Origin of the sequence: Xanthomonas campestris pv. campestris str. ATCC 33913 (genome assembly GCF_000007145.1) — a bacterium.
GTDB lineage: Bacteria > Pseudomonadota > Gammaproteobacteria > Xanthomonadales > Xanthomonadaceae > Xanthomonas > Xanthomonas campestris.
Genome location: NC_003902.1, coordinates 4,770,214 through 4,827,884, shown reverse-complemented (window position 1 = coordinate 4,827,884; position 57,671 = coordinate 4,770,214). Strand labels below are relative to the sequence as shown.

The 57,671-nt window shown below is 66.8% G+C and carries 46 protein-coding genes and 2 pseudogenes (2 of these 48 only partly in view); 33 read left to right on the top strand and 15 right to left on the bottom strand.

All coding sequences use genetic code 11. The annotated features are described in order from the left end of the window. From XCC_RS21090 to XCC_RS21075, 4 genes are all read right to left on the bottom strand, one after another. On the bottom strand, nucleotides 1-792 hold the 5' portion of the coding sequence (locus XCC_RS21090) for a fumarylacetoacetate hydrolase family protein (RefSeq protein WP_011039137.1). Its footprint begins 66 nt before the window's first position; 792 of the gene's 858 nt are visible here — the first part of the coding sequence; its start codon is at nucleotides 790-792; the stop codon falls past the left edge of the window. Nucleotides 793-960: 168 nt separating this feature from the next. Continuing rightward, entirely contained in the window at nucleotides 961-1,731 is a 771-nt protein-coding gene (locus tag XCC_RS21085) for an SDR family oxidoreductase (RefSeq protein WP_011270085.1), read from the bottom strand. After that, nucleotides 1,728-2,600 (bottom strand): amidohydrolase family protein, encoded by an 873-nt coding sequence (locus XCC_RS21080; RefSeq protein ID WP_011039135.1) that lies wholly within the window; start codon nucleotides 2,598-2,600, stop codon nucleotides 1,728-1,730. Before XCC_RS21080 ends, XCC_RS21085 begins: the two co-directional genes overlap by 4 nt. Beyond that, the gene (locus XCC_RS21075) at nucleotides 2,597-3,604 is read right to left on the bottom strand and encodes an aldo/keto reductase (RefSeq protein ID WP_011039134.1); all 1,008 of its coding nucleotides are present in this window, start codon (nucleotides 3,602-3,604) and stop codon (nucleotides 2,597-2,599) included. The genes XCC_RS21080 and XCC_RS21075 overlap by 4 nt, the downstream gene beginning before the upstream one ends. A gap of 270 nt (nucleotides 3,605-3,874) precedes the next feature. On the opposite strand from XCC_RS21075, the gene XCC_RS21070 reads away from it, so the two are divergent. Beyond that, entirely contained in the window at nucleotides 3,875-5,509 is a 1,635-nt protein-coding gene (locus tag XCC_RS21070; RefSeq protein WP_011039133.1) for a family 43 glycosylhydrolase, read from the top strand. 264 nt (nucleotides 5,510-5,773) lie between these two features. Here the strand turns inward: XCC_RS21070 and XCC_RS21065 are convergent, their stop codons facing one another. Next, nucleotides 5,774-5,977: a hypothetical protein gene (locus XCC_RS21065; RefSeq protein ID WP_011270084.1), complete on the bottom strand. Its 204-nt coding sequence runs from the start codon at nucleotides 5,975-5,977 to the stop codon at nucleotides 5,774-5,776. A 4-nt stretch (nucleotides 5,978-5,981) separates the two neighbouring features. After that, on the bottom strand, nucleotides 5,982-6,545 hold the full coding sequence (locus XCC_RS21060; RefSeq protein ID WP_029629078.1) for a peroxiredoxin family protein: 564 nt from the start codon (nucleotides 6,543-6,545) through the stop codon (nucleotides 5,982-5,984). 406 nt (nucleotides 6,546-6,951) lie between these two features. On the opposite strand from XCC_RS21060, the gene XCC_RS21055 reads away from it, so the two are divergent. Further along, nucleotides 6,952-7,860, top strand: a complete 909-nt coding sequence (locus tag XCC_RS21055) for a DUF4424 domain-containing protein (RefSeq protein ID WP_011039131.1) — start codon at nucleotides 6,952-6,954, stop codon at nucleotides 7,858-7,860. A 303-nt stretch (nucleotides 7,861-8,163) separates the two neighbouring features. Here XCC_RS21055 and XCC_RS21050 read toward each other — a convergent pair whose 3' ends face one another. Next, nucleotides 8,164-8,832: a response regulator transcription factor gene (locus tag XCC_RS21050; RefSeq protein WP_011039130.1), complete on the bottom strand. Its 669-nt coding sequence runs from the start codon at nucleotides 8,830-8,832 to the stop codon at nucleotides 8,164-8,166. Between the two features lie 231 nt (nucleotides 8,833-9,063). Then, a complete protein-coding gene (gene acs, locus XCC_RS21045; protein WP_011039129.1) occupies nucleotides 9,064-11,007 on the bottom strand; it encodes an acetate--CoA ligase in 1,944 nt (647 codons plus the stop codon). 263 nt (nucleotides 11,008-11,270) lie between these two features. Here acs and XCC_RS21040 point away from each other — a divergent pair, with 263 nt between their 5' ends. The 6 genes from XCC_RS21040 to XCC_RS21015 all read left to right on the top strand — a co-directional run bounded on the left by XCC_RS21040 (nucleotide 11,271) and on the right by XCC_RS21015 (nucleotide 18,278). After that, entirely contained in the window at nucleotides 11,271-12,653 is a 1,383-nt protein-coding gene (locus tag XCC_RS21040) for a DcaP family trimeric outer membrane transporter (protein WP_012439602.1), read from the top strand. Nucleotides 12,654-12,726: 73 nt separating this feature from the next. Continuing rightward, nucleotides 12,727-13,044 (top strand): DUF485 domain-containing protein, encoded by a 318-nt coding sequence (locus tag XCC_RS21035; RefSeq protein ID WP_011039127.1) that lies wholly within the window; start codon nucleotides 12,727-12,729, stop codon nucleotides 13,042-13,044. Continuing rightward, entirely contained in the window at nucleotides 13,041-14,768 is a 1,728-nt protein-coding gene (locus XCC_RS21030) for a cation acetate symporter (protein ID WP_011039126.1), read from the top strand. The genes XCC_RS21035 and XCC_RS21030 overlap by 4 nt, the downstream gene beginning before the upstream one ends. Before the next feature lie 705 nt (nucleotides 14,769-15,473). Next, complete coding sequence (locus XCC_RS21025) at nucleotides 15,474-16,481, top strand: glycerophosphodiester phosphodiesterase family protein (RefSeq protein WP_029629077.1); 1,008 nt, start codon at nucleotides 15,474-15,476, stop codon at nucleotides 16,479-16,481. An 87-nt stretch (nucleotides 16,482-16,568) separates the two neighbouring features. Further along, nucleotides 16,569-17,453, top strand: a complete 885-nt coding sequence (locus XCC_RS21020) for a peptidylprolyl isomerase (protein WP_019238111.1) — start codon at nucleotides 16,569-16,571, stop codon at nucleotides 17,451-17,453. Nucleotides 17,454-17,564: 111 nt separating this feature from the next. Then, the gene (locus XCC_RS21015; RefSeq protein ID WP_373276674.1) at nucleotides 17,565-18,278 is read left to right on the top strand and encodes a hypothetical protein; all 714 of its coding nucleotides are present in this window, start codon (nucleotides 17,565-17,567) and stop codon (nucleotides 18,276-18,278) included. Here the strand turns inward: XCC_RS21015 and XCC_RS21010 are convergent. Further along, entirely contained in the window at nucleotides 18,266-19,414 is a 1,149-nt protein-coding gene (locus XCC_RS21010) for an ROK family transcriptional regulator (protein WP_011039122.1), read from the bottom strand. The genes XCC_RS21015 and XCC_RS21010 overlap by 13 nt on opposite strands. Nucleotides 19,415-19,521: 107 nt before the next feature. On the opposite strand from XCC_RS21010, the gene XCC_RS21005 reads away from it, so the two are divergent. From XCC_RS21005 to XCC_RS20970, 8 genes are all read left to right on the top strand, one after another. Then, nucleotides 19,522-22,194, top strand: a complete 2,673-nt coding sequence (locus tag XCC_RS21005) for a TonB-dependent receptor (protein WP_043877848.1) — start codon at nucleotides 19,522-19,524, stop codon at nucleotides 22,192-22,194. Further along, nucleotides 22,184-23,437 (top strand): phosphodiester glycosidase family protein, encoded by a 1,254-nt coding sequence (locus tag XCC_RS21000; protein WP_019238109.1) that lies wholly within the window; start codon nucleotides 22,184-22,186, stop codon nucleotides 23,435-23,437. Before XCC_RS21005 ends, XCC_RS21000 begins: the two co-directional genes overlap by 11 nt. A 375-nt stretch (nucleotides 23,438-23,812) precedes the next feature. Further along, the gene (locus tag XCC_RS20995; RefSeq protein ID WP_019238108.1) at nucleotides 23,813-24,661 is read left to right on the top strand and encodes an ankyrin repeat domain-containing protein; all 849 of its coding nucleotides are present in this window, start codon (nucleotides 23,813-23,815) and stop codon (nucleotides 24,659-24,661) included. 134 nt (nucleotides 24,662-24,795) lie between these two features. Next, nucleotides 24,796-25,683, top strand: a complete 888-nt coding sequence (locus tag XCC_RS20990) for an ankyrin repeat domain-containing protein (RefSeq protein WP_019238107.1) — start codon at nucleotides 24,796-24,798, stop codon at nucleotides 25,681-25,683. Nucleotides 25,684-25,827: 144 nt separating this feature from the next. Next, nucleotides 25,828-28,017: a phospholipase A(1) gene (locus tag XCC_RS20985; protein ID WP_011039117.1), complete on the top strand. Its 2,190-nt coding sequence runs from the start codon at nucleotides 25,828-25,830 to the stop codon at nucleotides 28,015-28,017. Nucleotides 28,018-28,077: 60 nt separating this feature from the next. Further along, complete coding sequence (locus XCC_RS20980; protein ID WP_011039116.1) at nucleotides 28,078-28,638, top strand: hypothetical protein; 561 nt, start codon at nucleotides 28,078-28,080, stop codon at nucleotides 28,636-28,638. A gap of 89 nt (nucleotides 28,639-28,727) precedes the next feature. Continuing rightward, complete coding sequence (gene xth, locus XCC_RS20975; protein ID WP_011039115.1) at nucleotides 28,728-29,507, top strand: exodeoxyribonuclease III; 780 nt, start codon at nucleotides 28,728-28,730, stop codon at nucleotides 29,505-29,507. Then, nucleotides 29,504-29,938 (top strand): GFA family protein, encoded by a 435-nt coding sequence (locus XCC_RS20970; RefSeq protein ID WP_019238105.1) that lies wholly within the window; start codon nucleotides 29,504-29,506, stop codon nucleotides 29,936-29,938. The genes xth and XCC_RS20970 overlap by 4 nt, the downstream gene beginning before the upstream one ends. A gap of 69 nt (nucleotides 29,939-30,007) precedes the next feature. Here XCC_RS20970 and XCC_RS20965 read toward each other — a convergent pair whose 3' ends face one another. After that, complete coding sequence (locus XCC_RS20965; RefSeq protein ID WP_011039113.1) at nucleotides 30,008-30,259, bottom strand: GlsB/YeaQ/YmgE family stress response membrane protein; 252 nt, start codon at nucleotides 30,257-30,259, stop codon at nucleotides 30,008-30,010. A gap of 129 nt (nucleotides 30,260-30,388) precedes the next feature. On the opposite strand from XCC_RS20965, the gene XCC_RS20960 reads away from it, so the two are divergent. Continuing rightward, a complete protein-coding gene (locus XCC_RS20960; protein WP_019238104.1) occupies nucleotides 30,389-31,003 on the top strand; it encodes a 4'-phosphopantetheinyl transferase family protein in 615 nt (204 codons plus the stop codon). Here the strand turns inward: XCC_RS20960 and XCC_RS20955 are convergent. Then, nucleotides 30,985-32,577, bottom strand: a complete 1,593-nt coding sequence (locus XCC_RS20955) for an alkaline phosphatase D family protein (protein WP_011039111.1) — start codon at nucleotides 32,575-32,577, stop codon at nucleotides 30,985-30,987. The two genes, XCC_RS20960 and XCC_RS20955, sit on opposite strands and share 19 nt — an antisense overlap. Nucleotides 32,578-32,904: 327 nt before the next feature. Here XCC_RS20955 and rsmG point away from each other — a divergent pair, with 327 nt between their 5' ends. The 9 genes from rsmG to rpmG all read left to right on the top strand — a co-directional run bounded on the left by rsmG (nucleotide 32,905) and on the right by rpmG (nucleotide 44,130). Further along, nucleotides 32,905-33,543, top strand: coding sequence for a 16S rRNA (guanine(527)-N(7))-methyltransferase RsmG (gene rsmG, locus XCC_RS20950; protein ID WP_011039110.1), 639 nt, complete (start codon nucleotides 32,905-32,907; stop codon nucleotides 33,541-33,543). A gap of 146 nt (nucleotides 33,544-33,689) precedes the next feature. Beyond that, on the top strand, nucleotides 33,690-35,507 hold the full coding sequence (locus tag XCC_RS20945; RefSeq protein WP_011039109.1) for a DUF885 domain-containing protein: 1,818 nt from the start codon (nucleotides 33,690-33,692) through the stop codon (nucleotides 35,505-35,507). A gap of 219 nt (nucleotides 35,508-35,726) precedes the next feature. Then, nucleotides 35,727-36,113, top strand: coding sequence for a hypothetical protein (locus XCC_RS20940; RefSeq protein ID WP_016944268.1), 387 nt, complete (start codon nucleotides 35,727-35,729; stop codon nucleotides 36,111-36,113). Nucleotides 36,114-36,168: 55 nt separating this feature from the next. Next, nucleotides 36,169-37,434 (top strand): TolC family protein, encoded by a 1,266-nt coding sequence (locus tag XCC_RS20935; protein ID WP_011039107.1) that lies wholly within the window; start codon nucleotides 36,169-36,171, stop codon nucleotides 37,432-37,434. A 212-nt stretch (nucleotides 37,435-37,646) separates the two neighbouring features. Beyond that, nucleotides 37,647-38,912 (top strand): efflux RND transporter periplasmic adaptor subunit, encoded by a 1,266-nt coding sequence (locus XCC_RS20930; protein ID WP_043877847.1) that lies wholly within the window; start codon nucleotides 37,647-37,649, stop codon nucleotides 38,910-38,912. Between the two features lie 626 nt (nucleotides 38,913-39,538). After that, entirely contained in the window at nucleotides 39,539-42,751 is a 3,213-nt protein-coding gene (locus XCC_RS20925; RefSeq protein ID WP_029217104.1) for an efflux RND transporter permease subunit, read from the top strand. Continuing rightward, the gene (locus XCC_RS20920; RefSeq protein ID WP_011039104.1) at nucleotides 42,748-43,371 is read left to right on the top strand and encodes a cation transporter; all 624 of its coding nucleotides are present in this window, start codon (nucleotides 42,748-42,750) and stop codon (nucleotides 43,369-43,371) included. Before XCC_RS20925 ends, XCC_RS20920 begins: the two co-directional genes overlap by 4 nt. Before the next feature lie 341 nt (nucleotides 43,372-43,712). Further along, nucleotides 43,713-43,949 (top strand): 50S ribosomal protein L28, encoded by a 237-nt coding sequence (gene rpmB / locus XCC_RS20915; RefSeq protein ID WP_002809459.1) that lies wholly within the window; start codon nucleotides 43,713-43,715, stop codon nucleotides 43,947-43,949. A gap of 13 nt (nucleotides 43,950-43,962) precedes the next feature. After that, a complete protein-coding gene (gene rpmG / locus XCC_RS20910) occupies nucleotides 43,963-44,130 on the top strand; it encodes a 50S ribosomal protein L33 (protein WP_002809462.1) in 168 nt (55 codons plus the stop codon). A gap of 1,155 nt (nucleotides 44,131-45,285) precedes the next feature. Here the strand turns inward: rpmG and XCC_RS20905 are convergent. The 3 genes from XCC_RS20905 to XCC_RS20895 form a co-directional block, all read right to left on the bottom strand. Further along, a complete protein-coding gene (locus tag XCC_RS20905; protein WP_011039103.1) occupies nucleotides 45,286-46,308 on the bottom strand; it encodes an amidohydrolase family protein in 1,023 nt (340 codons plus the stop codon). Nucleotides 46,309-46,542: 234 nt separating this feature from the next. Continuing rightward, on the bottom strand, nucleotides 46,543-47,598 hold the full coding sequence (locus XCC_RS20900) for a 4-oxalomesaconate tautomerase (protein ID WP_011039102.1): 1,056 nt from the start codon (nucleotides 47,596-47,598) through the stop codon (nucleotides 46,543-46,545). Then, on the bottom strand, nucleotides 47,591-48,262 hold the full coding sequence (locus tag XCC_RS20895) for a 4-carboxy-4-hydroxy-2-oxoadipate aldolase/oxaloacetate decarboxylase (protein ID WP_011039101.1): 672 nt from the start codon (nucleotides 48,260-48,262) through the stop codon (nucleotides 47,591-47,593). The genes XCC_RS20900 and XCC_RS20895 overlap by 8 nt, the downstream gene beginning before the upstream one ends. Before the next feature lie 101 nt (nucleotides 48,263-48,363). On the opposite strand from XCC_RS20895, the gene XCC_RS20890 reads away from it, so the two are divergent. The 4 genes from XCC_RS20890 (at nucleotide 48,364) to uvrD (ending at nucleotide 55,258) form a co-directional block, all read left to right on the top strand. Continuing rightward, nucleotides 48,364-49,668: a LysR substrate-binding domain-containing protein gene (locus XCC_RS20890; RefSeq protein WP_050911806.1), complete on the top strand. Its 1,305-nt coding sequence runs from the start codon at nucleotides 48,364-48,366 to the stop codon at nucleotides 49,666-49,668. Between the two features lie 15 nt (nucleotides 49,669-49,683). Further along, nucleotides 49,684-51,102, top strand: coding sequence for a cardiolipin synthase (gene cls / locus XCC_RS20885; RefSeq protein ID WP_029629072.1), 1,419 nt, complete (start codon nucleotides 49,684-49,686; stop codon nucleotides 51,100-51,102). Between the two features lie 306 nt (nucleotides 51,103-51,408). Next, nucleotides 51,409-52,800, top strand: coding sequence for an FAD/NAD(P)-binding protein (locus XCC_RS20880; protein ID WP_011039098.1), 1,392 nt, complete (start codon nucleotides 51,409-51,411; stop codon nucleotides 52,798-52,800). Nucleotides 52,801-53,071: 271 nt separating this feature from the next. After that, entirely contained in the window at nucleotides 53,072-55,258 is a 2,187-nt protein-coding gene (uvrD, locus tag XCC_RS20875) for a DNA helicase II (RefSeq protein ID WP_011039097.1), read from the top strand. Between the two features lie 183 nt (nucleotides 55,259-55,441). Here uvrD and XCC_RS20870 read toward each other — a convergent pair. Further along, nucleotides 55,442-55,696 (bottom strand): annotated as a pseudogene (locus XCC_RS20870) (hypothetical protein); the annotation flags it as partial. Nucleotides 55,697-56,148: 452 nt separating this feature from the next. Between XCC_RS20870 and XCC_RS20865 the strand changes: the two are divergent. The 3 genes and pseudogenes from XCC_RS20865 to tssA form a co-directional block, all read left to right on the top strand. Then, nucleotides 56,149-56,709, top strand: coding sequence for a sugar O-acetyltransferase (locus tag XCC_RS20865; protein WP_164923351.1), 561 nt, complete (start codon nucleotides 56,149-56,151; stop codon nucleotides 56,707-56,709). 100 nt (nucleotides 56,710-56,809) lie between these two features. Further along, entirely contained in the window at nucleotides 56,810-57,256 is a 447-nt protein-coding gene (locus XCC_RS20860; protein WP_011039095.1) for a universal stress protein, read from the top strand. A 388-nt stretch (nucleotides 57,257-57,644) separates the two neighbouring features. Further along, a pseudogene (gene tssA / locus XCC_RS20855) lies at nucleotides 57,645-57,671 on the top strand (type VI secretion system protein TssA); its annotated part runs 809 nt beyond the window's last position; the annotation flags it as partial.

Genomic DNA, 57,671 nt, shown 5'->3' with positions numbered 1-57,671 from the left:
TTCCATCACGTCGCCCGGCTTGAGATACACCGGCGGCTTCTGGCCCAGGCCCACGCCCGGCGGGGTGCCGGTGCTGATCACATCGCCCGGCATCAGCGTCATGTAGCGGCTGATGTGGCTGACCAGTTCGGCCACGCCGAATACCATCGTGCGGGTGCTGCCGTGCTGGTAGCGGTGGCCGTTGACCTCCAGCCACATCGACAGGTTCTGCGGGTCGGCGATCTCATCGCGCGTCACCAGCCACGGGCCGATCGGGCCGAAGGTGTCGGCACTCTTGCCCTTGACCCACTGGCCGCCGTGTTCGAGCTGGAATTCGCGCTCGGACAGATCGTTGATCACCGCATAGCCGGCCACGTGGTTCAGCGCCTCGTCCACCGACACATCGCGCGCCACATCGCCAATCACCACGCCCAGTTCCACTTCCCAGTCGCTCTTCACCGAGCCGCGCGGGATGATCACCGTGTCGTTGGGGCCGCACACCGCGGTGGTCGCCTTCATGAAAAGAATCGGCATCTTGGGCACTTCCATGCCCGATTCGGCGGCGTGGTCGGCGTAGTTCAGGCCCACGCAGATGAACTTGCCGATCTGGCCAACCGCCGCGCCGTAGCGCTGCTCGCCTTCGATCAGCGGCAGCGATGCGACATCCAGCGCGCGCAACGTGTCCAGACCGGCGTTGGTGATGTGCTCACCGGCCACATCGCTGATCACGCCGCTCAGGTCGCGGAGCTTGCCGTCGCTGTCGATCAGGCCGGGACGTTCCTGGCCGGGGGCGCCTACGCGTACGAGTTTCATGCAGTCTTCCTTTGCAGATGAGGAATGGAGCGGCTAGCAAACCTAGCGCGCGTGCATCGGGTGGGTAAGGATGGGGTGCTCAAATCAGGGCGGACGCGCGATACAGACCGCATCTGGCACTGGCCGCGTCCACGCTGTGGTGAGCGCCACCTTGATGCGTTGCCGCGCTCAGTTGGACCAGCCGCCGTCGATGATGTGGGTCTGGCCGGTAGTGAACGAGGACTCGTCCGATGCCAGGTACACCACCAGCTGCGCGATCTCGCGCGGGTCGCCCAGGCGGCCCATCGGCTGGCGGTCGGTGAAGCTCTTCCACACCGCCTGCTCGTCGCCGCCGAGCGCTTGCACGCGCTGGCCCAGCGACGGCGTCTTGATGGTGCCGGGGCAGATCGCATTGCAGCGCACGCCCTGAGCCACGTAATCGGCGGCGATCGCCTTGCTCAGGCCGATCACCGCGGCCTTGGTCACGCCGTACACGAAGCGGTTCGGCACGCCCTTGATGCTGGAAGCCACCGAGGACATGTTGATGATGCTGCCGCGGCCGCGCTCGAGCATGCCCGGCAGCACCGCCTTGCAGGTGTAGTACATCGCATCGACATTGATCGAGAACGAGCGGCGCCAGGCCGGCTCGTCGCAGTCCAGAATGCTGCCCTGGTGCACGTAGCCGGCGCAGTTGAACAGCACATCGAACGGGCCGTGCGCCGCGACCAGCGCAGTGATCGCCGCCGCGTCGGTGACATCCAGCAGCTGGGTGGTGATGGCGTCGGATTCGGCGGCCAGCGCCTGCAGCGCGGCGGCGTCGATGTCGGTGGCGATCACGTGCGCACCGGCGCGTGCGCAGGCCAGTGCGCTTTCGCGGCCGATGCCGGCGCCGGCGGCGGTGATCAGGCAGCGCTTGCCCTGCAGGCGGGTGTTGGGCGTCGTGGGAATGGAGACTGTCATACCGATAAGGTTCCGTGGGTGGGGGCCGCCGGCCGTGGCAGACGATAGAACGTGCGTGCGTTGTCGCCGAACACCGCCGCGGCATTGCCGTCGGCGTACTGCTGTACCAGCTGCTGTGCGATCTGCAGCCACTGTGCGTAGTCCGCGCGCTGGGTCAGCACCGGCCAGTCGCTACCCCACAGCACACGTTGCGCGCCGAAGCGTGCGAACAGATGCGCCACATAGGGCTCGAGCGTTTGCGCGGTGGCGCCGCGCGCCGCTTCGGTGAGCAGGCCGGAGAATTTGCAGTGCACGCCGGGATGCTGCGCCAGCGCCGCGATGCTGGCGGCCCAGGCAACGAATTCGCCGGCGGCAATCGCCGGTTTGCCGCCATGGTCGACGACCACGCGTAGGCCGGGATGACGCTGCAGGCGCGCCTGCAACGCAGGCACGTGCGCGGCGCGGATCAAGGCATCGAATGCCAGGTCGTGCGCGATCAATGCATCGAAGGCGGCATCCAGCGCGGGGCTGGCCAGCCACTGCACATCGGCAATGTCCTGCACCATCGGGCGCAGGCCCTTGAGCAGGCCACCGCCGGCGCGCACCAATGCGCCGATCCGCGCCGGTGCATCGGGCGCGGCAAGATCCACCCAGCCCACCACGCCGGCAATGCGCGGGGTGTCGCGCGCCAGCTCGAACAGGTAGCAGGTTTCCGCCTCGGTGGCGGCGGCCTGCACCACCACCACGCTGTCGACATCGGCCGCATCCAGCGCGGCGCTCACATCGTCCGGACCGAAGTCGCGGTACAGCGCACTCAGCTCCGGCGTAAGCCAGTCGTAATCGCCACGGCCCAGATGCCAGAAATGCAGGTGCGCATCGACCCGGCTCATGGCGTAGGCAACGCCGCGTCGAGCAGGCCGTCGTCGCGCAGCCGCTGCCACAGTGCGGCCGGCACCGTCGCCTGCAGGCGCGCACTGGCCGACTGCACTTCGGCCACGCTACGCATGCCTGCCACCACCGTGATCACCGCCGGATGCGCCAGCGGGAACTGCAACGCGGCCGCACCGATATCCACGCCGAACGCGGCGCAGGCGGCGTACAGGCGCTGCGCGTGGTCCAGCGTGGCCGCATCCACCGGCGCGTAGTTATAGGTGGCGCCGGGGCCGCGCGCGTCGCTCAGCAGGCCCGAGCTGTATGGGCCAGCCGACAGGATCGCCACGTTGCGTTGCTGCGCCTGGTCGAGCAGCGCAGCGGCGCCGTGCTGTTCCAGCAGCGTGTAGCGGCCGGCCAGCATCACGCAGTCCAGCGGAAACCGTGGCAGCACCTCCAGTGCCACGTCCTGCTCGTTGACGCCCAGCCCGATCGCCCCGCACGCACCGGCCGCCTTCAGCTCCGCCATTGCCGGCAAGGCCTCCTCCAAGGCCTGGCGCAGCACGTTGGCATGGTTGTCGCCGTGGGTCAGCGCACCGATGTCGTGCAGCAACAGCACATCGATGTAGTCGGTGCCCAGGCGTTCCAGGCTGGAGGCGAACGCGCGCCGCACGCCATTGGCGCTGTAGTCGAACTCGGCGCGCCGGCCGGCCACCGCAAAGCCGTCGCGCCCGGCAACCGCCGTTGCGTCGTCATAGACGCAGCGGCCCACCTTGGTCGACAGCGTGTAGTCCGCGCGCGGCACGCCGGCCAGCCCGCGGCCCAGGCGCGCTTCGCTCAGCCCGTAGCCGTAGTAGGGCGCGGCATCGAAATGGCGGATGCCGGCCTCGAACGCGCCCGTCACCGCGGCCAGCGCGTCGCCCTCGTCGACTGCGCTGTACAGATTGCCGATCGGCGCCGCGCCAAAGCCCAGTGCCGACAACTGCACCGCAGTGCTGCCCACACGCTGGCGCGGCACATTCATGCCGGCCACCGGGTGCGCAGGGCGCGGGCGGCAAGGGGGCGCACGTGATCGGCACAGCGGTGATGCGACATCGGGGACATCCAGCAGCCGGTGGGGCCGGGCTGTTCGCATATGAATATCGCAATCATAAGTAAACAGGGCACGCTGCAGTGCAGCATATGCCGGCAGGCGTGCCTGCCAGTCGAGGTTCCTATGGCAGGGCAAATCCCTGTTGCCTGCATGCAGGTGCTGGGGCTAGATACCAGGTCTTCATGACGCCACAGGCCCTGCGTGCCAACCCCCACCCGGCGGGACGTATTCAAGCTGCTGGCGGCAAGTGCCGGTGCCGCCGTGGCACCGGCGGCGCTGGGCGCCACCGCAGCCCCGCCGGCCGCAGCCTGCGGGCAACTCCTGCAGTGGGGGCGCGGAGTCGAGGGCCAGCGCACTGCGGATCTGGGCAACGGCACCTATCGCAATCCCATCGTGGCCGGCGACCGCCCGGACCCAACCATCCTCAAGGATGGCGACGACTACTCCATGACGTTTTCGTCGTTCTTCTCCTACCCGGGCATCGTGCTGTGGCATTCCACCGACCTGGTCAACTGGACGCCGATCGGCCCGGCCCTGCGCCAGCAGCTCGGCACCATCTGGGCGCTGGACCTGTGCAAGCACGACGGCCGCTACTTCATCTACATCCCGGCCAATCCGGACGACCGCGGCTGGTCGATCTTCGTGATCTGGGCCGATGACATCCGTGGCCCATGGAGCGCGCCGATCGATTTGAAGATCGCCGGCTGCATCGACCCGGGCCACGTGGTGGGCGAAGACAGCGCGCGCTATCTGTTCGTCAACGGCATCCGCAAGATCCGTCTACGCGCCGATGGCCTGGCCACCGACGGCCCGCTCGAACCGGCATACGCGCCGTGGCGTTACCCGGATGACTGGGTGGTGGAAAACTTCGCGCCCGAAGGCCCCAAGCTCAACTGGCACAACGGCTGGCTGTATCTGGTCACCGCGGTCGGTGGCACCGCCGGGCCGGTGACCGGGCACATGGTGATCGCCGCGCGTTCGCGCTCGGTGCATGGGCCGTGGGAACACTGCCCGCACAATCCACTGGTGCGCACGCAATCACCGCAGGAGCCGTGGTGGTCGCGCGGCCATGCCACGCTGGTGGAAGGCCCACGCGGCGACTGGTGGATGGTCTATCACGGCTACGAAAACGGCTTCCGCACGCTGGGCCGGCAGACCTTGCTGGAGCCGATCGAATGGACCGCCGATGGCTGGTTCCGTGCCACCGGCGGTGATCTGTCCAGGCCGTTGCGCACGCCGGCGCGCACTGCCACCGGTAGTGCGAATATGGCGACCGGTTTCGCGTTGTCCGATGATTTTTCCACCGACAAGCTCGGCACCCAGTGGAGCCTGCATGCGCCCAAGCCGGGCGAACAGGCGCGGATCCAACGTGGCGACCGTGTGCTCACGCTGGCCTGCACCGGCACATCGCCGGCAGACAGCGCACCGCTGACCTGCGGCGTCCCCGATCGCGCCTACGCAGCCGAGGTGACGTTGGAGCTGGTCGGCAATGCCGAAGGCGGCATCCTGTTGTTCTACAACCACAAGGCGTTCGTCGGGATTGGCTTCACCGCCGACACCATGAAGACCTACGAATATTCCGAAGAACTGGTGTGGGCACGCGCGCCCAACACGCAGCGCCACATCCGTCTGCGCCTGACCAACGATCAGCAGGTAGTGACCTACCACTATTCATTCGATGAGGGCCGCAACTGGCTGCGCCATCCCACCCGCATGGAAGTCTCCGGCATGCATCACAACGTGTTCGGCGGCTTCCTGAGCTTGCAGCTGGGCATCTACGCCGCGCAGGAGGGCAGCGTGGTGCTGCGTGATTTCCGCTATCGCGCGCTGGGTTGATGCGGCTGAGAACGCGGATGCGTTGCTGATGCATGCGCACGTGTGGGCAGCATGCGCGAGGACATGCGGGAACACGTTTAGGTAGCGCTATCACCTAGGCACTCAGCGCATGCGCACGTCACTACATTGCAACGACGAGAAAAACAGCGCACATCACGCGCGCCGTCTAATGCGACATCGGCCAGGTGCTTGCTGCCTTGCACGCAGTGCGCCGCACAGTTCCCGCGTGCGGAAAAGCGGGGCCACGTGGCCCCGCCGGGCGGCTTAGCCGCAGCAATAGCACACGTTGCCTTGCCCGAATTGGCCGCCGAATTCCGGACACTCGGCAGCGCATTGCCATGCGCTGCAGGCCTCGGTCGTCGGCTGGGTGTTGCTGCCTGCCATGACTTGGAATGCGCCGAAGCCGGTACTGGCCAGGAACGCCGCTGCCACCAACGCATTGCGTACAGATAACCAACGCTTGTTCATGCACTCACTCCTTCACCGTTGCCAATGCCGCTGGCGCATCCGTGCGGCGCAATGCGGCGACCAGGTCCTGCACCCGCTCCGTGGTATCGAACAGGCCAACATGGGAATGGCGCACGCGCCCCTCCCCATCGACGGCCATCACCAATGGCACATTGCGCGCCCGAAACAGCATCAGCGCGCGGCGGTCGGTCAGCGTGACCACCGGAAAATCGAAACCATGCACGTGCGCATAGCGCGCAGCCTGCGCCGGGTCGCAATGGCAGACACCCAGCAACTGCGGACGGCCCGGCAGGTTGGCCTGCAACTGTCGCGCCGCACGCACCACCGTCGGCGCCGAGCGCCGGCAATACGGGCAGGTGGTGGTAAAGAAGAACAGCACTTGCGGCTGCCCCTGCGCGGCGCCCAACGTATAGCTGCGTCCATCCACACCCGGGGCAGCGATGGTCGGCACGTACATGCCGGCGTAGGGCGCAGTCACGCGCGTCTGCAGCCACTGTTGCTGCGTGCGCAATTGCTGGTTCTGCCACGCCAGCACCGCCACCAGGATGCACGCCGCCAGCAAGCCCAACCATAGCCATGGAAAACGTCGCGCCATCTGTGCTCCTGCTGCATCGCGTGAGCACGAGCCTTGTCCAGCCATCAGCAGATGGTCAATGGTGATATCGACAACTGCGATGGCGCGCGACACCTGGATGTGGAAGCGATCACGCCGCAGCGCTTGGGCTTGCCAGTCTTTCAGCGTGACGTAGCCGGTAGTTGCGCAAGTGCACGCGGTTGGCGCGCGCTGCACACGTTGCCAACAGGTCGTGTTGCAGAACGTGTGGGTTCGCCGGCGGCCGGCAAAAGGTGAGCAAGCGTGTCGCACCCGCTTGCGCGCAGTGACTGCGGTGTGGCGCTTGGGTCTGCTGCGCCTGGAGACGGCGTGGCATGCTAGCGCTCTGCGGCGCGTCGGTGCGCGCTGTACCAGGGGACCCATGCATACGCTCTTTTCCGCACGCCGCCTGCTGGCGCTGGCCGTGCTTGTCTGCGCCAGCGCGCAGGCCAACGACAGCAGCTTTGGCGATGACAACGGCACCATCCGCTTGCTGCACCAGCCCGACATCAGCATGGACAAGGAAGTGCTGTTCCTGAGCGAGGAGCGCGTGCAGGTGGACTACGTGTTCACCAACAACAGCGAGCGCGACCTCAGCGTGCCGGTGGCCTTCCCGATGCCGCCGATGTATTTCGGCATGGCCGACCACAGCGAACTCACCGATTTCAAATTGTGGGCGGACGGCAGGCCGATCGCCACCACGCGCAAATTGGTGGTGTTGCTGGACGACGGCAGCGACATCTCCAAGGCGTTCGCCGCCACCGGCTGGACCCAGGACGATGTGGCCGCCTTCACCGAATCCGGCACCCCACCCAAGGGCCGTAAACCGCTGCCCGCGCGTTGGGTCGATGCCGACGCGCAACCGCGTTTCACCCTCAACGAGTACTTCGTGTGGCAACAGGCTTTTCCGGCGCGCCGCAGCGTGCAGATCCGGCATGCGTATGCGCCCAGCCTGTCCACCGGCGTGCCGCGGCCCAGCACGTATTTGCTGGAGTCCTATGCCAAGGACACCTGCATTGAACCGGGCACCAAGACCAGCATGCAACGCCGCGAAGGCCAGTCCGGCCTGGCCTGGGCCAACTTGCGCTACGTGCTCACCACCGGCAAGAACTGGAACGGCCCGATCAAGGACTTCCAGCTGACCATCCGCAAGCAGGCCGCCAGCGATATCCTCAGCCTGTGCTTCGAGGGCGAGCTGAAAAAGATCGACCCGCTGACCTTCCAGTTCACGCAGGCCAACTTCGTGCCGATGCGCGATCTGAACATCTTGTTCGTGCGCGCGCCTGACTAGACGGCAGAGCTCCACATGTAGGCGCGTACCCGGGCGCGACGGAGCTTTACCGGTAACGCCCACCACAGTCGTACGCGCCAACGCGCATCAGGATTCTTCTGCAACACGCGGCTTCGCCGAGAAAACCTTCGCGCCCAGGTGCGCTCCTACGCTGGTGCGGCGTTGCGTTGCGCGCGTAGCAACTCTATCGATTACCCAACGACAACGACGGCAAGGGTAGCGGGATCACACGTAGGAGCGCGCTCGCGCGCGACCGGCCTTCTCCCGACCAACCCAACGCCCGCACACGCACGCTGGCGGGCGTCAGTCGTCTTCCGGCGGCGGCAGCACGATGCCGTCGGCATCGATGGCGAGCTTGCCTGCCATCAGCACCGCCTGGGTGCGATTGGTCACGCCAAGCTTGCGCAGGATGGCAGTGACGTGTGCCTTGATGGTCGCTTCGGACACGCCCAGGTCGTAGGCGATCTGCTTGTTGAGGCGGCCGGCGCCCAGCATCTGCAGCACACGGAATTGTTGCGGGGTGAGATCGCGCAGGCGCTGGCCAACCTCACGTTCTTCGCTGTCGGTCGGCGGCAGGTTCTGTGCCTCGGCCGGAATCCAGCGTTCGCCATCGAGCACCGTGGCCAGGGCGCGGCCAATGGTGTCCGAGTCGGCGGATTTGGGGATGAAGCCGAACGCGCCATGGTCGATCGCACGCCGCATCACGGTGGGTTCTTCGCGTGCAGACACCACCACCACCGGCAGCTGCGGATGCAGCGAGCGCATATGCACCAGCGCGCTGAATCCCTGCGCGCCCGGCATGTTGAGATCCATCAGCAACAGGTCTGCATCGGGCTGCGCATCGGCCAGGGTATACAGCGCATCCACGTTGTCGGCCTCGAACAGTTCCACCCCCGGCATCACCCGCTGCACCGCCCCGCGCAAGGCTTCACGGAACAAGGGATGGTCGTCGGCAATCAGCAGGGTGGTCATTGTGGGGCCGGGAATCGGGAGTGGGGAATCGGGAATTGCAAAAGCAACAGCGGAAAGCGAAGGGCGTGCGATCTGGCGTTGGGCGTGTAAGGCGGCGGGAGCGGGGCGCCGAAGAGGAGGTGCGCGAACAGGGATCGGCGTCTCACCAATCCCCACCTCGCGCCCTAACTCCCCAGCCCCCAGGGAACCGCTCTCACGATTCCCCACTCCCGATTCCCCACTCCCAGCTCCTCAGCGCGTCAGCCGCTCATTGACCAGCGAATCCACCACCGATGGATCGGCCAGCGTGGAGGTATCGCCCAGCTGATCCGGGGCGTTTTCGGCGATCTTGCGCAGGATGCGGCGCATGATCTTGCCCGAGCGGGTCTTCGGCAGGCCCGGGGCCCATTGCAGATGGTCCGGCGAGGCGATCGGGCCGATCTCCTTGCGCACCCAGCTCACCAGTTCCTTGTGCAGCTCTTCGCTGGGCGTCTCGCCGGCGATCAGGGTCACGTAGGCGTAGATGCCCTGGCCCTTGACGTCGTGCGGGAAGCCGACCACGGCCGCTTCGGCCACCTTCGGGTGCGACACCAACGCGCTTTCCACCTCGGCGGTGCCGATGCGGTGGCCGGAGACGTTGATCACGTCGTCCACGCGGCCGGTGATCCAGTAGTAGCCATCGGCGTCGCGGCGGCAGCCGTCACCGGTGAAGTAGCTACCCGGGTAGGTGCGGAAGTAGGTGTCGATGAAGCGCTGGTGGTCGCCGTAGACGGTGCGCATCTGGCCCGGCCACGAATCCAGCAGCACCAGGTTGCCCTCGGTGGCGCCTTCCAGGATCTTGCCTTCGGCATCGACCAGGGCCGGCTGCACGCCGAAGAACGGCAGGGTGGCCGAGCCGGGCTTGAGGTCCACCGCGCCGGCCAGCGGCGAGATCAGGATGCCGCCGGTTTCGGTCTGCCACCAGGTGTCCACGATCGGGCAACGGCTGTCGCCGACCACCTCGTAGTACCAGCGCCAGGCTTCGGGATTGATCGGCTCGCCAACGCTGCCGAGCAGGCGCAGGCTGCTGCGCGAGGTCTTCTTGACCGGTGCTTCGCCTTCGCGCATCAGCGCGCGGATGGCGGTGGGCGCGGTGTAGAAGATGGTGACCTGGTGCTTGTCGATCACTTCCCAGAAACGCGAGACGTTGGGGTAATTCGGCACGCCTTCGAACATCACCGCGGTGGCGCCGTTGGCCAGCGGGCCGTAGACGATGTAGCTGTGGCCGGTAACCCAGCCCACGTCGGCGGTGCACCAGTAGATGTCGTCCTCGCGCAGGTCGAACACCACTTCATGCGTATAGCTGGCAAACAGCAGGTAGCCGGCGGTGGTGTGCAGCACGCCCTTGGGCTTGCCTGTGGACCCGGAGGTGTAGAGGATGAACAACGGGTCTTCCGCGTTCATGCGCTCGGGTTCGCACTCGGCCGGCTGGCCATCGACCACGTCATGGAACCAGCGGTCGCGCGGGGCCTGCATGTCCACTGCACCGCCGGTGTGGCGCACCACCAGCACGGTTTCGACCGTGTTGGTGCCGGGGATCTTCAGCGCCGCGTCCACGTTCGCCTTGAGCGGGATCTTCTTGCCGCCGCGCAGGCCTTCGTCGGCGGTGATGATCAGCTTGCTCTGGCAGTCGATCACGCGGTCGGCGATGGAGTTGGCCGCAAAGCCGCCAAACACCACCGAGTGCACCGCACCGATGCGCGCGCAGGCGAGCATCGCCACGGCCGCATCGACGATCATCGGCAGATAGATGGTGACCCGGTCGCCCTTCTTGACGCCCAGGTTGCGCAGCGCGTTGCCCAGCTTGCACACGCGCTCATAGAGCTCGCGGTAGGTGACCGGGTAGGACGGCGAATCCGGGCTGTCGGGTTCGAACAGCAGCGCGGTCTTGTCGCCGCGGGTGGCCAGCTGGCGGTCCAGGCAGTTGACGCTGGCATTGAGTTCGCCGTCGCCGAACCAGCGCACGTGGAAGTCGTCCAGCGCGAAGCTGACGTCCTTGATCTGGGTGGGTTGCTTGAACCAGTCCAGCCGCTGCGCGGCCTTGCCCCAGAACTGCTCGGGGTGTTCGATCGATTCGCGGTACAGCGTTGCGTACTGCTCGCGCGTAATGCGCGCATCAGCGGCGAACGCGGGATCGACGGGATAAACATCAGCCATGGCACCCTCACTTGCGATCAACTTGTCGGAAGAGGGCCGCTTGCGCGCGCCCCGTAGACAATCAGTGTGCCGCATCCATTCTGTCCCGGCGGTCAACGGAGTCTTAGACCATGGTCGTAACTGCCGCTGCGACAGTCGGTCGCCTTGCGAAATGCTGCATTGCAGCTACGACCAAAGGCGAATAGGCGGCAAAGCGTGGCCTGCCGCACGCTCCGCCTAGCGTCGCCGTCCATGCGCGATGCCTTCACCGGGGAGGGGGTTCCATGAAACACCGTAAAGCACCGTTGGTGCGCAAACCGCTGGCTGCCGCTTTGTTCGTGGCCACCATCCTGCCGGGTGTCGCGTTCGCGCAGACCTCCAAGGAAAAGGCGCTGGAAGCACGTATTGCCGATCTGGAACGCCAGGTCCAGATGCTGGTCTCCGCCCAGCAGCAACAGCAGGGCCAGATCACCCAGACGCAGACCCAGGTCGGCGAGGTGCGTGCGGCGCAGGCACAGGCGCCTGCGGCCCCGGCACTGCCGGCGGGCAAGCGGCCGATCCAGCTGACCAGCATTACGCCGAATGCGTTGCCGGGGACGACGTTTCGTTTCGATGGCTTCATCAAGGCCGACTTCATGACCACCCGCACCTCCGACGGCGCATTGCCCGAAGGCGCGGTGGGGCGGTACCTGTATATCCCGACGCAGACGCCTGTCGGGGGACAGGCCTCGAGCACGGACACCGACTTCCATGCCAAGTTCTCGCGCTTCAACCTGGGCGTGGACACCGTCACCGAGAACGGCGACAAGCTCACCGGCTTCATCGAGCTGGATTTCTTCGGCAACGCGCTGGCCAACCAAGTCAACAATCTGTACGGCGGCACCTTGCGGCACGCCTACATGAGCTGGAACAACTGGCTGGCCGGCCAGACCTGGTCCAACTTCGTCGATGCCACGATCCTGCCCGAAGCGGCCGACATCGTCGGGCCGACCGACGGCGCGCTGTTCAGCCGCCAGACCCAGATCCGCTACACCCGCGGCGCCTTCAGCGTGTCGGCAGAAAACCCCGAGACCCTGACCACGCCCTACCAGGGCGGCAACACCATCCTGGCCTCGGACCACGGCGCCATGCCGGACCTGACCGCGCGCTACAACTGGAAGGGCACCTGGGGCACCTTCGGCCTGTCGGCGATTGCGCGCCAGTACCGCACGCGTAGCGCGCTGACCAACGACACCGATTTCGGCGGCGCCATCGCCGGCGGCGGCCGCTGGATCATCAATGCCAACAACGATCTGCGCTACCAGCTCAGCTACGGCGAAGGCCTGGGGCGGTATCTGGGCCTGGGTAACGGCTCGGACGTGGAGATCGACATCGACGGCAAGATCCAGACCGTCAGCACGCTTGCCGGCTGGGTGGCCTGGCGCCACGACTACAACGCCAAGCTGCGCAGCACGATCATGTATTCGCGCGTGAACTACGACCACGACATTGCCAATACCGGCGCGCTGGCGAGCAAGTCGCAGCAGAGCATCCGCGCCAACGTCTTCTATTCGCCACTGCCCAAGGTGGATGTGGGCGCAGAGCTGATGTATGGCCGCCGCGAAGCCGAAAACGGCGACAGCGGCGACATCTCGCGCCTGCAGTTCACCACCAAGTACAGCTTCTAAGTTTCACCCATCGGTTGCCCCTGCCACCGCGGTGGTGGGGGCCGTACCGCCCCTGCAGCACTGGAGACTGACCATGACCGTCTCGAATGACGCACTGATCGCCAAGATCGATGCCAATCCGAAGTACCACGCCCTCAAGCGCCAGCGCAACACGCTGGGCTGGACCCTCACTGCGCTGATGTTGCTGGCCTACTACGGCTACATCGGGTTGATCGCCTTCGACAAGGCGTTCCTGGCCAAGCCCATCGGCGACGGCGTGACCTCCGTCGGCATCCCGATCGCGATCGGGGTGATGGTGTTCACCATCATCATCACCGCCATCTACGTGCGTCGTGCCAACAACACCTACGACCAGCTGACCGCGCAGATCCTGGAGGAAGCCCGCAAATGAGCAAGACTTCGCGCCTTCTCCTGATTTTGGCCGGCCTGCTGCCGGCCGGCCTCGCGCTGGCCGCCGGCGGCGACATGGGCCAGGTCGACAAGCAACCCACCAACTGGGTGGCGATCGGCATGTTCGGCTTCTTCGTGCTGGGCACCTTGTGGATCACCAAATGGGCGGCCGCCAAGACCAAGTCGGCGGCTGACTTCTACACCGCCGGCGGCGGCATCACCGGGTTTCAGAACGGCCTGGCGATCGCCGGCGACTTCATGTCGGCTGCCTCGTTCCTGGGCATTACCGCGGCGGTGATGGCCAACGGCTACGACGGCCTGATCTACGCGATCGGCTTTCTGGTCGGCTGGCCCATCCTGACCTTCCTGATGGCCGAACGGCTGCGCAACCTCGGCAAGTACACCTTTGCCGACGTGGCCGGCTACCGCTTCGCGCCGACCGCCATCCGCAGCTTTGCCGCATCGGGCACGCTGGTGGTGGTGCTGTTCTATCTGATTGCACAGATGGTCGGCGCCGGTGCGTTGATCAAGTTGCTGTTTGGCCTGGACTACTGGGTGGCGGTCACCCTGGTCGGCGTGCTGATGATGGTCTACGTGCTGTTCGGCGGCATGACCGCCACCACCTGGGTGCAGATCATCAAGGCGGTGCTGCTGCTGACCGGCGTGACCTTCATGGCCGTGGCGATCATGTGGCACTTCAACTTCAGCTTCGAGGCGCTGTTTGCCGAGGGCGTGCGGGTGAAGACCGCGATTGCGGCCAATGGCGGTGCATCGCCTGAGGATGCAGCCAAGGCGGGCCTGTCGATCATGGGGCCGGGCGGCTTTGTGAAGGACCCGATCTCGGCGATCTCCTTCGGTATGGCGCTGATGTTCGGTACCGCCGGGCTGCCGCACATCCTGATGCGCTTCTTCACCGTTCCCGATGCCAAGCAGGCACGCAAGTCGGTGCTGTGGGCCACCACCTGGATCGGCTACTTCTACATCCTGATCTTCATCATCGGCTTCGGTGCGATCGCGCTGGTGCTGACCAACCCGCAGTTCGCCGATGTCGCCACCGGCACCATCCACGGCGGCAAGGGCGCGGCCAACATGGCGGCGGTGCTGGTCGGTAACGCCGTAGGCGGCAACGTGTTCATGGGCTTCATCTCGGCGGTAGCCTTTGCCACCATCCTGGCGGTGGTCGCAGGCCTGACCCTGTCCGGCGCCTCGGCGGTGTCGCATGACCTGTACGCCACGGTGATCAAGAAGGGCAACCCGGCGCCGGGTTCGGAGCTGAAGGTCTCGCGTGCCACCACCCTGGTGCTGGGCGTGATCGCCGTGCTGCTGGGCATCGTGTTCGAGAAGCAGAACGTGGCCTTCATGGTGTCGCTGGCCTTCGCCATCGCCGCCTCGGCCAACTTCCCGGTGCTGATCCTGTCCTTGTTGTCGAAGAACTGCACCACGCGTGGTGCGGTGGTCGGCGGCTTCCTGGGCCTGATCTCCTCGCTGGTGCTCACGGTGCTGTCGCCGTCGGTGTGGGTGGACACGCTGGGTAACGCGGCCGGTTCGGCGCCGTTCCCGTACACCTCGCCGGCGCTGTTCTCGATGACGATTGGTTTCGTCGGTATCTGGCTGTTCTCGGTGCTGGACCGCAGCCCGCAGGCGGCCAACGAACGCGCCGCGTTCAAGGCACAGCAGATCCGTGCCGAAACCGGCCTGGGTGCGTCCGGCGCCTCCGGTCACTGATCCACCACATCACTGAGTGCTGTCACGCAGACGCCGGCCTTGTGCCGGCGTCTTGCGTTTGGGGCAGATGAGAGCGACCGACGCTACCGGCGTATTGCGATACCTCGCGCCGATGGGTTCATGAGCGCCTGCGCGTCCACCGGCGGCTGCGCTGTGCAAAGGCGCAGCCGAACCCTTCTCCAGAAGCCGACCGTCTGCGCAGCGCGCACGCGATGCACGTATCTGACGACTGTCGCGGATCGAAGGCCGAAAGTCCCGATCCTGACCACCACACCCCTGACCGTCGACGTCGGCGCGCGATGCCCGATGTGCACGCATCTGCATGCGGTCAGGCGTCGCCTCATCTCGCGCCGATTCGGGTGATGCCGTCATCTACTTCGTTTTTCGCGCCACTGCTGCGTGGTCGTAGAAAACGGCAACACCAGCGAAGAAATTAAGTCATCGAGAGTGACTAAATTGGCCCGCAAGCCGAACGCTGATCACGCCCGGCTTGGCCTCTCCCCGGTATCCACCGGCTGGCGAGTGCGCTGCAAGCGAGTTCGCCGATTGCGTCGACCCATCGGCTCTCGTCCATCCCTTGCCCTTCCTGCACCTACGAACCGGGACACAGAGACCATGTCTACCATCCTTGCTCCACATCCGCTGGCCCGCGCCTGCCGCCTGCTCGGCGCACTGGCCGTGCTGACTGCACTGCCGCAGCTGGCGCTGGCCGCCTGCAGCGACAGCTCTAGCCTCAAAATGCAACGCATCCTGTTCAACTCCTCCAATACCGTTGTGCTGGCGCACCGTGGCCTATGGGGCAAATACGCCGGTATCCCCGACATGCCGGAAAACTCGCGCGGCTCACTGCAGACTGCCAACGACCAATGCATGGACGGCGTGGAGCTTGACGTCAAGCTCACCAGTGACGGCGTGCCGGTGCTGCTGCATGACTACAACCTGGGCCGCACCACCACTGTGTGGCAGCACCATCCGGGGGTGAAGTACGACCCGATCACCAACCAGGGCGTCAATCCATCCATTCTGGTCACCCCATGGTCGGAGGTCAGCCAGTTATTCCTGCTGACTCCGGACCGCCGCACCGCCACTGGCTATCACGTGCCGCGCGTGGATGAGCTGTTCGCCTATTACAAGCAGCACAACTTGCGTACCCCGATGGTGTTCGACATCAAGGATGCGGCCACGGTACGCGCGGTGCGCAAGGCCGCCGAGAGCCAGTTCGGCGTGGCATCCGCAAGCTACGTCGCCGCCAAGGTCAATGCGACGCTGTATACCAGTCGCGATGCCTACCGTGCAGATGGCAGCGGCATGGTCGGCATTCCAGTGTTCACGACCAACATGCTGGGCAAGATCAATGTGCGCCAGACGATCTCGGCATGGATGAGTGCGGGTAACCAGACGATGGAGATCAACGTCAAGCAACTCCGTGGCTTGCTGCAGAGCGATGCCGATTTCATCCGCGAGCGTGGTTATCGTGTCGGCGTGTTCCAGGCGATTCCGGACGGCCCGTCTGCCGGCAAGTTCTATCAGAACAGCGGCGCCTGCTGCTACGCCCTGTCGGATCTGTATTTCTCCTATTCCGGTGGCCGCGATACCGCAGACAACCGCGGCAATCTGGACTACATCGTCCACAGCCAGGCCTTCGGCCTGATCACCACTGATGATCCGAAGGCCGCGATCCGGTATCTGCAGGCAGCCCACAAGCACGACTAACTGGTGCCTTTCCCGGCCCATGCGGGCCAGTGGCCCCGACGCCGGCATCGCCCGTCGTCGGGGCCTGTCATCACGGAGATCTCTTGCATGTTGCAGTCCCTTTGTTTGTCCGGCGCGCTTGCGCTGGGTCTGATTGCTGGCGTGCCGTCGGCGCAGGCCGCCACCGCCGATTCCGGCGTATCCCACAGCGTCACCACGGTGTTACAGATCGGCAAGCAGGCGTTTACTGCACCGGAATATCGCGCGCTTGCGCTGGCTGATCTGCCGCGGGGCGCCAACCCGGCCGGTGCGGCTGACCCGGCATTTGTCCGCGCGTTTGCCGACAGGCGGCTGCTGCTGGATCAGGCACGTCAGGTGCACCTGCAAGACGACCCGGTGGTCGCTGTGCAGCTCCGCCAGGCCACTGACGCCATCCTTGCCGACGCGATGCAGCGGCGCGCCCGCACCACGGCCCACATCGATGCAGCGCAAGTGCAGGCGCAATTCAACGCGCACCCGCACGACTATGACGAAGTCCGCTTGAGCCATGTGTTCGTGGCGCTGCAGCCGCAAGGCGATGCCCGCCGTGGGGCGCCGCTGAGCGATGCGCAGGCATTGGCCCGTGCACAGCAGCTCAAGCGTCAGCTGGACAGCGGCACGCCGTTCGAGGAAGTGGCCAAGCGCGAATCCGACGATGGCAGCACGGCCGCAGAGGGCGGCGAGCTGTCGTCGATCTTCCTGCGCAACGTGGCCGATGTCTTCGCTGCCCCGGTCCAGGCGCTGGGCGTGGGCGACGTATCGGCACCGGTGCGTGGGCCAGAGGGCTATCACCTGATCCGTGTGGACGCGCGCATCCCCGCCACGCTGGAGACTGCACGCGGGCAGATCGAGGTGCAGTTGCGTGAGCAGGCGGCGACGGCCGCGCTGGAGCGACTGCGGCAGGCCAACCCGTTGCAGTTCGATCATGCCGCGTTGGAAGCGGCGCTGCGCTAAAGGCAGGAACCGATGGAGATGTCCGTCCCCGGTGCGCGCGCTGCCGTCGGCAGATCACGCTGGGTGTTGGCGGCCGTGTTGGCAGTCGCCGCGCTGGTGGTGGCGTGGTGCATGCACGGTGCGGCGAACTCCGCGGGCCGTGCTGCAGCCGTCGTGGCCGTACCAGCGGCGGTGAAGGTCGCCGCTCGTGCGCCCGTTCGACACGCAACATCAGGCGACCTGTTCGACACTGCGATGCAGGCGCTTGCCTGCACCGAGCGGCTGCAGCAACGCACGGCGCAGATCGCCCGTGGCGCAACCGCGCAGCCTGCACAGGCGCTGTGCACGGCGATGCCGCCAGAACAGGTCGACGCGCTGCTGCGTACGGCGGCAGCGCGTGGCGACCTGGCCGCGCAGCGCTATCTGTTGGCGCAACGTGCCGCGCAGGTGATGCAAGCCACTGCCGCCGCGACACCCGCCGGCCAGCAGGCACGGCTGGCGCCCAATGACGAACGAGAGATGGCCTCGATCGTCAGCGCGCTGGAGTTGCTGGCGCTGCAGGGGCAGCCCGATGCCATCGAGAGCCTGGCGCAGGTGGTGGCATCACCACTGCTGCGTGCGCCTGACCCGGTGTATGCCGCGGCCTGGCGCCTGGCCGCGCGCCAACCTGCGGGGTCATCGCACGATGCTTCCACAGCGTTGCAAGGCGAGGAGGAACTGCTCGACGGTTTGAGCGAACAGCAGGGCGCGCAGGCACGCACCCTGGCGTGGGAGATCTTCGATGCCTGCTGTCGTCGTGCAGCCGATGACGCACCTAACCGCGGTGCAATGGCTCAACCGAAATAGCGCGCCTGCAACGGCAATGTCGCCGCGCCAATCGCACAGGCATCGGCCGGTGCTTCGGCCGGCAGCAGCAGTGGGATCGGGCGCGCCTGCCCGCGGCGTGGCTGGTTGTCGATGCGGACCGCGGCAATCAGGCGGTGTGCCAGATCCGCAGGCAGGCGGCCGCCGAAAACGATGGCCTCCGGGTCGCAGACCGCGGTGATGGCCGAGACGATCAGCGACACACCCGGGGCACTGCGCGCCAGCCAGCGTTCGATTGCCGGCCAGCGCGGGTCGTAGGCGGCCAGTAGCGCGCGGATATCCGGCAGCTCCACGCCGTCTTCGGCCAGTAGCTCGCGCAGCAATTCCAGGGTGGCGCGTTCCAGCCGCTGCGCGGGCAACATGCCGGCGAATTCACCGGCGTTGCCGCGCGCGCCGCGTAGCACCTTGCCATCGATCACCAGGCCGCCGCCCAGGCCGTAGCTCAGATACAGATAGGCGAAGTCGCGATGACGCCGGCCTACTCCGAGCATCGCCTCGCCGGCGGCGGCCACGCTGCCGTCGTTGTCCATCCACACCGGCTGCGCGCAGGCCTCCGCCAGCCACGGGCAGAGGGCGAACTCGCCCAGCGCACGCAGCGGGTCGGGCGGATTGATGCGCCCGTCCTGGCCGGTGAAAAACCCGGTCATCGCCACGCCGATGCCCAGGCGCGGGCCGGGCGCGTGCGGCAGGCTGGCCAGCAGCGCAGCATCGCCGGCCTGCAGCTGCGCCAGCACGCCGGCGGCGCTGGGATCGGTGAGCGGCAGCTCCTGCACGCCGAGCACCTGCCCGGCGAAGTCCATCAGCGCCAGGGTCAGCGCGTCGGTGGCAATCGAGACCCCAAGCGTGTGCCCGTGGCCGGGGCGCAACGACACGGCGATGCCCGGCTTGCCGCGGCCGGGCCGCGCCAGCCCCTCGCCCATGCGCACCATGCCGCGCGCCTGCAGGCTTTCGATCAACCGCACCGCGGTCTGCACGGTCAGCCCAGTGCCGCGGCTCAGGTCGGCGCGGGTCAGCACGCCGGCCAGGCGCAGGCGGTTGAGCATGTCGCGCTCATTGAGGCTCAGCCCTTCGAAGGGCTGGCGGTGCGCGGGCGCGGCGAAGGCGGTCGAGGACGGCATGGGCGAGCAGGGCGGGGGAGCAACGCGCAAGCATAGCCGCTGCGGCTGAAATAATTAATTCACAGTAAGTTATTAAATTGGCAGCTTCTGCCCTCATTGGTTGCGCCATGTCACGTTTCAGCACCTTTCTTTGCCCTTGTCGCAGTCTGCTGGCGCTGGGTGTCGCGGCCAGCCTGAGCGCGCAGGCCGCCGAACCCGTGGTTGCCGCGGCCGGGGGCGAGACCGCCCCGGTGCAGCTGGATGCCGTGCAGGTCTCCGGCCAGCACCTGTCCATCCGCCAGGCGATTGGCGCCAAGCGCGAGGCGGCGGTGGTCTCCGATGGCGTGGCGGCCGATGACATCGGCTCGATCCCGGACTTCGGCCTGGGCGAGGCGCTGCAGCGCGTGCCCGGCGTGTCGATGGTGGTCAACAACGGCCGCGGCGAAGCGCAGTTCATGAGCCTGCGTGGCTTCAACCCGGACTACAACACGGTGCTGATCGACGGCGTGGCGCTGCCGTCCACCGAAACCAGCCGGCGCGTGCAATCGCTGGACGTCATTCCCGCCTCGCTCGCGCAGCAGGTGGATATCTACAAGACCTTCAACGCCGACATGGACAGCAATGCCATTGGCGGCATCGCCGCGTTGCGCACGCGCAGTGCCTTCGATCACGACGGCAGCTTCGCCACCGTGCGGGCCAATGTGGCCGATTGGGAAAACCGCCGGCAGCTGCAGGGCAGCACGCCGTCCGGGCAGGTGCAAGGCAGTTTCAGCCAGACCTTCGGGCCGGACAATCACTTCGGCGTGGTGCTGTCTGCGGACTACTTCCGCCGCGATTCGTCGTCGTTGAACACCGCCATCGACAGTTACAGCTACTACGCCAACGGCCGGCGCCAGGACCTCACCCCGGCACTGGATACCGATGGTCTGGCGATCGCGCCGGACCGGTTTCGCCCGCTCAGCTACGACAACGTGCGCCAGCGCCGCAGCGCGTTCGGCAAGCTGGAATACGACGATGGCGACAGCCTGAAACTTGCGCTCAGCGCCGGCGTGTTCGAGCACAGCAACGACGAGCAGCGCCGTTCGCAGTGGATCAACCGCGTCGGCAATGCGGCGGTGACCGATGCCGACAGCGGCCGGTTCGCGCAGGGCAGCGCGCAGGTGGATGCCAACCGTTTCGACCAGACCCGCACGCTGCGTTACGCCCAGCTTGGCGGCAGCTTCCGGCTCAATCCCGAAGGCCATGTGGATCTGGTGCTCAACCGCGCCACCGGGCGCTATGTGCAGGACACCCGCGAAGACGTCTTTGCGGCGGCCGCGTCCGCGCGGCTGGGCTTTGGCTATGCGCTGGGCAGCAACACGCGGCCCACCATCACGCTGGCCGACCCGGCGTACTACGCCAACCCGGCCAACTATACGCAGTCGTACTTCCTGACCCGTACTGAGAAGAGCAGCACCGACACCACCACGGTCAAGCTGGATTACAGCCAGAACGCCGATGCCGACGCGCAAGGCTGGGGGCTGCGCACAGGACTGCAGTACCGCGATCTGCAACAGCGCTACAACCTGGACGAAGTGCGCCGCAATCCATCCGGGCGCGTGACGCTGGCCACTGTTGGTACCGATGACGCGCGTATCTGCCCGTTCGCCGATTTCAACTGCCTGCTGCTGATCGACCCCGGCAAGGTGGCCGCATTCGCTGCTGCCGCACCGGGCGCCTACGTGCTGGCCAACACCAACGCGCGCAACAGCGCGATCAGTGATTTCCGCATCGACGAGCGCAATGGCGCCGCCTACGCGATGGGTGTCTGGCATGGCGCACGCACTCAGGCCACGCTGGGCCTGCGCAACGAATACCTGCAGCGCACCGTGCTCAGCGCGGTGCCGCAGCCGCTGACCAGCACCAGCAACTACGTCCAGCAATCGGCCGACAGCGACCGCCGCTTCTTGCTGCCATCGGCGAACTTCGCCTGGGACATCACCCAGGCACTCAAGCTGCGTATGGCCGGCAGCCGCACGATTGGCTTGCCCACCTATGGCGACATCGGCCAGAACAGCAGCCCGGTGGTGGATGTCACCGGCTTCACCATCAACCGCAGCATCGCCAACCCGCAATTGCGCCCGCGCCGCTCGGACAACCTGGATCTGTCGCTGGAGTGGTACCCGGACCGCGACTCGCAACTGTCGGTGGCGCTGTTCCACAAGCGCATCGACGACGAGATCGTGCGCACCACCAGCACCGACACCCAGCGCGATCCCGGCGGGTTGAGCGGCACCTACCAGGTGACCACCACCCAGGCGATCAATGCCGGCACCGCGCAGGTGCAGGGCATCGAATTCACCGCCATCGACAGCCGCTTCGATTTTCTGCCCGGCGGTTGGTCCAACCTGGGCGCGATGCTCAACCTCACCGTGCTCGACCCGCGCACGGCCGAGATACAGATGGCCGATGGCAGCCAGCGCGGCTTGCCCGGGCTGATGGAATCGCCCAAGCGCAGCGCCAACGCGTCGCTGTTGTACGACGTGGGCCCGTTCAGTGCGCGCATCAGCGCCAACTACACCGGCGCGCAGCTGATTTCCGCAGCCACCGACAACCGCGTCAACGACCGCTATTACGACGCCATCACCAGCTACGACGCGCAGCTGGCCTGGCGCCTGAGTGCGCAGCTGCGGCTCACCCTGCAGGGCCGCAACCTCAGCAATGCGCGGCTCACCCGCGTGATCGGTGCAGAGCAACAACTCATGCGCGAGCAGCTCGACAACGGCCGTGCCTATTACCTTGGAGTGGACTATGCGTTTTGACCCGTCGCGTGCCGCTGCGCTGCTATGCGCACTGCTGACCCCGATCGGCGCTGCCGCCGGTGCAGAGACCAACGTGCCCGCTGCCAGCGTGCCGTTCGTGCCGATCGAAACCGTGGTCAGCGGCGACTGCTGGGGCCAGTGGCCGCAGGATGTGCTGGCGGCGGTGAGCCGCTGCAAACCGGCCGAAGGCAACCGCCTGGCGTTGCAGGTGCGCGATGACGCGCGCGGCCCGGCGCGGGTGGGGATGGATGCCACGCCGTGCACGGGCGCGCGCTGCGCCGGGCTGTTGCAGGTACTGCAGTTGGCGCCCACCCAGCGTTTGTTGCTGCGCGTGCCGCCGGCGCAACTGGACAACGTGCTGGCGGCGCTGGACCAGGCCCAGGCGCGTGCGCGCGTCACCATCGAGCCGCTGGTCGCGCCGGTGCCGGCACCCACCGCACCGCTCACGCTGGCACCGGGGGTGCGTTATTGGCGGCAGGCCATCGGCGGAGCGCAGCCGGTGATGCTGCACATCGCCCAGATCGACCTCACCACGCCGGGCCTGCAGCTGGTCGGCACCCCTGGCGACCGCAGCGACGGCGGCGAATTCCGCGCCACGCCCACTACCGCGTTCGTGCGCGATGGCGCGCTGACATTGGCGATCAATGCCGACTATTTCCTGCCCTTCGATGGCGGCCATCTGCTGGACAAGCCGTTCGTACCGGCCGCCGGCCAGGGCGTTACCGCCGAAGGCCTGGCCATCGAGGCCGGCCGCACCGATTCGGCGGCGGCCACCAGCGACCCCCGCGTCAACGCGGCGCTGTGCGTCAGCCAGCGCGACGCGGTGCGCATCGTGCGCGGCAGCTGCCCGGCCGGGTCGCGGCTGGGCGTGGGTGCAGGTCCCTTGCTGTTGCTCGATGGCAAGCGCCAACCGCGCGAAGCCAGCCGCGCCGCCTATTACGATGGCCCCGAACCGCGCAGCGCCGTGGGCCTGGACCGCAGCGGCCACACCCTGTGGATGGTGGTGGCCGACGGGCGCCAGCCCGGCTACAGCGCCGGCATGACACTGGACGCGCTCACCGCCGTGTTCGAGCAACTCGGCGCGCATGCGGCGATCAATCTCGATGGGGGCGGCTCCAGCACCCTGGCCGCACGCGTGGACGGCGACGTGCGCGCGCTCAATCGTCCCATCCACACCGGCATCCCGGGCCGCGAGCGCCCGGTGGCCAACCAGCTGGGCGTGCGCATCGCGCCTGCTGACTGAAAGCCACTGACAAAACCTGACAAGCGGGTGCCAGACAGGGGCCGCCTTTCTGGACGCGGCGTGGATGACGCGTCCACGCACGACTGCCCGCATCGTTCGCAGTTCCATGGTGAGACTTCGCCAAGCTTTTATCGGCCTCGGTGACGTGCCGGCCGGCACACCGTGGCCCCATCGCACCGGTCTGCCGATGCGGCTATACCCGTAAAGTAAGCGCGCGATGCGCTTGCCAGGCCACCCGTCTGCGCTATGCTGCGTCCGTCAGTATCGCTTGCATTCGCCAGTTCGTTGCCACAGCAATCTGTGGCAAGCCGCGCGGTGCAGCGGTCACCCTTACCGCGTCGAGCCAGCGGACACGGCGCAACGGAGGCGCGTGGGATGCCATCGCATTGTTTCATCCGGTTCTGCTGCATCGTGCTGCTGGCCATCACCGGCTGTTCGCCTGCCGCGCAATCGCGCTATGCGCCCGAGCGCAACTTCAGCGACCCCAAGGCCCTGGCGCTGGCGCTGGCGGCCGAGCAGGGCGATGCCGAGGAAGTGCGGCGGCTGATGAAGGTGGAGGGCGTGAACCCGGACACGATCTTCTCCAAGGATGGATATCCACTGCTGTTCTGGCCGATCTTCACCCACAGCCCGGCCGGGCTGAAGGCGATGCTGGACAATGGGGCTGATCCGAATGTGGCGCTGCCTTATCAAACGCTGGATCGAGGCGTTCGCAATAATCCGAATGCCATGGTGTGGGCAGCCGAGCAGGACGACCCGATCTATCTCAAAATGCTGCTGGATCATGGCGGTAATCCCAATACGCGTAATGCAAACAACGAGAGCCTGTTATTCCACGCGTTTATCAAGCAGAACAAATGGGACAACATAAAGCTTCTTGTCGAGCGCGGTGCGGACATAAACGCGGTTGCGGGAATGGGAAATAGCATTACGGCCGCCTATGCAATCCGCGGTGGCTTCGACTTCGTCTACTGGCTTCTGCAGCATGGTGCAGATCCAACCATCGAGTTCGCTTATGGCAACCCTGTCCATCTCAAAGACTCTGGAATAATTGAGGCCATCTTTTGGCATCCGGGCAATCCCAAGGACCCGCAGTGGCAGCGACAGTGCCAGCAATGGCTGTTGAAGCGGGGATATGAGCGCCCTCCATTGCCAGAAAATTATCGGAGTATGCGCAAGGCGTTCCACTTCCCCTCGGAAGAAAAAGAGATTCCGCTGCTTTGACCTTCATGCGCAAGGATTGATCGCATGCAAACGCCCACCCAGCCGGCACCGCAGCACCGAGGAGACGCAGCGCACACGAAATGCAGCGCAGGTCCTGCGCTGCAAGCGGCCAACTGGCTTACCATCCTGTCCCTATGCAATCAGCCGCAACGGAGGCGCGCGTGAAGCCATCGCATTGTTTCATCCGGTTCTGCTGTGTGGTGCTGCTGGCCATCACCGGCTGTTCGCCTGCCGCGCAATCGCGCTATGCGCCCGAGCGCAACTTCAGCGACCCCAAGGCCTTGGCACTGGCTTTGGCGGCCGAGCAGGGCGATGCCGAGGAAGTGCGGCGGCTGATGAAGGTGGAGGGTGTGAATCCGGACAGGATCTTCTCCAAGGATGGATATCCACTGTTGTTCTGGCCGATCTTCACCCACAACCCGACCGGGTTGAAGGCGATGCTGGAGAATGGGGCCGATCCGAATGCTGGGCAACTGCATCCTTTGCAGGAGACGACGCGGTTCAAGGGACGTTACCGCAACCGCGCAATGGTGTGGGCAGCCGAGCAAGATGATTCTGTTTACCTCAAGCTGCTGCTCGATCACGACGGGGATCCGAATACTTACAATTCAAATGGCGAGACACTGCTTTTCCACGCACTTATCAAGCAGGATAAGTGGTCGAACATCCAGTTGTTAGTGAAAAAGGGAGCCGACGTTAATGCATTGGCCGGAATGGGTGGAACCATTCTGGAGAATTACTCGGGGTCCGGCGGATTTGAGCGGGTTTTCTGGTTGTTGGAGCACGGGGCGGACCCGAGGATTGAGTATTCCGGGGATATTCCGTTAGCCAAAATGGATTCGCGTACAATTTCTTCCATATATTGGCATCCGGGAAACCCTCAGGATCCACGCTGGCAGAAAAAATGCCAGGAATGGCTGCTCGCGCGTGGATATGTGCGACCTGCGATGCCGGAGCACTACAAACGCATGCGCAAGGCGTTCCACTTCCCCTCGGAAGAAAAAGAGATTCCGCTGCTTTGACCTCCATGCGCAAGGATTGATCGCATGCAAACGCCAGATCTGCACAGACGACGCGAGCAACTGTTGAACGACCTGCGTGCCAGCGGCACAGCAGAGGCTGTATCGCGTGCTGCCGAGCTGCAACAGCTCTATCACGCGCATGAGATGGCTTCGCTTGCAGACGATGTCTACGATTCGGCCAAGGGACTCGGCCATTCTCCTGTTGGATGGATCCGTGGGAGCGAAAACATCGAGTTACTGCAAAGCCGTATTCCTGAGCTGCGCTCGCTTGGCTCGGATAGATTGAAAGACTACCTGAAGCCTGACGACTCGGGCTTCCGTGCCGAAATCTACATTCCCGATCCGGCAATCCTCGGGCCCGACTACAAGCCCACCGTGGTCTACAAAGGCTCAGCGGGAGAGGTCGCGACCGCCAATGGCCTGCGCGATACCAGTGCCGAAGATTTTCTGGCCAACAACTTCCCGCAGTCGGTTGGCATGCAGACCGACTACTACGACCGTGCCATGCGTTTGGCATCGCAATTAAAGTTGCAGAACGTCGACTTCGAAATTGCCGGCCATTCCCTGGGCGGCGGCATGGGCTCGGCAGGCTCTGCGGTGAGTGGCGTGCCGGCAACCACGTTCAACGCCGCAGGATTGCATCCGGCGACTGCGCAGCGTTTTGCCAAGAGCACACCCGGTGTACAGCTCTACGACACCGCCGACACCGTCGTGGCCTATCAAGTCCAGGGCGAAATGCTCAACAACGGCATCCAGGACAACATCCACCGGCTGGATGCGGCGCGGCGCCAGCAGCTGGCGGCGGTGATGGGCGACACCGCCACCCTGATGCGCAGCTTGCCGGAGGGGCAGGCCTTGCTCGACCAAGCGCTGACCCGCGATGTGCCGGTGAATGCACAGCCGGCGGTGCATGCGTTCGTGGACCGGCTGGCGCAGGGCGATACCGCCCAGCTGCTGCAGCAGCTGCCGCTGGCCGCCGGCCGCATCGAGCCGGTGTTGCCGGCCAAGATGCAGGGCCAGGATGGCGCGTTGGTGGACCGCGCGCAGGCGCTGACCTTGCAGGAGAGCCTGTACCTGGCTGGCCCGGCGTTGGGCGTGTTGCGGGCCGGCGCTGCCGGTGCGCAGATCGGACGTGGCCTGGGCGAACACAGCGCCGCGCTGGGGCGGGCGGGCGATGCGGCGCTGGATGCGGCCGGCGACGGCGCGGCGCGCGGCATGCAGATGGGGGGTGCGGCCGTGCGCCATGGCGGTAGCGCTACGGGCGCAGCACTCGAAGCCGGTGGCGACACGCTGGGCCGTGGCCTGGCCGCAGGCCGTGCGGTTGCCGGCGAGCTGGATGCCAGCGCGCAACGCTGGGCGTTGCAGGCCCAGGCGCAGGCGCAGGACACCGCCGCGGTCGCACTGCGCGGTGCCGCACGCTGGTTGCCCGATACCGCACAGGCCGCCCTGCTGGAGCAGGCCAAGGCATTGGAGCGCCAGGCCCAGGCGGACCGCCAGCAGGCCGAGCAGCACGCCGCGCGGCTGCGCGAAGATGGCGCGCGGCAGGCAGAGACCTTGATGCACACGGCCGCGGGCATGGCAACGGCCGCCGCGGATCAGGTGCGTACCGCGTCGGCGCTGCCGCAACAGGTGCTGGACGCTGTTGGCGGTCGCCTGAATCGCACCCTGGATGCCGGCGGCGATGCGCTCGCCGGCCTCACCGCGCATGCGCCCAGCGCCGGTGCGCTGGAAGGTGCGCTACTGGCCGCCGGTGCTGCCACCCAACTCCGGTTCACGCCCAGCACCCCGCACAATCTTGGCAATGTGGCGCAGACGGCTACCTTGTCGGTGCATGGCCAACGCTCGCTGCACGAGGCGCTGGAACGCCACCTGATGACCGAGACGGTGGTGCCGAGCCTGCAGGCGCGGATCGATGCGGAAGAACAGCAGGCCCGTCAGGTCCTGGGCCAGGGCCGCACGGCTGCGCAGCAGGATCCGCACGCGCCGACGGCGCTGCGGACCGGCGATGCGGACATCGACGCGATGCTGCAGGCGCTGCGCAATCACGACGAGGCGGGGGTATTCAAGGCGGCCGAGCGGATCCGGCATTCGCCCGAAGGGCAAGCGCTGCTGCAGGAGGGGCAGGCGTTGATGCAGCAGCGCGAGCAGGAGGCGGTGACCAACCAGGTGACCTGGACCCCGGCCGACATGCAGCCGGCCGATGTGCAGATGGCGCACGGGCCGGTACGCGTGATGAGCCTGATGCACCAGGGGCCGGCTATGGCCGCGGCCGATAGCGGTGGCGGTGATGGCGGAGGAGGGGGCGGCGGTGGTGGAGGCGGCGGTGGCGGGTAGGCACCGGTATGTGCGGCAAGGCGGATGCGCGTTGGCGATGCACGGTGACGGAGACGACGGATGCACCAAGAAGAGCTGAAGGACCTGGCCAGGGCGTTGGGCACGCTGGCTGCCACCATCGAAGCGCGCGACCAGCGCCAGCATGCGGCGCTGGAGCGGGACATGGCAGCGCTGCGCGCCCTGGCTGCGCGCAACGGCGATGACATCAATCGCCTGGTCGGCGGCGCGGTGCCGCAGCTGCAGCAGGCCTGGCAGCAGGCGCTCGATAGCAGTCTCGCGCCCGCCGCGCGCCGGTTGGATGCGGTGATCTCGCGCTCCGGCACGGCCTTGCAGGCGGTGGAAACCGCGCACGAAGCGCTGCGCAGGCGGTGGCTCACCCGTGCCTGGATCACCTGCGCCGGGTTGATCGTTGCGACGGTGCTGGCCTGTGCCTCGAGTGTGTACCTGCTGACCGAAGCGCGCCGGGACCTGACGCGCTACCGGCTCGATGCCAAGGTGCTGCAGGCGGTGGCCAACAGCGATGTCGTTCTATGTGGTGACCGCTTGTGCGCCAATGTCGATGCGCGCGGGCCACGCAGCGGCGAGCGCAGCCAATACCGGGTGGTCAAACCGCGTCCATGACGGAAGCCTTGAGCGTCGTGGATGGATGGACTGATCGGGCCATGGACGAGGGCGCGGTACCATTGGTGGTTTGAACCACGGTCCGCGCCATGAAGATTGCCTCCTGGAACGTCAACTCGCTCAACGTGCGCCTGCCGCACCTGCAACAGTGGCTGGCGGATTTTGCGCCGGACGTGGTGGGCATCCAGGAAACCAAGCTGGAAGACCACAAGTTCCCGGATGCGGCACTGGCCGCGCTGGGCTACCGCAGCGTGTTCTGCGGGCAGAAGACCTACAACGGCGTGGCAATCCTGTCGCGCTCGCCGGCGCTGGAGGTGCAGATGGGCATCCCCGGGTTCGATGACGTGCAGCAGCGCGTCATCGCCGCCACCGTCGATGGTGTGCGCATCATCAATCTGTATGTGGTCAACGGCCAGGACGTGGGCACCGACAAGTACGCCTACAAGCTGCGCTGGCTCGAGGCGGTGCACGACTGGATCGCGCAGGAGCTGCAGCGCCACCCGCAGCTGGTGGTGCTGGGCGACTTCAACATCGCCCCGGACGCGCGCGACGTGTACGAGCCGGAGGTGTGGAGCGACAACCACATCCTCACTTCCACCGCCGAGCGCGGCGCCCTGCACAAGCTGCTGGCGCTGGGCCTGCACGATGCTTTTCGCCTGCATCACGACGATGCCGGCCACTTCAGTTGGTGGGATTACCGCCAGGCCGCCTACCGCCGCAACCTGGGGCTGCGCATCGACCTGACGTTGGTGTCGGATGCGCTGCGCGCCCGCGCGGTGGAAGCGGGCATCGACCGCGAACCACGCACCTGGGAGCGCCCCAGCGACCACGCACCGGCGTGGGTGCGGTTGGCCGAGGCAGGCGCATGAGCGAGCGGCATTTGCGGCGCAGCACGCACAAGGTGGGCGATATCACGCTGGGCGCCGTGCATCGGTTGAATTGCCACTGCGGGGCGGTGCAGATCGATCTGGACCTGCCGCACGGCCTGGTGGATCCGCGCCGCTGCGATTGCTCGATGTGTCGCCGGCGCGGGGCCATCGTGGCCTCGGTGCCGCTGCAAGGCCTGCACGTGCGTCAAGGCGAGGACGTGTTGCGGCTGTACCAGTTCAACACGCATGCAGCCGCGCATTATTTCTGCGGGGTGTGCGGCATCTACACGCATCACCGCCGGCGTTCCAATCCCAACGAATACGGCTACAACGTCGGCTGCCTGGAGGGCGTCAACCCGTATGCGTTGAACATCACCGTGCCGGTGGAAGACGGCATCCATCACCCGGCCGATCGCGTCGCGCCGCAGTGAGCCCTTGGCCAGCTGAAACAACAACGCCCGGGCTTGCCCGGGCGTTGTGTTCACAGCCCTGCGATGGAATCAGCGCGCGCGACCGCGGGTAAACAGATTGACGATGGCCAGCAGGATGACCGCACCGATCAACGACCACACGAATGTCATGAGTGTGATGGCCTGGTTGATGCTGTTGCCAGACAGGAACCCGGCGATCATTGCACCCACGATGCCCACCACTACGTTGAGGATGATGCCCTGCTGCGCATCACGCCGCATGATGATGCTGGCCAGCCAACCCACGATCCCGCCGACGATCAACCAGATGATGATGCCCATGCCCCCACTCTCCTCGTTCGTTCGCACCGGAGCTGGTGCGTGGGCGCCATTCAACGCAGCCGGCCGTGAAACGCCTGTGCAGCGCGCTGAACGGCGCGGCCTGCGGTTCGGGTTGGTGCAGGCCACGTGATGGCGTCCGGCATGCAGCCAGCCGCGGAGCCGGACCACTGGCAATTCGGCACCACCCAGGTCTGGCGGCGTGCGCATCGGCACGGCGAACGCGGCGAGCCGCAGGCGCGCGAATTGCTGGGCAAGGCGTTGGGACTGGACCCGGCGCAGGTGCCGCTGCAGCGTGACGCGCGCGGGCGGCCGACCTTGCAGCCGGCCCTGCCCGAGTGGGACACCGGCTGGAGCCACAGTGGCGATCATCTGCTGGTAGGGCTGGGCCACGGCGTGCGGCTGGGCGTGGATCTGGAACGCATCCGCGAACGCCCCCGCTTGCTGGACATCGCGCAGCGGTTCTTCCACCCGGACGAAATCGCCTGGCTGACGGCGCTGCCCGCCGAGACGCAACAGCCGCTGTTCTTCCGCCTGTGGTGCGCCAAGGAAGCGCTGCTGAAGGCCCATGGCCACGGGCTGTCGTTCGGCCTGCACCGGTTGGCGTTTGCACCGGTTGCCTCCGGTGCGCTGCAGCTGCACTGGTGCGACCCGGCGCTGGGCGAGGCTGCGCACTGGCAGCTGCACGAATGGCTGGCCGCGCCCGACTGCCGCGCGGCGCTGGCCTGTTACCCGTTGGCGGTGTGAGGCGGCAATGCGCCATGCGGCAGGATCGGCTGGCGAAACTGCGCCACGCCATCGAGGTCGCGCAAGGTCACCGTGAGCACGCCGCTGTGGCCGTCGATCTCCACCTCGCCGAAGAACTGAAAGCCTGCCAACGGTGAGGTGTTCGGTGCCGGTGGCGCCTTCTGGAACACCACCGTGGGGCCGAAGGTGGCATCCAGTGCATTCGGCCCGAAACTGCCGGCATTGAGCGGGCCGGCGACAAATTCCCAGAACGGTTCGAACTGCTGAAACGCGGCCTGATCCGGGTGGTAGTAATGCGCCGCGCAGTAGTGCACGTCGGCAGTGAGCCAGAGTGTATTGCGGATGCGCGCGGTGCTGATGAAACGCAGCAATGCGGCGATCTCCTGCTCGCGGCCACGCGGCACGCCCTGGTCGCCATTGGCAATGGCTTCCCAGCGCGCACGTCCATCCGCATCCTGGCCGTCGGGGACCTGCAGCCCGATCGGCATGTCGGCGGCAATCACTTTCCATTGCGCGCGCGAGCCGGCCAGTTCGCGCTGCAGCCAGGCCAGCTGTTGCGGGCCGAGAAACGCGGCATCTGCGCCGGGCGTTGGTTGCAGGTTGTCGCTGTTGGCACCGCGATAACTACGCATGTCCAGCACGAACACATCCAGCAGCGGGCCATAGCTGATCTTGCGGTAGATGCGCCCATCGCCGTCGGCCCGCACGCCGCGCATCGGCGCGTATTCCAGGAAGGCCTTGCGTGCGCGCGCCGCCAGCACCTCGATATCGCGCACCTGGTAACGCGCATCCAGCTGCTTGTCGGGCGACCAGTTGTTGGTGGTTTCGTGGTCGTCCCATTGCCACACCTGCGCCACCTCGGCGTTGAAGCGGCGCAGATGGTCGTCGAGCAGGTTGTAGCGGTAATTGCCGCGAAATTCGTCCAGTGTTTCGGCCACCTTGCTCTTGGCGGCGGTGGTGAGATTGCGCCAGCGTTTGCCGTCTTCCACCGTGAGTTCGGCCGGGACCGGTCCATCGGCATAGATGGTGTCACCGCTGTGCAGGAAGAAGTCCGGGTTGCGTGCGCGCATCGCCGAATAGATGCGCATGCCACCGATGTCCGGATTGATGCCAAAGCCCTGGCCCACGGTGTCGCCGCTCCAGACAAAGCGCACATCGCGGCGTGTCTGCGGCGCACTGCGCAGATGCCCGTGCACCGGTGCGCTCAACACGCCGCTGTGTGCATCTTCGAAGCGCACCCGGTAGAAGATGTCCTGCCCCGGCGGCAGCGCGGCCAGGTCCACGCGTGCGGTGAAATCCTGCGTGGGCAGCGCCAGCGGGCCGTCGATCCGCCGTGCATGGCGCAGGCTCGGTCGCGTATCCCATTCCACCCGCAACCGCGCCGGGCGATCGCAGCGGCTCCACAGCATCGCGCGGCCCTCCTGCACATCGCCGCTTTGCACGCCATCGGTGATCAGCGGACGCCCGGAGGGCGCCGCCAATGTGCGTGTGGACCAACCGGCTGTGGCCGGCAACAGCAGGCCGGCACCCAGACCTTGCAGCAGGCGGCGGCGGGCGGGATCGGAGGCAGACATGGGCAGTCCTTCAGTCAGCGGCGGCTGCCTGCAGGTGTAGCGCGGCTGTTTGACCGCCGCGTGTCCGCGGGAGGGCACTGGTGGAAGTCGCGTGACCGGGATCACGCTGATCCGGACGGCCTGACGCGCGTCCCCCACCGAACGCGTCAGGCCGCGCCGGGGATGCGCCGCTGTGTCGCACCCGACACGGTATGAATCAGGGGCTGGCTGGCGTCGGTGTGCAACGTGCTCGTGTGCTGCTACAGCCGCTTCCCGCTTCCCGCTTCCCAATCCCCAATCCCCAATCCCCAATCCCGCCGCGCCACTGCCAGCTGCGATAATCGCGGCATGAACGATGCTGCGCTTCCCCCCGATGTCTCTGCCGCACTGGCCAACGGCCTGCAGGCCCAATCCCTGGATGCGGACTTTGCCGCGCCGCTGCTGCGTTACCTGACGCTGCTGGTGCGCTGGAACAAGACCTACAACCTCACCGCCGTGCGCGACCCGCGCGAGATGGTCACCCGCCATCTGCTCGATTCGCTGGCCATGCAGCCCTACATCGTCAGCGGCACGCTGGCCGATCTGGGCACCGGCCCCGGGCTGCCCGGCATCCCGCTGGCGATCACCCGCCCGCAGCTGCAGGTGACGCTGGTGGAAAGCAACGGCAAGAAGGCGCGTTTCATGCGCGAGGCGCTGCGGCACCTGGCGTTGGGCAATGCCCGCGTGGCCGAGGCGCGTGCCGAAGCCGTGGACGAACCGGCCGCCTACGACCATCTCACCGCCCGCGCGCTGGATACGCTGGCCGGCATCATCGCCGTCGGCGGGCATCTGCTGCGCCCGGGCGGCAGCCTGCTGGCGATGAAGGGCGTCTACCCGCACGAGGAAATCGCCGCATTGCCCGCCGGCTGGCGCGTGGGCGAGGTGCATCCGTTGCAGGTGCCCGGCCTGGACGGCGAGCGTCACCTGGTGGTGGTGCACAAGGACTGAGCTGGGGTAACCCCGCACGCTGCGCTGCATGAGATGAAGCAAGCCCAGCCGCAAGCCTGACGCACGCGTTGGGACTTCCGGCCCATGGCAGCCGGCCCGGTGCCTGCGATGATCGGAGGTTCGATTCGACCGCAGGTTGCCCGCACGTGACATCTCCCCTTGCCGCCGCACTTTCGTTCGCCCTGCTGGGCCTGTCCTTCAGCGCCGATGCCGCGCCACCGGTGGCAGCCAACGCGCCGGCCACGCTGCGCGCCGAAGCGCCAGCCGATGCGCGCTTCCGCGCCATCTACGAGAAAGAATGGGCATGGCGGCAGGCCGAGACCGGCCAGGCCGACGAAGACACCGACACCACCGGCGACAACACCCGCCTGCCCGACGTTGGCCCGGCCGCGCAGCAGGCGCGCCTGGCGGTCTGGGACGGCGTGCTCAAGCAGCTGGACGGCATCGACCCGGCCACGCTCTCCCCGGCCAACCAGGTCAACTACGCCATCTACCGCCCGCAGGTGGAAAACCTCGCCGCCGAAGTGCGCCTGCGCGCCTACGAGATGCCGTTCAATTCGGACAGCTCGTTCTGGTCCAACCTGGGCTTCATGGCGCAGCGGCCAATGAAGACCGCCGCCGAATACCGCGCCTACATCGCCCGCCTCAATGACGTGCCGCGCTATTTCGACCAGCAGGTCGCCAACATGCGCGCCGGCCTGGCCCGCGGCTTCAGCGTGCCGCGCGCGGTGCTGGACGGGCGCGATGGCTCCATCGCCACCGTGGCGCAAGTGAGCGACCCCACCGAGTCCACCTTCTACGCACCGTTCAAGCAGCTGCCCGCGCAGATCCCCGCCGCCGAGCAGGCGCAGCTGCGCGCGCAGGCCAAGGCGGCCGTGAGCGGCGCGGTGATCCCGGCGTACGCCAGGTTGCTGACTTTCTTCCGCAACGACTACGTGCCCAAGGCGCGCACCACCCTGGCCGCCGAAGCCATGCCCGACGGCAAGGCGTTTTATCGCCAGCAGATCCGCGAATACACCACGCTGGATCTCACCCCGGACCAGATCCACCAGATCGGCCTGGACGAGGTGGCGCGCATCCAGACCCAAATGAACGCAATCATCCAACAGGTTGGTTTCAAGGGCAGCTTTGCGCAGTTTTTGACCTTCCTGCGCACCGATCCGCAGTTCTATGCCAAGACTCCGCAGGAGTTGCTGGACCGCGCCGCGTGGATTTCCAAACGCGTGGACGGGCAGGTGGGCAAGTTCATCGGCACGCTGCCGCGCGGGCGCTTCACCATCAAGCCGGTGCCGGACGATATCGCCCCGTTCTGGACCGCCGGGCGCGGCGGCGCCACCACCTATTGGGTCAACACCTACAACCTGCCGTCGCGACCGCTGTACAACCTGCCCGCGCTCACCCTGCACGAATCTTCGCCCGGCCACTCGCTGCAAGGCTCACTAGCGCTGGAACAGGGCGAGCAGCCGGCCTTTCGCCGCGAAAACTACATCTCCGCCTATGGCGAAGGCTGGGCGCTGTACACCGAAAAACTCGGCCAGGAGATGGGCATCTACGAGACGCCGTACGAAGAGTTCGGCCGGCTCACTTATGAGATGTGGCGCGCCTGCCGGCTGGTGATCGACACCGGTGTGCATCACGACGGCTGGAGCCGCGACCAGGCGCTGGCCTACCTGCGCGACCACACCGCGCTGAGCGAGCACGAAGTCACCACCGAGGTGGACCGCTACATCTCCTGGCCGGCGCAGGCGCTGAGCTACAAGCTCGGCGAGATCGCCATCGTCAAACTGCGTGCCGAAGCCGAACAGGCGCTGGGCGAGCGCTTCGACATCAAGGCCTTCCACGACGTGGTACTGCGCCAGGGCTCGGTGACCTTGCCGGTGCTGGAACAGCAGGTGCGCGCCTTCATCGCGCAGAGCAAGGCCCGCCCGGCCGACCAGAAGCCGGCACCGACCACCGCGCCGTGATCGCCCGGGCCCGCAGCCACGCGGCGGCCTGCACAGGAAAGACGGCACCAGTGGCCCGCTCCACGTAGGAGCGGCCCTGGCCGCGAAGCCGTACCGATCCCCAACCGACGTCCACCCGTCAGGCGCACCCCGACACCGGCATCGGTGTTTCTACGCCTAAAGCGACAAGACACCCGCACTGCGATTGTGTAACCCCCCCGGCCTCTATACGCTGCGGGCATGTTGCTTCGCCGCGCCCGCCTGTTGCACCCGTTGCTGCGCCTGATGGCGCTGGCGGTGCTGATGATGGGCGTGCTGGTCGCGCCCATCGCCTGTGCGCTGGGCGACGTGCATGCCCTGGCGCATGACCAGGCACATCTGGACGACACCGCCGCGCATGGCCACGACGGTGCCGACGAAGCCGATGCGGGCGGCGACCAGGATGGCGCCGGCCTGCTGCATGCCCTGATGCACAGCGGCTATTGCCACGGGCACAGCCCGGCCCTGTTGTCGGCCGCAGCGTGGGGCCCGTTGCCGGCCAGCGCGCAGGCGCAGCCGGCGCCGCTGCCCAGCGTCTACCGGTCGCACCTGATCGAGACCCTGTTGCGTCCCCCGATCGCGGCGTGATGCATCGCCGGCAGCTGCCGGCCTGTCCATCGATCCCGATTCCGGAGACACCCTCATGTGGTTGCGACTGACGGCACTTGCCGTCTTCGCGGTCGTGCCGTGCGCCATGGCGCAGGACGTACCGCCCAAACCCGTGCTGACCCTGGACGACGCCATTGCGCGCGTTGCCCGGCAGCATCCCGATCTGCGCCTGGCCGATGGCCAGCGTGCGGTGCTCACCGCCGAAGCCGAACGCGACGCCCTGCGCCCGCCGTTGCGCCTGGGCGCCCAGGTCGAAAACGTGTTCGGCACCGGACCTGCGCGCGTGCTGGACCAGGCCGAACTCACCGTCACCCTGGCCGGCGTGCTGGAACGCGGCGGCAAGCTCGACGCGCGCCGCACCCTGGCCCAGGCACGCATCGACGCGCTGGCACCCCAACGCGCACTGGCGCGGCTGGACGTGTTGGCCGAAGTGGCGCGGCGCTATCTGGCCATCAGCCTGGCGGCGCAGCGGCAGACGGTGGCGCTGGAGACGCTGGCGCAACGGCAGCGCACCGTGCGGGCGGCGCGTCAGCGCCTGCAGGCCGGCGCATCGCCCGAATCGGTGGTGCTGACCGCGCAGGCGCTGCAGGCCCGGGCGGAACTGGAGCGCGATCGCGCGCAGCAGGAGTGGTTGGCCGCATGTCGGCAGCTGGCGGTGTTGTGGGGTGAACGCACGCCCGACTTCGCCGCAGTCACCGGCGACCCGCTGCAGCTGCCGGCGATTCCCGACTTCGACGTGCTGGCGCAGCTGCTCGATGCCACGCCCGAGCTGGCGCGCTTGAACAACGAACAGCGCGTGCGCGAGGCACGGGTGCGGCTGGCCCGCAGCCAGGCACGCCCGGATCTGGATTGGCAGGTGGGCGTGCGCCGCCTGCAGGGCAGCGATGCCACCGCGCTGGTCGGCGGCGTGTCGTTGGCGCTGGGCAGCGCGGCACGTGCGCGGCCGGAGATCCGCGCGGCCGAAGCGGAGCTGTCGTTGCTGGACATCGAACGGCAGTCGCAGGTGCTGGTGCTCTACACCACGCTGGCCGACGCGCACGGCCGCTACCGCGCCGCACAGCTGGAAGTCAGCCGCATGCGCGAGGACGTGCTGCCCGCACTCGCCCGCGCCGATGCTGCTGCCGAACGCGCCTACCGCGCCGGCGCCACCAGTTATCTGGACTGGGCGCAATTGCAGGCGCAGCACAACGACGCACGCCAGCAGCAACTGGCTGCCGCATCGGAGGCGCAGACCGCGCTGATCGAAATCCAGCGCCTGACCGGCCAGCCGTTTGTCGTGCCCGCGCAGGTGACGCCATGAGCCTGCACGTCTGGCACCTGCAGTGCCGCAGCAGGCTGATCGCACTGCTGCCTGCATGCATCACCACCGGTTGTCTTGCAGCAACGGCACGCCTGCGCGTGCTGCCACGCACACATCTGCAGACGCACACCTCGCGTACCAGCGCCACGCGCTGTTCTTCATCGCTTGCTGCCTCAGGCGCAGTGCGCGGCCACCTCACAGGATCTGTTTCCATGACCACGACTTCTTGGATCGCGCCGCTGTTGCTGGCGCTGCTGCTGGGCGGCTGCGGCCGTGACGGCGAAGACGCACACGCGCATGCCGGCGAAGCCGCAGAACACGGCGGCGAGGCGCACGCCGAGGAAGCCGCCAAAGGCAGCCATGGCGGGCGCCTGCTGAGCCAGGACGGCGACAGCGTCGAGCTGGCGATTGCCGAAGACGGCACCCCGCCCACCTACCAGGCCTGGCTCTACCGCGATGGCAAACCACTGCCGGCAACCGCCGGCAGTGTGGAGGTGCGGCTGACCCGTCTGGGCGGCGCCACCGAAGTGCACCGGCTCAGCGCACGCCCCGATGGCCGCCTGCTGGCCGACAGCGTGGTGGCCGAGCCGCATTCGTTCGATGTCGAGCTGCGTGCGACGGTGCAAGGCAAGGCGCATCGCTGGACCTATGAAAGTTACGAAGGCCGCACCACGATCACCGCGGCGATCGCCAAGGAAAGTGGCATTCGCGTGGCGCCGGTGGCCGCCGGCAGCATTGCCGACCAGCATGAAGTACAGGGCCTGTTGACGCCGGCCGAAGGCGGGCAGGCACAGGCCACCGCGCGCTTCCCCGGCCCGGTGCGCAGCCTGCGCGCCAACGTGGGCGACCAGGTGCGCGCCGGGCAGGTACTGGCCACGGTGGAGAGCAATCTGAGCCTGACCACCTACAGCGTGAGCGCGCCGATCAGCGGCACCGTGCTGGCACGCAACGCCAGCGTGGGCAGCAATGCCGGCGAAGGCCAGGCACTGTTCGAAATCGCCGACCTCTCCACCTTGTGGGTGGACCTGCACATCTTCGGCGCCGATGCCGGGCACATCACCGCCGGCGCGCCGGTCACCGTGACCCGCATCAGCGATGGTGTGGTGGCGCAGACCACGTTGGAGCGGGTATTGCCAGGCACGGCAACCGCCAGCCAGAGCACGGTGGCGCGCGCGGTGCTGCGCAATACCGATGGCCTGTGGCGGCCAGGGTCGGCAGTGAAGGCGCGGGTGACGGTGGCGCAGCAGCCGGCCAAGTTGGTGATGCCGGTGAGCGCGTTGCAGCAGTTCCGCGATTGGCAGGTGGTGTTCGTGCAGGTGGGCGAGACCTACGAGGTGCGGCCGTTGACGCTGGGTGCGCGCGATGCGCAGCACGTGGAGGTGCTGTCGGGGGTGGCGGCGGGGGATGTGGTGGTGGTGGAGCAGAGTTATCTGGTGAAGGCGGATATCGGGAAGTCGGGGGCGTCGCATGATCATTGATCGTTGCGTGTCTGCGGTGTCCTCCGCTGCGCTGGCATTTCAGTTGGGTTTGCCGGTGCTTCGTGACAGCTCAAACCATGGCGTGTGCGAGGTTGCGTGCTTCGCTAGCAATAACGAACGCGGTGTTCGGTCTTTTCGGACGGTGCAACGGCAGGGGCTTTCACGCCCTCTGGGGCGCGAGTCACTTTTCTTTGCTTGTGCAAAGAAACGTAACCAAAAGAAAGCACACCCCGCCTACGCGCCCTTCGGGTGCGCGGAGCCGGCGGGAATTTTCGGAAGGGACATCCTGTCCCTGCCGAAAACGTCGCGCATCCGTGCGCGCCGCCCCGGTGGGGTTTGCCCACCGTCTCCGCCGCTGCGGAAGGGGCCCCGGTACGGCAACGGCAAGATCGAAAGCAACAGCAACAGCAACAGCAACAGCCACAGCCACAGCCACAGCAGCAACAAGAACAGCAACACCAACAATAGCAATGCCAATTACAACGCTGATCACAAAGACGCTCGCTGCATCAGCGGTTGCTACGGTGATTGGGGCAGTGCTGGATTTTTTGGCGCGATAAGTCGCAGGCGTGCTGTTCGCGCAACCCCTGCGCCATGTACGCAGCACGTTTGTGGAGGTGCCCGCCATGCTCACTAAGATCATTCGGTTTGCGATCGCGCAGCGGTGGTTGATGCTGGCGTTGACGGGGGTGTTGATTGCGATCGGTGCGTGGAGTTTTTCGCGGTTGCCGATCGACGCCACGCCGGATATCACCAATGTGCAGGTGCAGGTCAATACGGCGGCGCCGGGATATTCGCCGTTGGAATCCGAGCAGCGGGTGACGTTTCCGTTGGAGACGGTGCTGGCGGGGCTGCCGGGCTTGGAGTCCACGCGGTCCTTGTCGCGCTACGGGTTGTCGCAGGTGACCGCGGTGTTTGCCGATGGCACCGATCTGTACTTTGCGCGGCAGCAGGTGGCCGAGCGGCTGCAGCAGGTGAAGTCGCAATTGCCGCCGGAGCTGGAGCCGCAATTGGGGCCGATCGCCACCGGCTTGGGCGAGATTTTCATGTACACGGTCGAAGCCAAGCCGAACGCGCGCAAGGCCGATGGCAGTGCGTGGACCGCGACCGATCTGCGCACCTTGCAGGATTGGGTGGTGCGCCCGCAGTTGCGTAACGTGCCTGGCGTGACCGAGGTCAACACCATCGGCGGGCATGCGCGGCAGATCCATATCACCCCGGATCCGGCGCGTCTGGTGGCATTGGGCTTCACCCTGGACGATGTGGCTCAGGCGGTGGAGGCCAACAACCGCAACGTTGGTGCCGGCTACATCGAACGCAGCGGGCAGCAGTTCCTGGTGCGGGTGCCTGGGCAGGTGGATGACATCGCGCAGATCGGCGCGATCGTGCTGGATCGGCGCGAAGGTGTGCCGATCCGGGTGCGCGATGTGGCCCAGGTGGGCGAAGGCCGCGAGCTGCGCAACGGTGCCGCCACGCAGGACGGAACCGAAGTGGTGCTGGGCACGGTGTTCATGCTGGTGGGCGCCAACAGCCGCACGGTGGCGCAGGCGGCTGCGCAGCGGCTGGAGTTGGCCAACGCCAGTCTTCCGGCCGGTGTGCGTGCGGTGCCGGTGTACGACCGCACCGCATTGGTGGACCGCACCATCGTCACCGTTGCCAAGAACCTGATCGAAGGCGCGTTGCTGGTGATCGTGGTGCTGTTCCTGATGCTGGGCAATGTGCGTGCAGCGCTGATCACCGCCGCGGTGATCCCGCTGGCGATGTTGTTCACCCTCACCGGCATGGTGCGCGGTGGGGTGTCGGGCAATCTGATGAGCCTGGGCGCGCTGGATTTCGGCCTGATCGTCGATGGCGCGGTGATCATCGTGGAGAACTGCCTGCGCCGTTTCGGCGAGGCGCAGGCACGGCTGGGCCGCGTGCTGGAACGTGACGAGCGCTTTGCCCTCACCGCCGAGGCCACCGCCGAGGTGATCCGCCCCAGCCTGTTCGGTGTGGGCATCATCGCGGCGGTGTATCTGCCGGTGTTCGCGCTCACCGGTATCGAGGGCAAGATGTTCCACCCGATGGCAGTCACCGTGGTGCTCGCGCTCACCGGCGCGATGCTGCTGTCGCTGACCTTCGTGCCGGCGGCCATCGCCTTGTTGCTCGGCGGCAAGGTGGCCGAGCACGAAAATCGCGCCATGCGCTGGGCACGCGGGGTGTATGCGCCGCTGCTGGATCGCGTGTTGCGGCATGCGCGCTGGGTCGGCATTGGTGCGCTGACCACGGTGGTGTTGTGTGCGGCGCTGGCCACGCGGCTGGGCAGCGAATTCATCCCGAACCTGGACGAGGGCGACATCGCCCTGCATGCCATGCGCATTCCCGGCACCAGCCTGGAGCAGGCGATCAGCATGCAGGCCACGCTGGAGCGGCGCATCAAGCAGTTCCCTGAAGTGGCGCACGTGTTCGGCAAGCTGGGCACGGCGGAAGTGGCCACCGACCCGATGCCGCCATCGGTGGCCGATACGTTCTTGATCATGCATCCCCGCGAGCAATGGCCGGATCCGCGCAAGCCCAAGGCGCAGTTGGTGGCCGAGATCGAAGCGGCGGTGCGGCAATTGCCCGGCAACAACTACGAGTTCACCCAGCCGATCCAGATGCGCATGAACGAGCTGATTTCCGGCGTGCGGGCGGACGTGGCGATCAAGCTGTACGGCGATGACCTGGACACGCTGGTGACGGTGGGCCGGCGGATCGAGGCCATCGCCCGCAGCGTGCCCGGGGCGGCGGATGTCGGCCTGGAGCAATCCACCGGGCTGCCGATGCTGGCCGTGGTGCCCGATCGCGATGCGTTGGCCGGCTACGGCCTCAATCCCGGCGTGGTGCAGGACACCGTGGCCGCGGCGGTGGGCGGGCAACCGGCCGGGCAATTGTTCGACGGCGACCGCCGCTTCGACATTGTGGTGCGCCTGCCGGAAGCCTTGCGCCAGGACCCGACCGCGCTGGCCGACCTGCCGATTCCGCTGCAGGGCGATGGCGAGCGCAACGATGCCGACGAATCCAGCCGCGCGGCCGGGTGGCGCAGCGGTGCGCCGACCACGGTGCCGTTGCGCGAGGTGGCCAGGATCGAGAGCGTGCTCGGGCCGAACCAGATCAATCGCGAAGACGGCAAGCGGCGCATCGTCATCACCGCCAATGTGCGCGACCGCGATCTGGGCAGTTTCGTGGCCGAGGTGCAGCAGCGTGTGCAGGCCGAGGTGGCACTGCCGACCGGTTACTGGATCGGCTACGGCGGCACCTTCGAGCAGCTGATTTCCGCCGGCCAGCGGCTGGCCTGGGTGGTGCCGGCCACGCTGCTGCTGATCTTCGCGCTGCTGTACTGGTCGTTCGGTTCGTTGCGCGATGCGGTGGTGGTGTTCAGCGGCGTGCCGCTGGCGCTGACCGGCGGGGTGGTGGCGCTGGCGCTGCGCGGGTTGTCGTTGTCGATCTCGGCCGGGGTGGGCTTCATCGCGCTATCGGGCGTGGCGGTGCTCAACGGCCTGGTCATGATCGCCTTCATCCGCGGCCTGCGCGATGCGGGCATGCCACTGGAGCAGGCCCTGCGCGAAGGCGCGTTGGCGCGCTTGCGGCCGGTGCTGATGACCGCACTGGTGGCGGCGCTGGGCTTCGTGCCGATGGCCTTCAACGTCGGCGCCGGTGCGGAAGTGCAGCGCCCGCTGGCTACGGTGGTGATCGGCGGCATCGTCTCCTCGACCCTGCTTACCTTGCTGGTGTTGCCGGTGCTGTACCGCTGGCTGCACCGCGAGCGCGCCCCACGCACCTCAGCGATGACGGCGCAGCAGCACGGGGGCACGCCATGAGCGCGCCCTGTTGCGGATGCGGAAAAACCTTGGACGTGGCGGCGATGCACGCGCGTCAGCGGCGCGTGCTGTGGTGGGTGTTGGCAATCAATGCCGGCAGCTTTGCGCTGATGCTGGCCGGTGCGCTGCACAGCGGCGCGGCATCATTGCTGTCCGGGAGCCTGGACAACCTGGGCGATGCGCTGACCTATGCGCTGAGTCTGGCGGTGGTGGGCGCCAGCATGGCGGCCAAGGCGCGCGTGGCCTTGCTCAAGGCCGGCTTGATCTTGCTGGCGGCGCTGGCCGTGGCGGCGGAGATCGGCTGGAAGCTGGCCCATCCGCAGGTGCCGCTGTTTCAGAGCATGGGCCTGGTGGCCGCGGCGAACTTCCTCGCCAACCTGGTGTGCCTGCGCCTGCTGTGGCCGTACCGCGATGGCGACATCAATCTGGCCTCGGCATGGGCGTGTTCGCGCAACGATGTCTACGAAGGTGTCGCGGTGCTTGCTGCCAGTGGGGCGGTCTGGGCGTTGGGCAGTGGCTGGCCGGATCTGCTGATCGCGGTCGGCTTGCTGGTCGTGTTTCTACGGTCTGCCTGGCAGGTGGCCCGGCGCGCCTGGGCCGAGCTGGGCACCGCCGGGTAGCACTCCCTCGGGTGCTGCAGACGCATCGCTGTACGACAGGCGCGCGCGAGCTGGTCCAGTTCGCGCGTGCCACTCCGCATGCAGTCCCGTGCCCCGCGCCCCCGGCAGCCGGGCGTAGCCATCCGGTGGAGCGCCCTAACTGCTTGCGGCACAAGGAAATGCCGTGCATAATGCGCGGCTCGCTGTGCCCGGATCGCTCCGGACGGCGGCACCCAACGCGATGGGGTGCCGGCCTGCTCCCAGCGTAAGTACTTGATTCCCAACGTTGCGTGGCAGCCAAGCGCTGTCGGGGCCGCCGTTTTCCTGGCTAAGGAAGACACCAAACTTTATCGAGGTGCGCAATGTCCCGCGTATGCCAAGTGTCCGGCAAGCGTGTGCAGACGGGTAACAACGTCTCCCACGCAAACAACAGAACCCGTCGTCGTTTCCTGCCCAACCTGCACGAGCGCCGCTTCTGGGTCGCCAGCGAAAACCGCTGGGTCAAGCTCCGTGTTTCCGCGCATGCGTTGCGCACCATCGACAAGAACGGGATTGATGCCGTTCTGAAAGAGCTGCGTGCGCGCGGCGAAAAGGTCTGAGGAGTAAGCAGTCATGGCAAAAGGCAAGCGTGACAAGATTCGTATGATTTCCTCGGCCGCTACCGGCCACTTCTACACCACGGATAAGAACAAGAAAAACACTCCGGGGAAGATGGAAATGATGAAGTACGACCCGGTCGTGCGTAAGCACGTCATGTACAAGGAAGGCAAGATCAAGTAATCCACCGATTACGTGATCTGCTTCCAACAAAAACCCCGCCGAGAGGCGGGGTTTTTGCGTTTGTGGAGGGTTGCGGGGTTTGATCGCAACAATGGTTTAAATCCGCATACTTCCTGGGCCACTACGCCTCGGCGGACTACATCCCCTCTCCTGCGGGAGAGGGGTGAGGGTGCGGGGCGAAGCCACTTGCAGTGGCTGGAGTGCCAGAGGCTTCGCACGTACCCTCATCCGCCCCTGCGGGGCACCTTCTCCCGATGGGAGAAGGGAACACCTACAGCCCACGCGCACGCAGTTGCGCATCCAGACGCGGGCAGACCCGCCTGGCGTTCTGGGCCACTACACCTCGGCGGACTACATCCCCTCTCCTGCGGGAGAGGGGTGAGGGTACGGGGCGGAGCCACTTGCAGTGGCTGGAGTGCCAGAGGCTTCGCACGTACCCTCATCCGCCCCTGCGGGGCACCTTCTCCCGATGGGAGAAGGGAACACCGCTACAGCCCACGTGCACGCAGTTGCGCATCCAGGCGCGGGTAGACCCGCCTGGCGTTCTGGGCCACTACACTGCGGCGGACTACATCCCCTCTCCTGCGGGAAAGGGGTAGGGGTGAGGGTACGGGGCGGAGCCATTCGCAGTGGCTGGAGTGCCAGAGGCTTCGCACGTACCCTCATCCGCCCCTGCGGGGCACCTTCTCCCGATGGGAGAAGGGAACACCTACAGCCCACGCGCACGCAGTTGCGCATCCAGACGCGGGCAGACCCGCCTGGCGTTCTGGGCCACTACACCGCGGCGGATTGCATCCCCTCTCCTGCGGGAGAGGGGTAGGGGTGAGGGTGCGGGGCGAAGCCGCTCGCAGTGGTTGGAGTGCCAGAGGCTTCGCACGTACCCTCATCCGCCCCTGCGGGGCACCTTCTCCCGATGGGAGAAGGGAACACCGCGACAGCCCACGCGCACGCAGTTGCGCATCCAGACGCGGGTAGACCCGCCTGGCGTTCTGGGCCACTACACCGCGGCGGACTACATCCCCTCTCCTGCGGGAAAGGGGTAGGGGTGAGGGTACGGGGCGAAGCCACTCGCAGTGGTTGGAGTGCCAGAGGCTTCGCACGTACCCTCATCCGCCCCTGCGGGGCACCTTCTCCCGATGGGAGAAGGGAACACCGCTACAGCCCACGCGCACGCAGTTGCGCATCCAGGCGCGGGTAGACCCGCCGCGCGTTGCCTTCGAACACCTTGCGCTTGTCTGCATCGGAGATGGTCAGCGCATCGATGTAGCGCTTGGTGTCGTCGAAGTAATGCCCGGTCTGCGGGTCGATGCCGCGCACCGCGCCCACCATTTCCGAGCCGAACAGGATGTTGTCGATGTCGATCACTTCGAACAGCAGGTCGATGCCCGGCTGGTGATACACGCAGGTATCGAAGAACACATTGCGCATCACATGCGTGGCCAGCGGCGGTTTGCCCAGCATGTCGGCCAGCCCGCGAAAGCGCCCCCAGTGGTAAGGCACCGCGCCGCCGCCATGCGGAATGATGAAGCGCAAGCTCGGGAAGTCGCGGAACAGATCGCCTTCCAGGAACTGCATGAAGGCGGTGGTGTCGGCGTTGAGGTAGTGCGCACCGGTGGCGTGGAAGTTGGCATTGCAGCTGCCGGACACATGCACCATCGCCGGCACGTCCAGCTCCACCATTTTCTCGAAGAACGGGTACCAGGCACGGTCGGTGAGCGGTACGCCGTTCCAGTGCCCGCCCGACGGGTCGGGATTGAGATTGCAGCCGACAAAGCCTAGTTCGTTGACGCAGCGTTCCAGCTCGGCGATGGAGTGGCTGATCGGAACGCCCGGCGACTGCGGCAGCTGGCAGACACCGATGAAGGTGTGCGGATACAACTGCACCACGCGCGCGATCAGGTCATTGCAGCGCTGCGTCCAGACCTGGCTCACCGCTTCGTTGCCGATGTGGTGGGCCATGGTGCTGGCGCGTGGCGAAAAAATGGTCATGTCCGCGCCACGCTCGCGCAGCAATCGCAATTGGTGCTGTTCGATGCTCTCGCGCAGGGCGTCGTCGGAAATGTGCGGGTATTGCGGGGCCGGTTGCTGCGGGTCGTCGTGATGGGCGATCTGCGCCTTGCGGAACGCATCGTGGGCAGCAGGTGCGGTGGTGTAGTGGCCGTGGCAGTCGATGATCATCGGGTCGTCTGATATGAGGGAACGTGCGCATCGCGCGGTTGCTTGCAGCCGCTGCAGCCGGGCGCGCGGGATCGGCAGGTGCCTACATACGCGCGTTTACGCAGGCGGTAGCCGCTGCAGGCGGCACATCGCGCAGACGGTGCCGCCTGAGCTGCCGAGTGCACCGGCACCGGCAGCTGCATCAAGCCCCCGGCCGTGCCGTCATCGGCCGGCATGAATGGCATGGGCCGCTGACTAGCCAAACAGCACCCCATCGAACAGTTTGCGGGCGGTGCGCACGACAGCGGCGCGCACCACGTTGCCGTGCGCGTCCAGTGCAATGAGGCAGCTGCTGGCGCCGCTGGGGTGTTCGATCTCCAGCTGCTGCGTGGTGCCGCCCGGCAGCTGTGCCAGCGCGTGCGCCGGCGTGCCGGGCAGCAGGCAGGCGGTGGCCACGGTGACCGCACCCAGCACGCCAATGGAGGCATGGCAGCGATGCGGAATGAACGAGCGCACCGTGATCGCGCCGCCGTTGTGTGGGGCGGAGACCAGCATCAATTTCGGTACCGTGGCGGTGTCCACATCGCCCAGCCGCATCAGCGGCCCGGCCTGCAGGCGCAGGGTTTCCAGGCGCGCCTTGAGCGCGACATCGGCATCGAGCGTGGCGCGGTCTTCGTCGCCGCGGATGCCCACATCGCTGGCACGCAGTACCACGCAGGGCATGCCGTTATCGATCAGCGTGACCGCAATGCCGTCCAGCAGGTCCACCGGGTTGCCGGTGGGCAGCAGCGCGCCGCAGCTGGAACCGGCGATCTCGGCAAAGGCCAGCGCGATGGGCGCGGCGGTGCCGGGCACGCCATCGATCCGGGTGTCGCCGGCGTAGGTCACCTGGCCGCCCGGCGTGCACACGGTGGCGGTGGCCACGGTGCCGGTGTTGCGCATGAAGATGCGCACCGCAGTCTGGCCGTCCTGTGCGGGCAGCAGGCCGCGCTCCAGCGCGAACGGCCCCACGCCGGCCAGCAGGTTGCCGCAGTTCTGCGCGTCGCTGACCTGCGCCTGGTCCACCGAGACCTGCAGGAACAGGTAGTCCACATCGGCATCCTCGCGCGCGGAGCGGCTTACCACGGCCACCTTGGAGGTGAGCGGGTCGGCGCCGCCCATGCCATCGATCTGGCGCGGGTCCGGCGAGCCGTAGGCGCGCAGCAGGAAGGCGTCGCGCGCGGCGGTGTCGGCCGGCAGGTCCGCAGCCAGGAAGAACCCGCCCTTGGAGGTGCCGCCGCGCATCCACATCGCGCGCACGCCCTCAGACATAGCGCAGGCCCTTCGCGGCCAGGCGCTCACGCATGGCGTAGATGTCCAGGCCCAGTTCGCCGCGCGCCAGCCGCTCGCGCTTGATCAATTCGCGCGCTTCGCGTGCCTGGGCCTCGGCCAGGACCGCCGGGGCTTGGGCGCTTGGCACCACGCAGACGCCGTCGTCGTCGGCCACCACCACATCGCCTGGCTGGATCAGCTGCCCGGCGCAGACCAGCGGCACGTTCACCGCCCCCAGGGTCTCCTTGATGGTGCCCTGCGCGCAGATGGCGCGGCTCCACACCGGGAAGCCCATGGCGGTGAGGTCGCGCACGTCGCGCACGCCGGCGTCGATGATCAGCCCACGGCAGCCGCGCGCCTGCGCCGAGGTCGCGAGCAGGTCGCCGAAATAGCCGTCGCAGCACTCGCTGGTGGGCGCGACCACCAACAGGTCGCCATCGCGCAGTTGCTCGATCGCCACATGCATCATCCAGTTGTCGCCCGGCGGGACCGACACCGTGACGGCGGTACCGGCGATGCGGCAGCCGGCATAGATCGGCCGCAGCCGGTGATGCAGCAGCCCGCTGCGGCCCATGGCTTCGTGCACGGTGGCCACGCCCGCCTGCGCCAACCCTTGCACGACCGCGACCGGGGCACGCGCGATGTCGGTGACGACCTTGCTCATCCATCCATCCTCGTTAGCAATGCGCCGAGTCTGTTGGTGGAGCGCCTGCTGGCTCAAGATCAATTTAAGGTATGTCTATTGGTTCTGCTTATAGTTAGAGCATGTCGACACCCTTCGAAATCAACCTGCGCCACCTGTATGCCATGCATGTGGTGGCCGAAGCGGGCAGCGTCAGCGCCGCCGCGCCACAGGTGAACCTGTCGCAGCCGGCGCTCACCCAGGCCATCGCGCGGCTGGAACAGCAACTGGGCGTGCGGCTGTTCGACCGCCACCCCGGCGGCATGGCCGGCACCGAGGCCACGCGCCTGCTGGCACCGCGGGTGGTGCGCGCATTGGCGCATCTGGGGCGCGGGCTGCGGGTGGCGCGGCGCGCGCTGCGGCTGCCAGCCCGCCCGGGCCTGGAGCGGCGGGTGTCGCTGGGGCAGCTGCAGGCACTGGTGGCGGTGGACGTGGCCGGCAGCTATTCGCTGGCGGCGGTGCGCACCGGGGTCTCGCAGCCGGCCATCTACCGCGCGGTGCAGACGCTGGCCGATGTGGTCGAAGTGCCGTTGATCGTGCGCCGCGGCAAGAGCGTGCACGCCACGCCGGTGGCGCTGCGGCTGCTGCGGCAGGTGCGGCTCGCCCTGGCGGAGTTGGGCGCCGGGCTGGACGAGGTGGCCGCGCTGCGCTCCCAGCACGCCGGGCGGGTGACGGTGGGGGTGATGCCACTTGCCCGTGCGGTATTGCTGCCGCGTACATTGGCGCGCTTCGCACGCAGCCACCCCGGCGCCATCGTCAGCGTGGTCGAAGGGCCGTATCCCGAGTTGCTGGCGCAGCTGCGCGAGGGCGGGCTGGACCTGTTGATCGGCGCGTTGCGCGAGCCGTTGCCCGTGCACGACGTGGTGCAGGACGCGCTATTCGACGATGCGGCGGTGATCGTGGCGCGCAGCGGGCATCCGCTGGCCGGGCAGGCCTACGCCTTCGCGCAGTTGCTGGACTACCCATGGGTGGTGGCGGCCACGGGCACGCCGCTGCGCGCGCGCTGGGAGCGCATGTTCCGCGACCAGCAACTGGAGCCGCCGCCGCCGCGCATCGAATGCGGGTCGGTGCTGGTCATCCGCGGGCTACTGCTGGAAGACGAGTGGCTGACCGTGATGTCGCGCGACCAGTTCCTGTTCGAGCAACGCGCCGGGCTGCTGTGCGAGATCGGCCTGGCGGTGCCGCAGCTGCGCCGGCAGATTGGCCTGACCACACGCGCTGATTGGCACCCCACCCGCGCGCAGTCGGCCTTCGTGCAGACCGTGCGCCAGGTGTGCGCCGACCGCGCGCTGCCGGCCGATACTGCGGCCGGGCCATTCCGGCATTGCGCGGCGGCGTCCGGGCCGTTGCGTTTATGCGCGGCCCGGTCAGAATCGGGCTCCCCTTGACGAGACCCGATGCCGATGCTGCCTGACTGGTTGCAAGGGACCTGGCTGCTGGCGCTGGACTGGGCGATCCGCCTGGCCGCGCTGCTGTGGATCCCCACCCGCACCACGCCTGGGGCGGCGCGCAGCTGGTTGCTGCTGATCGGCTTCGTGCCGGTGGTGGGCCTGCCGCTGTACCTGTTGTTCGGCCACCCGTGGCTATCGCGGCAGCGCGTACAACGCCAGGCCACGGCCTCGCAGGTGATCCGTGAGCAGCAGCTGCCATTGCACGCCTTGCGCTGGACCCCGCAGCCGGACACCAGCAGCGCCGAGGTGGTGCCGTTGATCGAGCGGCAGGGCGATTTCATGCCCACGCTGGGCAATGCGGTGGAACTGTTGGACGACTACGAGGCCTCGCTGCAGGCGTTGATTACCGCGATCGACCAGGCGCAGGAACGTGTGCATCTGCTGTATTACCTGATGTTCGACGATGCGGTGGGCGAGGCGGTGGTGGCTGCGCTGGAACGCGCCTGCGCACGCGGCGTGCGCTGCCGCTTGCTGCTGGATGCCATGGGCGCCAAGCGTGGCCTGCGCCGTTATCGCCAGCGCCTGCAGGCCAGTGGCGTGGAGGTGCTGGCCTTGCTGCCCGGCGGGCTGCGCTGGCGCCGCAGCGGGCGCATGGACCTGCGCAACCACCGCAAGATTGCGGTGATCGACAACCAGGTCGGCTTTGTCGGCTCGCAGAACCTGGCCGCACCCGGCTTCATCGCCGGCGCGCCCAATCGCGAACTGGTCGCGCGCGTACGCGGGCCGGTGGTCAACCACCTGGAAGCGGTGTTCGCCAGCGACTGGTTCACCGAAACCGGGCAGCGCCTGGACGTGTGGCCGGACGCACCGGTGTACGACGACAACATCGCCACCCAGTTGCTGCCCAGCGGGCCGGCGTATCCGTTCGAGAACGCGCGCGATGCAATCAACGCAGTGATCCATCTGGCGCGCCGCAAGGTGGTGCTGGTCACGCCGTATTTCGTGCCGGACGAAGCCATGCTCAGTGCGCTGCGCATTGCCGGGATGTCTGGCGTGGACGTGCAGTTGATCCTGTCCGAACACAACAACCAGCGGCTGGCGGCGTGGGCGCAGGAGGCCTATTTCGAAGAGTTGCTGCGCTGTGGAGTGAAGATTGCGCTGTACCGGCCGCACTTTCTGCATGCCAAGCATCTGAGCGTGGATGAAGACATTGCGTTGGTGGGCTCGATCAACCTGGACATCCGCTCGTTCGCGCTCAATGCCGAGATCGGCATGCTCTGCTACGACCGCAACGTGGTGCTACGCCTGCGCGAGATCGAGCAGGATTACCTGGCGCAGTCGCAGCCGGTGGACATCGCGCAGTGGCGCCGCCGCCCGGCCTGGCGGCGAAGCCGCGAAGGCATCGCACGCCTGGCGGATGCATTGATGTAGCGGGCGGCTGGATGGCTGTCGCGCGGTGAGGCCTGGCATTGAAGCGTCGGGCAGCATGGTGGCCTGATTCGCACAGCGTTGGCGTAGTGCATGCACGCACGCTGCTGCCACGGGTGATAGAGCGCGGCGCACCCACAGCGTGGCGCCGGCCGGTACCGGCCTGGGTGCTGCGTGCAGTCCCACCGCGTGGGGCTGCGGACATCACCCGGCAGTCAGCTGCCGCGCAGCGAATCCAGCACCTCACATGTCGGTTGCCGCCGCACCCGTGGTCATGGGCCCGACGCGGCCATCGCCTACAATTGCGGCATGAACGAACAGCGTGTACCCGGCGATGCAGCGATCGCCATCGTCGGTGGTGGCGCGTCCGGCGTGCTGGTGGCGTTGCAGCTGCTGCGCCAGGCCACCGCGCCGCTGCAGATCGTCATGATCGAGCCCAGCGCGGCATTGGGCGAAGGCGTGGCCTACGCCACGGCGCGGCCCGAGCATCTGCTCAATGTGCCGGCCGCGCGGATGAGCGCGCTGGCCGAGTTGCCAGGCGATTTTGTCGCCTACCTGCAGGCCACGCAGGCCTGCCCGGCGCTGGACGCGGCGCAACTGCCGCAGCAGTTCGTGGGCCGCTGCCTATATGCCCCGTACCTGCGTGCTCGGTTGCAAGAGGCCTGCGCGCGCAGCCCCGCCACACTCACTGTCTGCAGCGCTCGCGTACGCGACCTGCAGCCAAACGCCGCAGGCGCGCTGCTGCATTTGGATGACGGCCAGCACCTGCAGGCTGCCAGCGTGATCCTGGCGGTGGGCAATGCATTGCGGCCGCTGCCATTGCGCGGCGCCGCCGGCCTGGCGCCCGGCCAGCGAGTGGAAGCCTGGGACACGCCCTCAGTGGCGCAGATCCCGCAGGACGCGGCGGTGTGCATCATTGGCTCGGGGTTGAGCATGGCCGACAGCGTGGTCACCCTGGCCGCGCAGCAGCACCGCGGCGCGGTGCACGTGGTCTCGCGGCACGGCTTGCTGCCGCTGCCGCACGCACACGCCACGCCGGCACCGTTCGACCCGCAACCGCTGCTGGCACTGCCCCTGCGCGCGCGCATGCGCGCATTGCGCCGGCATGCGCGCGACGCGGCCGCGCAGGGCCTGCCCTGGCAGAGCGTGATGGAGCGCATCCGCCCGTTGAGCCAGGCGCTATGGCAGACGCTGTCGGCCGCCGACCAGCGCCGCTTCTTGCGGCATGTGGTGCGCTATTGGGATGTGCACCGCCACCGCATCGCCGCGCCGGTGCATGCGCACCTGCAGGCAATGCAGGCGCGCGGGCAATTGCAACTGCATCGCGCGCGGCTGGATGTGGCGTACCAGGCCGGCGCCTGTGTGCGGGTGAGCGCCAGCGCCGGCGCCGGGCATGCGCTGCAGCTGGATGTGCAGACGCTGATCAACGCCACCGGCGTGGAAATGCGCGTGCAGGCCATGCGCAACGGCCTGCTGCAGCAGCTGCTGGGCCAGGGCATCGCCACGCCCGGCCCGCATGGCATCGGCGTGGACACCGCGTCCAATAGCGCGCTGCTCGATGCCGATGGCCGCCCCAATCCACGCCTGCGGGTGATCGGCAGCCTGCGCATCGGCTCGCTCTGGGAAAGCCTGGCGGTACCGGAACTGCGTGAGCAGGCAACGGCGATTGCGCGGGATGTGCTGGTATTGCTTGGGCGGTGAGGAGCGTTGTTCCCTTCTCCCGCCGGGAGAAGGTGCCCCGAAGGGGCGGATGAGGGTCCGAGCGAAGCTTTCGTGTTACCCACCACTCGTAGTGGCTTCGCCCCGTACCCTCACCCCAACCCCTCTCCCGTAGGAGAGGGGCTTTGTTCCCTTCTCCCATCGGGAGAAGGTGCCCCGAAGGAGCGGATGAGGGTCCGAGCGAAGCCTCGCATCCCAAACCCCTTCATCCCAATCTCAGCCGCAGCGACGCCACAACCGGTAAAATGCCCGGGTGGATGTCTCTCATTTGCTCGATCATTTAAACCCCGCCCAGCGCGAGGCCGTTTCCGCGCCGCCGGGGCATTACCTTGTGCTGGCCGGCGCCGGCTCCGGCAAGACGCGCGTGCTGATCCATCGCATTGCCTGGCTCAATGAAGTCCAGGGCGTGCCAAACCACGGCATCTTCGCGGTGACCTTCACCAACAAGGCCGCCGGCGAAATGCGCCACCGCACCGACCTGCAACTGCGCAACGGCAGCCGCGGGATGTGGATCGGCACCTTCCATGGGCTGGCCCATCGCCTGCTGCGCCTGCACTGGCAGGACGCGCGGCTGCCGGAAGGCTTCCAGGTTATGGACAGCGACGACCAGCTACGGCTGGTCAAGCGCGTGGTGCAGTCGCTGGAGCTGGACGAGACCAAGTATCCGCCCAAGCAGATGGGCTGGTGGATCAACGAGCAGAAGGACGAAGGCCGCCGCCCGCAACACATCCAGCCCGAGCCCAACGACGACTGGACCGAGGTGCGCCGGCAGGTGTACGCCGCCTACCAGGAACGCTGCGACCGCTCCGGGCTGCTGGATTTCGCCGAGCTGCTGCTGCGCGCGCACGAATTACTGCGCGACACCCCGGCCTTGCTGGCGCATTACCGCGCGCGCTTCCGCGAAATTCTGGTCGACGAGTTCCAGGACACCAACGCCATCCAGTACGCCTTCGTGCGCGTGCTTGCCGGCGAGAGCGGCCACGTATTCGTGGTGGGCGACGACGACCAGGCCATCTACGGCTGGCGCGGTGCCAAGGTCGAGAACGTGCAGCGCTTCCTCAAGGATTTCCCCGGTGCGCAGACGGTGCGGCTGGAGCAGAACTACCGGTCCAGCGCCAATATTCTGGGCGCGGCCAATGCGGTGATCGCGCATAACCCCGACCGCATCGGCAAGCAGTTGTGGACCGATTCCGGCGATGGCGACCCGATCGATCTGTACGCGGCCTACAACGAAGTCGACGAGGCCCGCTATGTAGTCGAGCGCGCGCGCCAGTGGGTGCGCGATGGCGGCAGCTATGGCGAAGTGGCGGTGCTCTATCGCAGCAATGCGCAATCGCGCGCGCTGGAAGAAGCACTGATTGCCGAACAACTGCCGTACCGCGTGTATGGCGGCATGCGCTTTTTCGAACGCGCCGAAATCAAGGACGCGCTGGCGTACCTGCGCATGCTCACCAACCGCAGCGACGATGCGGCGTTCGAGCGCGCGGTCAACACGCCCACGCGTGGCATTGGCGATCGCACCCTGGATGAAGTGCGCCGGCTGGCACGCGCCAATGCGCTGTCGCTGTGGGAAGCGGCAATGCTGTGCACGCAGGAAAATACTCTTGCGGCGCGTGCACGCAATGCGCTGGCTACGTTCCTGAGCCTGGTCGGCCAGCTGCAGGCCGAAACCGGCGAGATGGACCTGGCCGAGCGCATCGACCATGTGCTGATGCGCTCGGGCCTGCGCGAGCATTGGGCCAAGGAAAGCCGCGGCGGGCTGGATTCGGAATCGCGCACCGAGAACCTGGACGAACTGGTCTCGGTGGCCTCGCGCTTCACCCGCCCGGACGATGAAGACAGCCAGGGCATGACCGAACTGGTGGCCTTCCTCGCCTACGCCTCGCTGGAAGCCGGCGAAGGCCAGGCGCAGGCCGGCGAAGAAGGCGTGCAGCTGATGACGTTGCACTCGGCCAAGGGCCTGGAATTTCCGATCGTGTTCCTGGTCGGGCTGGAAGACGGCCTGTTCCCCAGCGCACGCTCGCTGGAAGAAAGCGGCCGGCTCGAAGAAGAACGCCGCCTGGCCTACGTGGGTATCACCCGCGCGCGCCAGAAGCTGGTGCTGTGCTACGCCGAATCGCGGCGCATCCACGGCCAGGACAACTACAACGTGCCGTCGCGCTTTCTGCGCGAGATCCCGCGCGACCTGCTGCATGAAGTGCGGCCCAAGGTGCAGGTCTCGCGCACCGCCTCGCTGGGCGCCGCACGCGGCGGCCCGGTACATGCCGTGGTGGACGCCGCGCCGATCAAGCTCGGCGCCAATGTCGAACACCCCAAGTTCGGTGGCGGCGTGGTTGTCGACTACGAAGGCGCCGGCGCGCATGCACGCGTGCAGGTGCAATTCGATGAAGTGGGCGCCAAGTGGCTGGTGATGGCGTACGCGAATCTGACGGTGGTGTAGGCGAGCCCTTACCAGCGCCAATCCTGTCGCCCGGGTGAAGCTATCAGGGCAAGCTGGCGCTTATCGGTAGGGCGGAAAGGCTGGCTGATGTCGGAGCTCACCAAGCCCGCCGAGATTGCTTCATCGCTTGACGACCAGCCTTATGGGAGATGGCATTGCATCGACTTTGGTGCCGTACGCCGACATTTCCCAGCTGAAGGTGGAGTTGATTCGCTTACCTCCTATGGTGAGCGTCGACTTGTCCGCGAGCACAACTAGTGCAAATGGTGGCACTCCCTGGCCGCCACCCGGGTAAATCAACCGCAATACTCTGCGTTTGGTATCGAAGGTTTTTACCTCGAAGTCGTTCTGCAATGGGACGCCCTTGCAGTCGCCCGGCGCGTAGAAATGGATGCTGGCGATAACAGGGCGGCCGTCGTTGCCGACTTCAAATGTCATTGCGTAGCCGCCGCCTTCGAAGGAAAGGCTTGAGGTGGCGTAAGCGGGTGCGCTGCAGCAGATCGCAAGCAGCGCGGCCAGGCAAACGTAAAAACGTTTTTCATGGGGTCATCCTTGAGAGCGCACAGCGTGGAACGGCACTGTCGGAGCGAGTATTACTTATGCCGCCGCCGCGTCACAACGCATCTGCATCTGACGATGCGAATATTGCGGCTTCTGCGCGCCCTTAACAGCCGCCTGGCAATTGCTCGCCACCTTCCTTGGCGCTACTAGGGCCGAGCCAGTGATCTCTCACTGGTTCTATACGGCACAGGCAACGAGTCAGGTCAGAAGATCCAGACAGCCAAACGCGGTGGTGCGCTGCTCGATGCATTCGCCACAGCTTTCGTGACAAGCTGCGGTCGAACCGACTTTATGAAGGCACACAGCCCGATGTGCACCGAAAAAAGAAGATGCTCGCAGGCGAGCTGTACAACGCGGCCGATGACGAACTGCAGGCCGATCAGGCTGCCGCCGCCGCGTGGATGGCGCGTTACAACGCCGCTGCGCAACAGCCCGCTGCGCAGCGCCATGCCTTGCTGGTCGAACGTCTGGCCGAGGTGGGCGCGGGTGCAGTGATTCGCCCGCCGTTCCATTGCGACTATGGCTACAACATCCGTTTGGGTGCGGGGGTTTTTCTCAACTTCAATTGCGTGATTCTGGATGTGTGCGAGGTCAGCATCGGCGATGGCACGCAGATCGGCCCGGCGGTGCAGTTCTACGCGGCCGACCATCCGCGCGATGCGACCGATCGTGCCAGCGGGCTGGAGTTTGGCCGCCCGATTCATGTGGGACGTAATGTGTGGATCGGCGGCGGTGCGATCATTCTGCCGGGCGTGCGCATTGGCGACGATGCGTTGATCGGGGCCGGTGCGGTGGTCACCCGCGATGTGCCGGCAGGCGCCACTGCGGTGGGGAATCCTGCGCGTGTGCGCATGGCGCGCACCGATCCGCAGGCGACGCCGACCGATTGACCGCGTTTCCCGCTGCATTGATCTGTCTCAAGGCGATAGTTGCGCTGCGCTGTCACGCTGATTTCCGCCGGTGGATGTGCCGGCATTCCAGGAGGCCACCATGTACAAACGTATCCTGATCGCCATCGATGCGTCCGAGCTGTCCCACCGCGGGTTGTTTCAGGGTCTGGAACTGGCCAAGGCCACTGGCGCCAAGGTCGATATCGTCACCGTCTCCGAGCCGTGGGCGATGGGCATGTACGACGCGATGGGTTGGAGCGTGGGGTACGAAGCCAGCCCGGACTATCGCAAGGAGCGCGAAGCGGCTGCGGAAAAGATCCTGCGCCCGGCTGTGGAGTTGGCGATCGCTGCGAACCTCAAGGCGACCGCGCGGCACGTGCTTGACCGTTTTGCGGCCGAGGGCATTGTGCAGACCGCCGAGGAGTGCAAGAGCGACCTGATCGTGATGACCTCGCACGGCCGCCGCGGCATGAGCCGCGTATTGCTCGGCAGCCAGACGGTGGAAGTGCTCACACACAGCACGATTCCGGTGCTGGTGATTCGTTGAGATCGGGGTTGATGCGTTGATGCGAGCGCGATGATCAATCGAGTCCAGGCTAGTCGTGCAGAACGTTTGTAGGAGCGCCCTTGGGCGCGATGGGCATTACCGGGAAGGCCTCATCGCGCGCAAGCGCGCTCCTACGCAGGGCGTGCAGCTCGTTATTCGCCTGAGGTAACTCGGCAACAGCCGCGCTCAGCAGCATGCGCAGCGTGATGCGTGCGGATCACCGTAGGAGCGCCCTTGGGCGCGATGGGCATTACCGGGAAGGCTCATCGCGCGCAAGCGCGCTCCTACGCAGGTGTGTGCAGTTGGTCATTCGTCTGAGGTAGCTCGGCAGCAGCGCGCTCACCGGCACGCGCAGCGTGATGCATGCGGATCATTGTAGGAGCGCCCAAGGCGCAGCCGCGACGTGCGTATCGCC

Bases quoted from the DNA above. Each gene is read 5' to 3' on its own strand.
- XCC_RS21005 (WP_043877848.1), top strand. From the start codon at position 19,522: ATGTCACGTTTCAGCACCTTTCTTTGCCCTTGTCGCAGTCTGCTGGCG.
- XCC_RS20860 (WP_011039095.1), top strand. From the start codon at position 56,810: ATGTACAAACGTATCCTGATCGCCATCGATGCGTCCGAGCTGTCCCAC.
- rpmG (WP_002809462.1), top strand. From the start codon at position 43,963: ATGGCAAAAGGCAAGCGTGACAAGATTCGTATGATTTCCTCGGCCGCT.
- XCC_RS21035 (WP_011039127.1), top strand. From the start codon at position 12,727: ATGACCGTCTCGAATGACGCACTGATCGCCAAGATCGATGCCAATCCG.
- XCC_RS20930 (WP_043877847.1), top strand. From the start codon at position 37,647: ATGACCACGACTTCTTGGATCGCGCCGCTGTTGCTGGCGCTGCTGCTG.
- XCC_RS20900 (WP_011039102.1), bottom strand. From the start codon at position 47,598: ATGTCTGAGGGCGTGCGCGCGATGTGGATGCGCGGCGGCACCTCCAAG.
- XCC_RS20920 (WP_011039104.1), top strand. From the start codon at position 42,748: ATGAGCGCGCCCTGTTGCGGATGCGGAAAAACCTTGGACGTGGCGGCG.
- xth (WP_011039115.1), top strand. From the start codon at position 28,728: ATGAAGATTGCCTCCTGGAACGTCAACTCGCTCAACGTGCGCCTGCCG.
- XCC_RS21020 (WP_019238111.1), top strand. From the start codon at position 16,569: ATGTTGCAGTCCCTTTGTTTGTCCGGCGCGCTTGCGCTGGGTCTGATT.
- XCC_RS20865 (WP_164923351.1), top strand. From the start codon at position 56,149: ATGCTCGCAGGCGAGCTGTACAACGCGGCCGATGACGAACTGCAGGCC.
- XCC_RS21085 (WP_011270085.1), bottom strand. From the start codon at position 1,731: ATGACAGTCTCCATTCCCACGACGCCCAACACCCGCCTGCAGGGCAAG.
- XCC_RS20960 (WP_019238104.1), top strand. From the start codon at position 30,389: ATGGCGTCCGGCATGCAGCCAGCCGCGGAGCCGGACCACTGGCAATTC.
- XCC_RS21050 (WP_011039130.1), bottom strand. From the start codon at position 8,832: ATGACCACCCTGCTGATTGCCGACGACCATCCCTTGTTCCGTGAAGCC.
- XCC_RS20895 (WP_011039101.1), bottom strand. From the start codon at position 48,262: ATGAGCAAGGTCGTCACCGACATCGCGCGTGCCCCGGTCGCGGTCGTG.
- acs (WP_011039129.1), bottom strand. From the start codon at position 11,007: ATGGCTGATGTTTATCCCGTCGATCCCGCGTTCGCCGCTGATGCGCGC.
- XCC_RS20955 (WP_011039111.1), bottom strand. From the start codon at position 32,577: ATGTCTGCCTCCGATCCCGCCCGCCGCCGCCTGCTGCAAGGTCTGGGT.
- XCC_RS20925 (WP_029217104.1), top strand. From the start codon at position 39,539: ATGCTCACTAAGATCATTCGGTTTGCGATCGCGCAGCGGTGGTTGATG.
- XCC_RS21015 (WP_373276674.1), top strand. From the start codon at position 17,565: ATGCACGGTGCGGCGAACTCCGCGGGCCGTGCTGCAGCCGTCGTGGCC.
- rsmG (WP_011039110.1), top strand. From the start codon at position 32,905: ATGAACGATGCTGCGCTTCCCCCCGATGTCTCTGCCGCACTGGCCAAC.
- XCC_RS20940 (WP_016944268.1), top strand. From the start codon at position 35,727: ATGTTGCTTCGCCGCGCCCGCCTGTTGCACCCGTTGCTGCGCCTGATG.
- XCC_RS20880 (WP_011039098.1), top strand. From the start codon at position 51,409: ATGAACGAACAGCGTGTACCCGGCGATGCAGCGATCGCCATCGTCGGT.
- XCC_RS20995 (WP_019238108.1), top strand. From the start codon at position 23,813: ATGCCATCGCATTGTTTCATCCGGTTCTGCTGCATCGTGCTGCTGGCC.
- XCC_RS20965 (WP_011039113.1), bottom strand. From the start codon at position 30,259: ATGGGCATCATCATCTGGTTGATCGTCGGCGGGATCGTGGGTTGGCTG.
- XCC_RS20935 (WP_011039107.1), top strand. From the start codon at position 36,169: ATGTGGTTGCGACTGACGGCACTTGCCGTCTTCGCGGTCGTGCCGTGC.
- XCC_RS20980 (WP_011039116.1), top strand. From the start codon at position 28,078: ATGCACCAAGAAGAGCTGAAGGACCTGGCCAGGGCGTTGGGCACGCTG.
- XCC_RS21055 (WP_011039131.1), top strand. From the start codon at position 6,952: ATGCATACGCTCTTTTCCGCACGCCGCCTGCTGGCGCTGGCCGTGCTT.
- cls (WP_029629072.1), top strand. From the start codon at position 49,684: ATGCTGCCTGACTGGTTGCAAGGGACCTGGCTGCTGGCGCTGGACTGG.
- XCC_RS20905 (WP_011039103.1), bottom strand. From the start codon at position 46,308: ATGATCATCGACTGCCACGGCCACTACACCACCGCACCTGCTGCCCAC.
- XCC_RS21010 (WP_011039122.1), bottom strand. From the start codon at position 19,414: ATGCCGTCCTCGACCGCCTTCGCCGCGCCCGCGCACCGCCAGCCCTTC.
- XCC_RS21075 (WP_011039134.1), bottom strand. From the start codon at position 3,604: ATGAATGTGCCGCGCCAGCGTGTGGGCAGCACTGCGGTGCAGTTGTCG.
- XCC_RS21040 (WP_012439602.1), top strand. From the start codon at position 11,271: ATGAAACACCGTAAAGCACCGTTGGTGCGCAAACCGCTGGCTGCCGCT.
- rpmB (WP_002809459.1), top strand. From the start codon at position 43,713: ATGTCCCGCGTATGCCAAGTGTCCGGCAAGCGTGTGCAGACGGGTAAC.
- XCC_RS21080 (WP_011039135.1), bottom strand. From the start codon at position 2,600: ATGAGCCGGGTCGATGCGCACCTGCATTTCTGGCATCTGGGCCGTGGC.
- XCC_RS21000 (WP_019238109.1), top strand. From the start codon at position 22,184: ATGCGTTTTGACCCGTCGCGTGCCGCTGCGCTGCTATGCGCACTGCTG.
- XCC_RS20970 (WP_019238105.1), top strand. From the start codon at position 29,504: ATGAGCGAGCGGCATTTGCGGCGCAGCACGCACAAGGTGGGCGATATC.
- XCC_RS20985 (WP_011039117.1), top strand. From the start codon at position 25,828: ATGGCTTCGCTTGCAGACGATGTCTACGATTCGGCCAAGGGACTCGGC.
- XCC_RS21065 (WP_011270084.1), bottom strand. From the start codon at position 5,977: ATGAACAAGCGTTGGTTATCTGTACGCAATGCGTTGGTGGCAGCGGCG.
- XCC_RS20890 (WP_050911806.1), top strand. From the start codon at position 48,364: ATGTCGACACCCTTCGAAATCAACCTGCGCCACCTGTATGCCATGCAT.
- XCC_RS21030 (WP_011039126.1), top strand. From the start codon at position 13,041: ATGAGCAAGACTTCGCGCCTTCTCCTGATTTTGGCCGGCCTGCTGCCG.
- XCC_RS20990 (WP_019238107.1), top strand. From the start codon at position 24,796: ATGCAATCAGCCGCAACGGAGGCGCGCGTGAAGCCATCGCATTGTTTC.